Below are 57,671 nucleotides of genomic sequence, written 5' to 3' on the forward strand. Positions count from 1 at the left end.
ATCGCCTTCCGTTTAAGTGTTCGTTGATGACAGCCGCGAGGTCTTTATCGCCTGATTGTTCCCTTTGGGAAGAGCAGGGGATTGCTGCTGGAGTTCGATATTATCGAAATCGAGCAGGCCGGCTTACCGATGATCACACCGTCTTGGCTCCTAACGATCTGAAATGGTGAAATCGTTGGAGCGATAGAAGACGCTGGAGTGATAGGCGATGTCCCGTTGTTCAGTGTTCACTTGAAAAGATGATGTAAGCTGGACTTTTGGAGAAGCGACAGGCCGTAAATGCAAATTACCTGAATACCTCCTCCAATAGGGGATAACTACGTCAAACCGGCGTCGAGGTGAGCTAGCGGGGCCTGAAATCTCTCTGAGTACGCCCAGCATGGGCGTCATCTCTAGGGTGAAAGTCCCGAACGGGGGCTGGCGACGCCTATCGTAGCCAAGGGCAAGACCCTCTATGTCCAATATGGAGAATATACGTTCGGTTTTGTGATTGCGTAAATCCATAAGGGATCTTATGATTTTTATGACATTTTTTTGGAATATATTTACCTGAGACGCCCTAAAGATACTAGGGTCATATTGTTCTTGTTTTTACCACAATGCAAAAATAATACGCACCCAGTTGTTAGCTAATGAATTTATTGCCACATGGTGGCTCTTTCCTTCTTGGCGCTTACGGTAGTAATATTCTTTAGTCCACGGTTCCCTCTTACAGAACACCAAGCGAACTCGTGTAGAGCATTGCGAAAGGGTTTTACACAGGATGTTCTTCTACGTGCCTTTTATTGTACTTGCCACTTTGAAAAGCAACCGGTGAGGTACCAGCCAGAGCCTGTACACTTGAAGATGAATCGTATAGCGTGCGGTTATCACCCCATTCAGCCAGGAGTTTAGGAGCAAGTCTTTTGTCAGCCCCAGGAAGACCTGCAAAGATCGGAGCATCATTAAGGGTTTTAAACAACTGCATGATTGTTTTATCGTAGTTATCTAGCTCTTCAACCAGTACTAATAACTGCTTTATTAATACAAGTTCAAGTCTGGATTTAGCCTTAATTGTAGCTTGGGGAACACTGATTTTCGGTTGATGGACTATCTCAAGTATTTCCTCGACTTTAGCATCGGGAGACTTATGACGAAATTCAATCAAGACACTAATCAGTTCCCTGCTTAGATGCATTAACCAAAGATTTTGCTGAAGGGTAGCGTTGTAGAAACTTCTGTTCGCATAATTGAGGAATTCTAGGAAAAAACTTAAGTGCTGCGGCGAAAAACTCCTTCAAACAAGCAATCAATTGATTGGTTAACCGCGTTTGTGCTGCTTCGTTCGAAATTCCCCACAGTTATGATGGAATAAAAGAAATTCATAGAAAGACTCAAGGAACTATCTATTCCGATAAACAATGCTTTGCTAGGCACCCCGACCGTGATGGACCGCTTCCTCCAGCAGGCGCTTCTACAAGTGATGAACCCGATCTTTGACGCCTTGTTTTCCTGATATAGCTATGGATTTAGACCTGGGAAAACGAGCCCATGATGCAGTGAAGCAAGCCCAACGCTTTATTCAAAGCGGCATAAAATGGGTGGTGGACATGGATCTGGAGAAGTTCTTCGACCGTGTGAACCACGACATTCTGATGGCCCGAGTCGCCCGGAAGATAGCAGACAAGCGTATATTGAAGCTGATTCGCAGCTATCTGGATGGCTAGGTTAATTTCTGTTGGCCTCAGCCAAGAAGCACTGCGAACGGTTCGACGCTTGGATCCGCCGAAGTCTGCGCATGTGCCTATGGAAGCAGTTGAAATGGTGCGAACCCGATCCGCGAACTCCGGCGCTAGAAGTTCCGGACTGGGCTTGCTTCGTCGTGGCCAACTCCAGGAGAGGACCGTGGGAAATGTCCCGGAACACAAACAATTACCCTCCCGATTTCCTACTGAGAAGCGATGGGCTGAAAAGCATGAAAGCGTGTTATGTGGATCTTTGTCAACCTTTTGGAACCGCCTAGTGCGGACCCGCATGCTAGGTGGTTTGTGAGGATGGAGGCTAACCGCCTACTCCTACTCGATTGAAGGGCAATTTTTTACCCTGTTATCGCATTAACTTACCATTGAGGATGATATGTATCGTGTTTTATTATCATTACGACAACAGTCCTTTACAGGTTTTAAGACAAAAAAGGATTTTGAAAAGAACAATTTTTTATCCTGTGGCAAGAGTTGTATGTCTATCTTAATCTGTTGCGGGAGGTCAAAGGAAAGCTTTTTGAAGGGGGGCGGGTGTGGTGACAGTAAGGCTATAATCCTCGTGTGAAAAAGTAGTTAGGAGAACTCTTTTTTTTTCAAATAAAAAGAAAGCGGATACAATCTTGGATACTTTTTAAATCGGGAGGTATAGAAATGAAAATGAAATCAAACGTGATCCTGCGGGCTGTTCCAGCTGTTCTTGCAGGCGTAATTGCCCTTTCCGGTTGCGGCAACAGTACATCGACATCATCGGAATCAGGTGAAAATTCATCCAGCAAGACAGTCAACCTTACGATGTCTGCTTGGGGAAATCCGGCGGAACTAAAGATTTATCAAAAAGGAATCGATGCCTATACCAAAGAACATCCGAACGTAAAAATTAGATTGATCCCAGTGGCAAGCGACGGGTATGAGCAAAAACTACTGACACAACTCCAGGGGGGTAATGCGCCGGACGTATTCTATGTCGGGGATGCTACGATGTCCAAATTAGTGCAAAACGGCTCGCTTGCCGATTTGAGCGAATTTATGAAAACGAACGATAGCTACGCCAAACCGGATGATTATCCTGATGGCTTATGGGGAGCTGCAAAAGATGGCGACAAAATATATGGTATTACAATGGACTGCAATCCGTTGGTAATGTACTACAACAAAAAGATTTTTAAAGATTTGGGAATTAAGACACCTCAAGAATATTTTGATGAAGGCAAGTGGAACTGGGCGGCTTTTGATGAAGTAACGAAGAAGTTAAAGGACGCCGGCAAACAAGGGTATATCGGTGAAACATGGACAATGGATACCTGGATTTGGTCAAACGGAGGTCTCTCCTATGATGATCAAGGAAACTATGTAATGGATCGAAATCCAAAGGCTCGTGAAGCCATCAAATTTGTAAACGACTTAAGGGAAAAGGGCCAAATTAAATACGCCGGCTCTCTTCCAAAGGGTCAAGGATTGGATGCCATGTTTATGTCCAATCAAGTGGGGATTGTAGCCGCAGGACGCTGGTTAACTCCCATGTTCAGTCAAATGGAAAATCTTGAATTCGATTATATCTATTGGCCATCCAATACAAATAACAAAATGGAGCCAGTACAAGTTCCCATAGCCTTCTTTGCCGTAAACAAAAAGTCTAAAGAGCAAGAAGAAGCAATGAAGTTTGTGACTTTTTATGTATCCAAAGAAGGCCAAAAACTACGGCTTGCCGGAAATAGCAGTGCAGTTCCGTCGGTTAGCGGTATTGACGATATTGTAACAAGCGACAAAACGATAGAGCATCCTGAGTATTTTCTTGATGCTCGTGAAAAAGGTTATGCCAACGGTTCCCTTAAGTATTTCACAGGGCGTATTCCTGGATTAAGCGAAAGAGTAAACGACCAATACGATTTGTTGCTGTTGGGGAAACAAGATGTGGAGACAACAATCAAAAATATCTCACAAGAAACGAATAAATTAACAAAGGACTATAAAATGGGCAACTAATTGGAGGGGGAGTCATGCGTAATCGTCAAAGGACGTTAGCGGGATATCTTTTTATCTCGCCGCAACTAATCGGTCTGCTTATCTTCTCTTTATTCCCGGTTGTATACGCTTTCGTATTAAGTTTTATGAATTGGGATGGGTTTGGCGCCAGAACCTTTGTTGGCGTCGCAAACTTTATGTATCAGTTCCACAATCCGGATTTTTGGATTGCGATAAAGAATACAGTCTATTATATGGTATTGGTGATTCCGTCAAGTATTATCCTATCTCTGCTCATTGCAGTTGGGCTGAACAAGGTGAGAGGGAAGGAACTTTACCGGGTATTTTACTTCATGCCTGTAGTAACTAGCTCTGTTTCTATCGGGGTTATTTGGATGTGGATATTAAACGGTGACTTTGGGATTCTAAATCTGCTACTTTCATATATCGGAATTAATGGACCTGATTGGCTGACCGATACGAATTGGGTTATTCCTTCTATCGCTATGCTTAGTATTTGGTCGGGACTTGGCAACAACATGGTTATCTTTCTCGCTGGATTGCAGGGGATTTCAAGAAGCTATTATGAGGCTGCCGAAATTGATGGAGCTTCACGTTTTAAGCAGTTCTTGAACATTACCTTGCCATTGCTTTCACCTACAACATTTTTTATTGCCATTATGTCTGTTATCGGCTCCTTTCAAGTTTTTGATCAGGCCTTCGTAATGACAAATGGCGGGCCAGCTAAAGCAAGTTACACTTTAGTGTACCATATTTATCAAGAAGGTTTTATCGACTTTAAAATGGGACAGAGTGCCGCTTCAGCAATGATTCTGTTTGTCATTATTCTGATCTTCACTCTTATCCAATTTAAAATGTCAAAAAGGTGGGTTCACTATGGCGAATGACGTTGTGGGAGCTGTTGATAAGAATGTTATTCTGGACAAACAGACAAAGGTAAAGAAAAAAATAAAACCGTCTCAATTTATTCTTCATGCTGTATTAACTCTCGGAGCAATAATGATGATTTTTCCTTTTCTATGGACTTTAAGCAGTTCATTGAAGGATATATCACAGACTTTTCTAGTGCCGCCGAAATGGATCCCTGACCCATTTAAATGGTCAAATTATATGGACTCCTTGACTGCAATGCCGTTCGGTAGAGCATATTGGAATAGTTTCTACATCACGGGAGTTTCTGTATTGGCTACATTGCTTACAGCCTCAATGGCAGCATATGCGTTTGCAAAAATTCGTTTCCCTGGGGCCAACATTTTATTTATTCTTTTCTTGTCGACCATGATGATTCCGAGACAAGTAACGATGATACCCTTGTATATTATTATGACGAAAATAGGTTGGATTGATTCCCACTTATCATTGATAGTTCCAGGTGCCTTATTTAATGCATTCGCTGTCTTCTTATTGAGGCAATTTATTATGGGTATTCCGAAAGAAATGGAAGAGGCTGCATTCATCGATGGAGCCGGAAGTTTTAAAATCTACTGGAGGATCATTATACCGTTAATTCGTCCTGCCTTGGCGGCTGTTGGGATTTTCGTCTTTTTAGGCTCCTGGAATAACTTCCTTGACACTTTAATTTTCTTGAATACACCAGAGAAATTTACAGTACCGCTGTTACTTAATACATTTAAAGGTCTGTATATTGCAGATTGGCCATTGATGATGGCCGGAACTACAATCTCTGTAATTCCAGTATTAATTATTTATATTGTAGCGCAAAAGCAAATTATTGAGGGAGTCACACTTACAGGCATTAAATAAACAATTTTCTGGGAGGATTACTAAAGCACGCCAAATGCGTACTTTTATTAACATTATTAAGTTTTCTCTCGCTCCACTAACTCGACTGGAAGAATATTCTCGGCCCATCGGTGCACGAACCTTTCTCTGCTATGCGAAAGGGATGGCGACGCGCGGGAAACTAAAACTGGAAGAACCCGAATTACGGGTCAACAGGAGGAGAAGGAACATTCCCGTCGGTGACACCTACTGGCATTTTCCCAAGGACAGCCCAGGATCGCAAACACATTTTTTTCGTCCCTTTGGGCCGCTCCCGCGCTTCACTTGGGCTGCGTCCCCCACCGGGACAACATCATTTCAACTTATTCATTTTTCAAAGAGCAGAAGGAATAAGAGCAACCCCAAATCAGGAGATGCTCTTAACATACAAGGAGGATAAATAATGAACAAAATTACATTTATTGGAGCAGGTAGTACCATTTTTGCGAAAAATGTATTGGGAGATTGCATGATGGTACCTGCCCTTCGTCATCAACGCTATTCAAGTTGGCGAGTATAAACCAAGCATCGTGATCGATTTTGAAATTCCAAAAAAATACGGTCTTCGTCAGACGATTGCTGATTCAATCGGGATTGGCGGGATTTTTTAGAGCGCTCAGAACCATACTGTATTATTCGACATCTCAAGGGATATTGAGGACATATGCCCTGATGCTTGGTTTTTAAACTACACGAATCCAATGGCTTCTCTAAAAGGGTGCTATGCTTCGATATACGAATGTCAAAACCGTTGGGTTATGCCACAGCGTTCAAGTATGTACAAAGGATCTCTTTAAAGCATTAGACTTGAATCCTGATGGTTTGGAAGAAAAAATCGCAGGAATTAACCATATGGCTTGGCTGCTGGAAATAAAAAGGGATGGAGAAGATTTATATCCAGAGATTAAACAACGTGCAAAACAAAAACAGATGTCCAAACATCATGATATGGTTCGCTTTGAACTCATGGACAAATTCGGATATTATGTTACAGAATCCTCCGAGCATAATGCAGAATATCATCCTTATTTTATTAAGCGAAGCTATCCTGAACTTATTGAAAAATTCAACATACCGCTGGATGAATATCCGCGCCGTTGTGAACATCAAATCCGAGATTGGGAGCAAATGCGGGAATCTCTTACAACAAACACAAATCTTGTTCACGAACGTTCTGAAGAATACGGCTCCAGAATTATCGAAGCGATGAAACCAATAACGCTTTCAAGTTTGGGGGCAATGTATTGAATACAGGCGGGCTCATTAGCAATTTACCTCGTAAAGCTGTTGTAGAGGTAACGTGTATCGCTGATCGCAGCGGAATAACTCCTTGTTATATTGGGGACTTGCCCGAGCAGCTTGCCGCATTGAATCGAACGAACATTAATACCCAACTGCTAACCATTGAGGCGGCCGTCTTCAGGAAAAAAGAGCATGTATACCAGGCAGCCATGTTGGATCCACATACAGCTGCAGAATTGTCCCTAGATGATATCATTTCTTTATGTGATGACTTAATTGAAGCGCATGGAGAATGGCTACCTGCCTTTGATGATTAGAAACGTTTTACAGCCACCCGTTAAGGTGTAATTTCAACAAACTGAATGATGGGATCTTCAAGCAGCCAAGCACGTATTTTGAATCTTGGCTGCTTGGTAATTTAGGTAATATAAAAAAGTACGCTAATTGCGTACTTTTAGATCAGTTCAAGTTGTCTCTCGCTCTACTAACTCAACTGGAAGAATATTCTTCTGGCAAATCGACTCTAAATTCATTTGTTTTTGAATTAAATTTACTGCGATTCGTCCCATATCCTCAATCGGTTGCTTGATCGTTGTTATGCCCGGGCAGATCCAAGATGCTATGCTAACGTCGTCGTATCCAACAATTTTAATTTGACCAGGAATATCTTTACCCATCTGTTCACACTTTTTGATTACATGCGCAGCGATAATGTCGCTGGTGGCGAACACACCATCCAGATCGGGGTGAGCTGCGAACATATTAGATATTATATATTCGTACTCCTCTTGATCAAAAACATTCATTTTGGTTTCAAGAACGACGGTTTCGATGCCTGCACTTTTTGCAGTATTATTAAATCCCTTGGTCCTGAGGTTGGAGAGCATATCTAAAGATTGATTCCCGCAAATATGGACAATCTTTCGGCAGCCTTTTTTTATCAGCAATTCAGCAGCTAATCGGCCTCCTTGCTCATTATCCGAGGCAACAAATGGAAAATCATCGATAAAGCGATCGACTGTTACAATTGGATAATTCAAATTACGATAAATCTCTGTATCCAATGTATGGCTCCCCATTATGATGCCATTTACCTGGTTCCTTTTCATCATTTTTAAATATTCCCGCTCTTTGACTGGATCCAACTGTAAGTTGCACAAGAGCAGTTTGCATCCTTGTTCGTATGCATAATGCTCTACAGCATAGGTGAACTCACCGAAAAAGGGATGAGAAACATTAGGAATGATCAAGCCGATGACATTGGATTGCTTACTCAATAAGGAGCGAGCAAGTTCGTTAGGTTGATAGTTAAGCTCCTCGATAGTTTGATAAACTTTCTGACGGGTTTCCTGGCTGATGTATCCCCGGTTGTTTAGTACTCGAGAAACGGTAGTGACTGAAACTCCCGCTCTCTTCGCCACATCGTATATTGTCGCCATATTGTCCCCTGCATCTTTTTTGTTAATCAGACGATATATTCAATCAAGTTGTTATTTTCATCAATATATTGGACAGTGGTTCTCTTGGTTATAAGGTCAACAAGTAGTTCGCAGTATTTTCCATTATGATCCCAGCGCAACCTAACTTCTTCTTTTGATGATATCTTTACTTTAAACTCCCCGTCAAATGCCTCATAATCATTCCGGAATTGAATAAGCTTCAGAAGTCGCTGCACGACTTCTTTTTTTAGCGAGTGTTCGATTTCTTCAAGAGTGTAGTTGTGACGGTTAATTTCTCGGCCATCACCGGTTTCCTTAAGGCGATCGTAGTCATTTTCTCCGGCAAGCAGCCCTACATAATAGACCTGTGGAATTCCGGGAACAAAAAATTGAATGGCTCTTGCAGCAAGATATGAATCATCATCGCAATTAAGTACGGAGTAGTAGGTACAGCGAATCTGATGCACATCGAACCCGTCCTCCCCTTTATGCTCATCCGATAGAACTAGGCTGAGATTGGAGCCTCTATCCAAACAAATGTTCACGAGTTCTTGTGCCTCTGTGGTATTGATTAGTCCGTCCAAATCAGGCTTAACCGGGATGCCGTCATGGCAGTCAAGCATCGTGAACTGCTTGGCGGGGCGGGTTTTTAAGTAGTCGCAGAGAGCTACACTAGACTGGTTGATAATGGCTTGCAGAATGCGGTAGGGTAAAATAAAGTCGTAAATCCAGTAACCATGTTCTGCTAATTTATACTGAATGGAGTGATGTGAGTGTACTTCTGGAAGCAGTTCAATCTCTAATGATTCAGCAAGATCCTTGATCCAACCAAGAAAATCATAAATTTCTGGTTCAACGAAAAAACAACTAGTTCCCAGTTTCTTAATAACGTATCCCACCGCATCCAAGCGAACAATTTTGACATTGTATTTTTTAAAATTTTCGAAGAATAAGGTGAGGATCTGTTTTGTCATTTCCGAACGAATATCTAAATCAATTTGTTCAGAAGGATCCGTCTTTCCGAACGTAGTCCATACTCTTTCATATGTGTCGCTCTCTTGAATTTGAAAAGTTGAGTATGGCAGTGGCCTGCGCAAGAACATCTTGTCTATATCTTTTTGTACGGGGATCCCATCTTCCCAGAGTTTATCTAAGGTGAGGAATAGGTCTGAATATTTTGAGTTACGACCGTATCTTAGAAAGTCTTGAAAGTATTCCGATTTCTGTGAAATATGATTAACCATCAAGTCAACTAGGATATCGAACCGTTCACCAATTTCACGGATATCATCCCACGTTCCAAATGAGGGGTCAATTTCAAGATAGGTAATCGGAGCAAAACCCCTGTCGCCTGAAGAAGGGAATGGAGGGAGGATATGCACACCACCTTTAAAAATTTCCGAAAAATGTGAAATGAGTACATTCTTTAACGTTTTTAAATCTCCGCCAAGCGAGTCAGGGTATGTAATCAATTGTACTTGATTTTTTAATGGCATGTTTGTTCCTCCTAAATTTGGTATAAGGAGCTAATGACTTCAAGTTTGGGCAAGTCTATGACGGCACCGGTAAATTGTAATTTGTAAGCACTTGTAGCAAACCCCATACGAAGAGATTCACGAATCGTATAACCTTTTATAATCCCACTATAGAACCCTGACCAAAAAGCATCTCCTGCTCCAGTAGTATCTATAACTTCTGTGGCTAATGATGGAAATTCTTCGACTGAGCTGCCGTTAGATACAATCGCTCCTTTTTTGCCCATGGTCAATATAACTAATTTTGCTCCGAGCTCAAGAAACTTTTCAATGTATCGTTCAGGGATGTCGCTGCCGAATAGGCGCTCAGCATCGTCCTCAGATGGTTTCAGAATATCGCTTTTAGCAATAATTGATTTGACATAGCTGACCCCATCTTCGCCATTTTCCCAAAGCATCTCATGATAATTAGGGTCAAAACAAATGAGTACATTGTTTGCTTTTGCCATTTCGATTGCCCTCTCGATTGTCTGACGGGAAGGATATCTAGAGAGTGGCCAGCAGGAAAAATGCAATAGCTTAGAATCTTTTAGGTATTGTTCAAGTTTTGGAGTGTAGATTAGTTGATAGTCAGCCCCTCTATAAAAAATCGGTATGGGCGTAGATTGGCTTTTCGTCAGTAACACCATGCTTGTAGCCTTATGTACTGTTTGAATGCAATCGGTATTCATTCCGGCACTCTGGAGTTTTTTCATAAGAAAATCTCCTAATCCATCATCTCCGATTGCTGAAGCGACTACCGAGCGAATTCCAAGTTTTTTTGCGTTCATCGCTATATTAGAGGGTGATCCTCCAAAATACCTCTGATAAGTATTGCTAGTGGCATCCTCACCGTACTCGGTTGATATCAGGTCAATAAGAATCTCTCCGATTGCCAACAAGTCATTACTTTTGTTGTTTTGAAAGTTAATCCTTTCATCTAGGTTAAGCATGGCTTTCCTCCCCAAACTGAAATGTAAGATTAACTCCTATTTTATATGCCAATCGTTTGACATGTCAATCGATTGGCATATAAAAATACCTTCCCCGTACGCAATTTGGACTCTTGGAAACCTTCTTTTTGAATAGTACAACTAGGTTAAGCTGGCCTATATCGTGAGAGAAGCAAGACGGGGAGGAATACCTGTGACTAAGCCTGAAATCGGGCTCGACCGGAGGCTTTTATGCCGACCAGAAACCTGATCGACATGGATTTAAATACTTTATAATCCCCAAAGTGGCTTCGGATAAGATTACGGTAACAAGTAGCATTTTGTAACCATTTCACATAAACCACAAATTCAAACTTAGAAACCTGTTCCTCGCCGCAGTTTTTTGTATAATGATTCAATATTCTACAAAGGACATATTTAGAACGAGAGGGACTTATCTTACTACGTTGGATGGTTTGTTAATGGGTTAATTGCGAATATTATTTTTTATCGAAGAAAACGCACAAAAAATTTAATAGAAATGAGTGATTTGAAATGTATGTGTGTCTTGCGGGTCAAAGACTATAATATATTTACTTAGCAGTTGCAGATAAACGGATGCGTTAATTTTATCATCAAATAAATCGTGCGAATTGCCTCCAAAGATCAAGTTGTTATTCATGCTCTCAACATAGGGGCGGATGTTTTTTGGAACGCATAGTGCCAAAGGATGGACCTCAATTTCTTTACACCGTTGAATCGCCCGATAAAATACCGGCAATTCATAAGGCATAGCCGAACCGCAGAGGACACGTATATCTGCATTTATGAAAGTTTTGGGCAATATTTTTTCGCTAAGAACTCCACAATCGATCACGATGAAATTATAGTCTCGGTTTAACTCATTGGTAAAATAGAGATCGTGACCTTCAATAACATAGGCCTGGCCATCTTGTTCAGGTTGAAAGAGTTGCACGATATGTGCCAGATGCTTGCTCATGTTCGCTTCTAGATAGCAGGCAGAGCCTCCATGATGGTTTATCCAGCACATCAAATTCATTGCGGTGGTCGTAACGCCAACTCGTCTGTCGCTTCCAGCAATGGCGATATTAATATTTTTACAATCAAAACGGTATTGTTGCTCTTCATAAGTGGAAGAGTCTTTCTTCATGATATCTGGTACGGTTGAGACGGGGGAGATAAAGCGCTGCAACCCCTGCTCAGAAAAACACTCTCTAATTTCAGCACGCAACGGATCGATTTCATCAGCTGTTGCGATATTCGTAATACCTGCTTCCGTCAATTGAAGCAAGAAAGAGCTGCTTTCCGGCAGCCCGATCGCAATCACAATGAGACGGATTTCATACATGGTTTGAAACGATAATAGAGCTTGAACCATCTCATCATCAGATTCAAGGATCGCCTTTCGATCAATGGCTACAAATCGCACATGACTGAAATGCCGCATGTCTTTGACCACAAAAGACAGGAGTGAAAACTGCCCCGTCAGTTTCTTTACCGGTAGATTCTGCTCTTGCTCTATCATATCTAATAAATTGACGTGATCATTACTGGTCAGATATAAAATCATAGTCAGCCTTCCTTCATGAACAATAAAATCGTCCCCACAATTACAAGAGCGACATAGAGGAAAAGCTCAAGAAGCTGTTTCTTTTTGTCCACGCCTTACCGTCCTCCCGCCGTTCCCATGTAAGTGAACTTGTACTCGGGAATCTCAAAATGGACATGCATGCGCTTGGAGCCGATCATCAGCAAAGCGTGTTCACGTTTTTTACTTGCCAATAATTCCTCTTCCGCTTCGGTCAAGTTGTATAGCTCCCGAGTCTCTTGCAAGTTTTTTCCATCAGTCCCCATTAGTATTTTGATGCAAGGGATATCGAGCAGGGCTTGTCCGTACATTTTGACCTCGGGAGCCAGGAAGTCGACAACACTGTGGGAGATGATCGCAAGGCCCGCTTCATATTTCCGAGCGCGCTTTTCAACATTTCGGAGGAAGACGAGGCTCTGTGGTACGTTCGGGTCGATCATGAGGTAAGATTCATCGCAGATGAGGAGCACCCGCTCATTCCGATCCCGTGACATCTGTTCCCAGCACCAGGACAGCAGATTAAAGTATTGGGTTCGCTTGATGTTGTCGGAAGTGTTTTGCAGTGAGTGAGTATCGAGACAAATGCAGCGGCTGCGGGTTTGAATAGTGCTGTGGCCGTTCCAAAGGAAGGCGTCTCCGCCGCGCGCAATGTCGTGAAGCAACAAGGCCAATTCTTTATAGACTTCGTCGCCATGCTTTGTTTCTTTGGCTTGCAGGAGATCATAGAGATCGGAGAAAGTGGGGAAATCGGAATTGCTGAGTCGGCTAATGTCCGTGTCCCAGGTGATTTGAAACTGATTATATAGTTCAATCAGGCATTGTTTAAGAACGGCTTTCTGCATCATCGTCAGGTCGGGAACGTAGAGGTTAAAGAAGATTTCCAAGTTTTTCAGATGCAATGCCATATCCGACATTCCGTTGCCTTCGTCCTTGTAGAGCGGGTGTGTTTCGTCTTCATTGTCGCGGGGAGCCGGGCGGATTTGCAACGGATTGATTTTGCCGCCTGCTCCACCGCCCGCATTAATCCAGTCGCCGTTCAATCGCTGACATAGCTCTTTGTATTCGGACTCCGGGTCAATGAAGATAACTTTTGTTCCCTTCATGTATTCGCTAATCGCAATATGCTTCACGGCTGTCGATTTGCCGACACCCGCCACGCCCATAATAACGATGTTGGAGTTTGTCCGATCTCCGCCGCGCCGCCAAAGATCAACGATAATCAGCCCGCCGTTGGCATCCTTGGCCAAATAATACCCGGTTCCATCATTGAAACCGCTGCTGGCAAATGGAAACCCGCCGACAAAGGAACTCATCGGCATGATTTTATCCAACACCTGCGCAATTTGTTCCTGTGCGGGGTACAAAGGGGAGAGGTGTTGGAAACTTTCTTTTTGCAAATGAGCCAATGTACGGATTTTGCAGCGCATCATGCTGAACGTGTTCTCCACTCTCCTGCAGGCACGCGTGAACAATCTTTCTTCATGGGCAAACGGCATGACAACTAAATTCATGAGTCCCACTGTTTCGCCATTTTGGTCGATTTGCAGCATAATATTCTCGCCATCAACCGCTGCCTTTTCGGCACGCTGTCTGGTGAGCGGGTCTTTGGCGGTGTCGGCGAGACTGCGGTTTTGCGTGATCGATTTGGAAATGGCATTGATCAAGGCGCTATTGTCGATGGGGTGAAATCCGATGGCTACCATTGTAGCAGGCAGATTGGTCAAAGTGGAAAGCCATCCGATCTCAACCTTTTGCGGATATTGAATCACACCATATACTTTGGCGGATTCTTCTCCGACAACCAGACCATTACGAGAGAAGGAGAGACCCATTGGAGTGATTGCATTTAAAAGTGAGGCATTTACACTTGGCTCGGGTGATTTTTTACTCATCGAATTCCGTCCTCCTTTCAGGGATTGATAATCCAAAATGGACCTCCGGCACCGGCGTTTTTCCGGGCTTCCTTGAGAATGATGGAAAAATCCCATTCCTTTTCGCTTCGTTTTTTGCTGGCCGGGTCGGCAACCAAGATTTGACCGTCGTCGGTAACGCCGCGCAGGACGATAAAGTGCCCGGAAGAAGTAAAATGACCTTTGCTCATGATAGCGATGATAAGTTTACCGCCAGCAAGGGCATCAATGATTTTTTGTGATTCGTTGACCGTAGCTCCCTGTACTTTTAAGCCGAAATGTTTGGCTCCATCGGGGATCAGGCTATGATAGCTGCCGGTTCCTTCCGCGAGGTAGCCGTTGTCATAAGCCCATTTGGACATGGCGACCGGATCGACAGTTTTATCCGTCAGTGTGGACACGACGATAGATAGTGAAGTTGGCCCGCAGCCAGCAACGCCGATCGTATCGCGGGGGCCATAAGGCTTGTCTGCCCAGCGTGAATCAAGTTGGTTGTAGTACACCACCTCGCGGCTCCCATCCTTGAATACCACGCCTTCATATTGCTGACCGTAACTTTCCATGTAGCTATCCTCGTTTTTTTGCACCAGTTGTGTATATCCGTAATCGGTTCGTATTTCGTCAACAACAATGGTTTCATCCGCAGTTAGCCAAAGTTTGAGCGTCTCAAAAGGCGCGGTCAGCAATTGCAGTACCATCGCGACAAGCAGTAAGAAAATGACGACGGGGGCGATGATCAGCATCAATATGCGCTTGCGGGCTTGTTCGTCAGTAGCAGCTTTGACAGCCAGGCGTGCCAGCAGTTTTGCGGTTGTCGGGTCCATCCCTCACGCCTCCATTCGGAACAGAGACGGAATTATGCTTTCCGGTTCATCGAGATCCAGATGAGTGTAAGCGGGATTGTTGACCAGGTTGCATAACCGTACGATTTCCTGCTGCTTTAAGAGATGAGCCTGCACCTGGGCATCTTCAAAGTGCTGAGCCAGTCGTTTGGCTTTCTCCAGCAAATCCCTTTCTCCGCCAGCATCCTGCCGTTGCCAGATCGCCAAATAAAATTGCCGCTCCACAACTTCGCCGGACAACGCCAGCGTGTTCATTTCCAACACTTCTTGCCGCAGCAATTCCTTTTGCGTGGCGTCTGCAACTGAAAGCAGGGAGGACAGGTCGTTAATCAATGGCGAAATATCTACCGGCCGGCTGACAGCTAGAAACTTGAAAGGAAAGCCTATGGAAGACAGTTCAGCCGTTAATTTGCGGATCAGTAACCGCTTTTCGGTCAAACTTAATAAATCCAGACTGATCGGAAAAATACGAAGGTAGCAGAGCATCCATCCGTCCATGGTATACAGGAAATGACCTTGAATATCCCTGACATTGACAAACTGCTGAGCCGTTTGCGCCGTGAGATCCGCCGCTTCTTTCGAGCGGCGTTTGCCATGACGGAGGAAAAAGAAAGCTGCTCCTCCGCCGAGCAAGCAGAGAAGCAGCATGAGGATTGGCAGCAGCATGTTCGCAGCACTATCCTTTCGCTATTTGTTTTTTTGCGGGGCGATATGCCAGTCGGAAAACAGGTTGCCGGAAATCGTAACCGGAGTTTGCAGTTGCAACGTAAGCATGCCGTCGGGTGTCCATGCATCCATTACTCGGGTGATTGGGGTATATGATCCGTCCGGGTACCAGATAGGAGTGAAATGAACCCGGCTTCGATACGTGGAATAGTCATTGGGCTTCAGCCAGAAGCTCGCGTTATATGCGCCCGTTTTCAGGTCGTGCAACCGCCAATACGACTTATATTGAAACTCGGGGAAATAGGATACAGCGGTTTGCACTCCAGTAGTATGACTACTAGGTGCATTCGAAGATATGATGGTGGACGTGCGGATATCAATACCGTATCCGGATTTAAGGGACTTGGTTGTTGAGGGTGATTTGGCGTCGGGGAGAACGGATTGCGTAGCGGACAGCGTGGCGGAATATTCTGTCCAATCGAACTCCCACCAGCCGTGGCCTTCCCCATCCGAATGCCAATGTGCCGACCAGACGCCCCAAGAGGAAGATTTCTTCGCGGTGTAGGAGGGAACAGAGGGTTGGCGGAAGCTGTCATTTCGATCTGTAGCTTTTGGATCAGGCGGCACATTTTGATTGAGATCGACAATGGAGGCGGTGATGGAATTAGCGCTCAAAGTGCCGTCAGAGGAACTGATTTGTATGGACAGCGATTGCGGTTTGCTAGGGGTACGCCACTTCATCCAAACAAGCTGGCTATCTCCTTCCGGGATGACGATATTGGTTACGGTGTAACTGCTGCCTAAGACACGAAACGTCACGCTGGCTGGGGAATCGGGTGTGATCTGGTCTGAGGTCGAAAGCCATACGGCAGTTATGACGTCGGTGTTGGCTCTGTACTGAAAGTTTGTTTGACTAGGCGGAGGTGTCACTGGTGCGTCATTAAACCGTACAATACCAAGCCCTAGAGAAGTGATGATCTGGTGATTGCTGACCCGACCGCTAGCAGAGCCGTTCCACGCGGGATACCCCAAGTCAGGAGTTTCCAAAAACATTGCCAAAGGCAAGTTTTGATGCGTAAGGCTGACCATTTTGGAGCGTAAACCGCCATTTAAGAGTTGGTCGTACAGAGCGGCTTCATGCGCGGTCATTCCCATAAAACCGCCTTGGAACGTAAAATATGCGATGGGCTCCAACAGAAGTTTGTAGTTTCCGTCCGTCAATGTGTTGTAATCGATCCCGGTATCATTGGCGACCATTTTGACGGCACCTTCTGAACAAAAGTACCTTTTGATAACCTCGATGTTGGTTACTGAATCTTCGGAACTGACAATTCTTGGCATAGGTGTGGCGGGAATCTGATAAGCATATCCTCCTACTTGCACCGACAGTGATTTTCCCACATGGTAGTGAAGTTTGCTTACTTTCCCAAAATGGATCAATCCTGTGGACGGCATTTTATTGGTGTAGTCTATGGATACGGAAACAGGCTTTTGATCCAACGCTCGAACCACAGTTATTCTTACGCCGTCATAGCCGGGAGTCCATTTATTTTGAGACGTACCTGAGCCCATACCGCCGCCGCCATTATCAATGTTCCCGTCTCCGTTGGCAAAGACATTTGAATGTGTGGGATTGATCAATAAGCAAAAAGTTAGCAGGACCCAAAGAATCCGCTTCAAAAGAATCACCTTCTTTATAAAGTAAAAAGGTACAGGCGGCTGCCTGTACCCTTGTACAAAAAATATAATCAATCCATCGTACCTACCTGTTTGTCCCAGTCTCCATCCGAACTGCTTTGCTCGCCTTTGTTGTCTCCCGAGTCTTCCACCCAACCGAAACCGGGCACATATACTTTCCCGCTATTACCTTGCTCGCCCGCCTTAGGCTCCTCCTCCGGTTCGCTCGGCTTCGTTTCCTTTTTATCATTCTTTGGGGGAGACGTCGGAGATTGCGGTTTTTTTGTCTCCTTAGGCTTCGGTTTAGGCTGCTCGTTCGGCTTCGGCGTCGACTCCGGTTCGGTAATTGGAACTTCGACATGCTGGGGTCCCTTGTCCGGCTGCAGGACAGGTTGTTCCTTGATCGTTGGTTCCTGATCCGGTTTTACGTCAGACACGACAGGGGAAGAGCTCGGAGCTTGGGTTTCGGGAGAATTTCCCATTGCACTTTTTGGTATGTCAATATCAGCAGGATCGGGGACGGTAAGGGAAGGGGTTACAGTGATAACGGGTTCGGTTTTAACAGGCTTATCCGATGAGAGGTTAAACGCTAATATCCCGATGGACCCAAGCACCACGATGCCGCCTGTAAGCAGCCAAGCTTTTCGCTTCATACGGATTCATCTCCTTTTACATAAGAAGGTCGAGAAAAGGAATGGTTACTTTTATTATACTGTATAAATCTGTAAAATCCAACTCGAACCGTGATGTGATTTGTCGTTAAAATCGTGGTCTATACACAGCCTGTACGTTCAAATCGGCCTGCATAGGGGGCAGGTGGCCCCAGCCAAAAGAAAGTGGAACCGTCAAATGGATCTTTGCCTCGGCGGTGAACTGGTATGCCGAATCCGATGACTCCGGAGCAAAGGGCGAATTCAGAATCTTTACATCAAGCCCGGAAATGCTATATTCGGTCTGGTCAGAGGATTTCCGCACGTATTCTGTTCCTTCCTTAACGAGGCCTAAATTTCGGCTAATTCGACCATAAATATCGCCGGCCGACCATTGTTCTTGCCACTCGTCTCCGGACCGGACAAACGCGCCTGAATAACTTTGACGCAATCCACTGTAGACATAACTGTAGTTTTCCGTTGCGACAGCAAGTATAGCGCTTTGCGTAGCGTCCCGTACCTGCGCGGCGATGACAGCTAGCCGAAAATATTCAAAAATACCGCAGGAGAAAATCAAGATGAATAATACGACGGTTACCGCAAGCGGGTATCCGCCGCCGGATCGGTTATTCCTAAAACGATTCATTTCCAGTACACCTCGGACTTTCCTGTTGCGGCGGCTGACAGTTCAATGGGGAATGAGCCAAAATTTCCGAATAAGCCAATGTTGACGGTTGTTCTCAAAATAACCGTAACTTCTTCGTTGATCTGAACCGCGCCGGTTTTGCTCCATTCAATAATAGGATTTAGCCCGGTTTGTTCCTGTAGTTCACGGGCACGCTCCGACGTTTCCGGTCCAATTCTACCTGCGATTTCAGCCTCGCGCGCCAGTTCATCGGCGAACGTGTTGAGCTGCTGTTGCGCCATAAATACCGGAAACACTTTGAGCGCAAGTGCGATACTCAGCATCGCCACGAGTACGATGACAACCACATCGACATAGCCTTCTCCGCGGCGGGAGGCGATGGCTCGCTGCATAGAAAGCCTCCTTTCCAAAGCGTTAAAACAGCTTGCCTAGCGCTTTAAAGATTTCCATGCCGATAATGACCATGTACGTCAGGATGAAACAACCCAGCATCATAAATGAGTATTTTCGGACTTTAGCGGGACGCTTCATCGCGATCCGTTTTAAACGCTGGATTTCTAACAGTTTAAAATCATGCGCCAGCATTTCGAAATAGACGATGCCCTGGTCACCGCGCAGAACGGCGAGTAGCCCGCGTACCACATCGGACAGCATCGTGCTGCCAATACGGGTTTCCAGCCGTAACAGTGCCGTTTCCAAATCTCCGCTTTTCATATCCGCAATCGTAATTTGCAGCTCATGGCGTAAGCCTTCACCAGCGTTACTAGCGTAGACTTCCAGTATGTGTATGACATCCCGTGAAGCCTTTAATTCCTGGGAAATAGTGGCGACAAAGCGAGGCAGTTCCGCTTCGATTTGTTCCCGTTTTTTTCGTACTATCTCATCAGCGGAGCGCATGTCTTTAAAAAAGAGGGCAATCGCCAGAAAGATCAATAACGGCGAGAGGAGAGGCAGTAAAGGAAGCGATGCGATACCCGCGCAAAAAATCAGGATAGCCTTAATGATAGCTTGTGCAACAAAGGCTTCGGGAGTGAGACGGATGCCTGCAGAGCGAAGTGTAGCTTCCGTTTTGCGTTTATAGTAAGCGGTGAGGGGCAAACGTTCGGCCAGCCATGCCGAAAGACGAAAGAGAAGCACATGTAGGCCGGACGTATTGGTTTTTCCCAGCTTGGCTGCCTGTAAAATAGCCTTTGTACTAGCCAGGGTAGAAACATGAAAAAGATCAGCCAACAACAAATAAGCTCCGGTTGCAAAACACAGTCCGAAGCCCAAAAGAATCCCAGTCATGTTCGGATAACACCTCCTTTACCGTTCCCACTCATCTTCAAGGGGACCGTGATTAGCATGCCAGGGGTTTACAGAAGCATTGTAGTGTTGCCAATCATCATGAACTATAACATTCATAGTAATGGCTTCATAACTGGCGGGGCCCTCCGCGACTCTCGGCAAATTGCCTAACTCAGCCAGTGAAACAAAACCTTTATTACCAATGATAATGTGATCGAGAATGTTAATATTCAGCGGATTAAAAATGTCGACCAATCGTTTCGTCAACAGGAGATCTTCGGCCGAAGGTTTCATACTTCCTCCGGGATGGTTGTGAGCCAAAATGATCGAGGAACAGTCGGAATTGAGCGCTGCTTTTAAAATAAAGCGCGGATAAATCGGTGCCTGGTCGATACTGCCTACAGCAAGCGTACGAGTTTCAATAATGTGATTGCCGTTATCCAAAAAAGCGACCATGAATCGCTCCCGATCCCGGATACCTTCCAGCAGCGCATTAAAGTAACTTCCGGCGTCATGCGGGGAACGTATGACCTGCTTGGCGTTTTCTTCTTCCCATTTCAGGATGCGATAGGCTCGCAGAAAGGCGTTGAGTTGCTCGAGCTTTTTTAGCTGCAACTCGGTCGGTTCCAAGGTGAGGGGACGTTCCAACACATTCATCAGATTGTTTGAAGTACCGTATCGTTCCAGCTTACGGAGCGGGATCTGGGTTAGTTTATGGACGGACTGAATAAAGTCCCGGGCGTACTTCTCTACGGAGGCGAGGTCATCCATACCTGTTTCCTCCTTTTATTGCGCGGACGGGGCATCTGGTCTGGAAAAGTGACGGATCATGACGTGCACCGCCTGCAGCTTCTCGATGCTCGCGGCAGAAAACGACGACCACTCTTGGAGTTGCCGGAAAAACTCGTCCAGCCCGTAAAGCCCAATGAGCTTTTCCAAACTATCGAATTCCTTGGCATCAGCATCAATCAATGTGCCCAGTATAACGGCGATTTCTTTGTCATTCATGGTGTTCCTCCTTATCGTTTATATTCTAGTGGGCGCATCAGTCGAATGACCGCGGCCAACGAGATGAGTAGAGTCAGGGCACATAACGCCAGCACAATATGACCAGGGGTCGTATGCATTAACGCGCGGTACCAGTCCCGGTTCAGAAAATAAAGCAGCGGAATATTGCCGATAAGCAGTAGCGCCATGGTCAGAAACTCTTTGAACGGCTCGTACAGGGCTACATCCAATTCAGCGGATACGACGCGTATATCCGATAGCTTGCTCACGATTGGCATCAGCGTTGTTTTTAACGTCCGATCCTCTTGGCACGCCATGAGCGCATCACACCACTCTTGGAATACACTGTTGTCAATTCGTCCGCGCAGCTGCGTCAGCGCCAAGCGCAGATTGGTATGAATCAGTTTGGATTCCGCCAGAAATGCTTGAAACACATCGAAAACAGGGGGATGCAAGTAAGGGAGATTTTCCTCTACGGCGGAAATAATGTTCTCGCTGCGGAGATAGGAAGTCGTAATGACGGATAGCGCTGTTTCGAGTTCGGCATGAAGCCGCTTTTTATAAAACGTGGCAGTAAATAACACCAACCAGAAGGGTAACAAGGCAAAGCCACACGCCAATACAGGCAACAACCAGACATTACCGAGCAGCAACGCCAACATTGAGCCCCCGACAGCGAGCGAAAGGGAGAGAACAGACAGCCATCCAAGCCGCTGCCCGTTACCGGTTTGTTGCAGGATAGCTGTAGCCTCGGCAATGGTAGCCCGCCAACCTTTCAACTTTTTCGGCTGTTGCACGGTGCGGATTTTTCGGCCGATCGGCAGCTTGCGGGTTTGCCGGTGCTGCATGCGGTCGGCAAGCTCCTGCAACAACTGCCGAGGAGATAAGCGGAGGAGAAGCAGGATGCCAACGGACAGCCCGATAAAGGAAAGCAGCAATAGGAACGTCAAGGCTTTTCACCTCCTGCTAACAACTTTTGCAGAACTGAGAGCGGCAAACCGTTCTCCACTAAGCGCTTTTGCAGTCCAGGGGAGATATCGTTTACCTTTTCAAAATCGCCTTCGATGCGGATTTGTCCGGCAATTTCCTGGGTGGATCGAACGGCATAGCGAAATAACGGAACGATGTCTCGGGTTCCATCCGGCAAAATACGGCATTCGGTGATCTCCATGATGCGGCGGACGTTATCTTCCAATCTTTTGATGAACAGGACAATCGGAAATGCCTCGGTTACCAGATTGTACAGCGTCTTGTCGTTCATTTCGTATTTTTGTGTACAAAGCGTCACCATCCGGTAATACGTGGCCAGACAAGAATTGGCGTGAGTGGTGGTAATCACCGTATGACCGGTGCGGGCGGCTTCCTGGGCGGCAAATGCTTCAGCGGATTTCATTTCACCGACGCAAATGAGATCGGGGTTGGCGGTCAAAGCGTATTCAAGCAGCTTTTCCTGATCAATGTTTTGGCGAGGATCGTCGCTGGAGCGGGTGACGGTATGCACCACATTGTTCAGCACGTGCCCTTCATCGTCGGTTAGTACAAGGTCAAACTCTCTGGTGCCGTTTTCGATCGTAAAGATACGTTTATCATTAGGAATCGTCGAGAGCAGCCAGCTCATTAATGTCGTTTTGCCGCTGCCGGTAGCTCCGGTAACACAGATGGATAAGCCGTATCGCAAGCAAAGACTCAAGAAATCCAGCATATCACCGGTAGTCGTGCCGCCACGGATAAAATCCTCTCTCGCCAGCTTCTGCGGATTAACAATCCGAATGGATGCGGCGATGCCCTTTTCTTTATCCGTTACTGGCGCACCGAACACGGTAATACGGATATTGTTGGCCAAGTGTCCACGCACGATGGGCTGAGAGTAGTCGAGGATCATGCCGGACTGATGCAGCAAACGCCGGATGACGTTGAGCGCATGTTCTGGAGAGGAAAACTGCTCGTCAGCGGGCATGATGCGGCCATCCGTGTAGCTAATTTTCACGTCATTGTAACTGTTGATGTTGATTTCCTCGACTTCCCGTGAAAACAGATATCGGGTCAAAAAAGAATACTCTACCATTTCCGCATACAGCCGATTGGCCAGTTCGTCAAACGAAAACCCCGGTACATGCAATCGATGGTCAATCAGGTACTGATTGATATAGGCAATCAGTTGCTGCTTTTGTTCTGCCGGATGGCGGCTGAGCAGCGTTGCATATTTACCGGAGAGGTAGGCTTGTACTTCCTTCAATACGTCATCGAATGGTTTGGACTGGCTGGAGAAATAAACTGCGGCTTGATTCATTTCCGTTCACCTCGCCGTTTCCATAACCGTTTTTTGAGCCACTGGCCGACAGAGGTGCTGGTTCGGACAGGTGCTGAGGGTGGACATTCCTCGGGGACAATCAACTGCATCATTTGGGCCAGCCCTTGCTGATAAGCCACCGCCTCCTTGCCGGACGGTAGCGGATCGAGTAAGCATGCTTCGAGCGTTTGCTGCTCCAGGGTTTGAACATGCGGAAGATGAAACTGGATGCCGCCGACCACCTGACCGTAGGTGCGGCTGTCCTGATCGGGCCGGAGGTTAGAAAGAATCGGGACCTGCGCGGCGTGCTGAAAGCGGGTGTCGGACAAGAGCGGCAGATTGGAGGCGTAGAACATAATGCTTTTTAAATTGCACGTATGAAACCGAAAAACCGTATCGGCCAGTTCCATCGCTACGGTAGAAAGCAAATTGGCGGACACGTAGCTGACGCAATCGACCAGAACGACATCGGCGGTATGTCTTGCCAAGGTCAGCATATCCACGACACGCTCTCGTTCGTAGTTGGCGTAGGTAAATACATGATCCCTTTTCTTGTAACCGAGCAGGCCGAGATGAGGGGTACCTTTGATTGAGAGCGAATAACGAAACAGGTCTTCCTGAGCCAGCGTGGGTAAACTGAGCAGTTCTCCGAGAGAGCGCTGTTTATTCGCAAATTGTGGAACCAAAAACGGAATAGAGGGGCAAAGCGGGTCGCTAAAGATCGCCAACACGTCCTTGCTTTTAGCAGCAAGAGCTTGGGCCAGTTTGAGTGTCGTAACCGTTTTTCCGCTGGATGGACTGCCCCAAATAACGACGAGTTTGTTACTCATGGACGGCACCCTCCGTGTTCGTTTGTTGGGCTATAAAATATTCATCCTGTTTAGCGATGAACGTTTGAGCGGTTTTCGTGTCTCCTCGGTAGACGAGAGCTGCATGTAGTTTGCCTTTGTTTTCGATATCTGTTAAAAGTATCGCTTGCTCTGGCAGCACGAGAAGGGTGAGTGTGGAAGGCAGTTCCCTGTCATCCTCGGAAGTTTCTTCGCTGGTTCCAGTTTGTGCGTCGAGACCGCTGCTAGTTGTTACTGACAGCACTTCCACATATTTGAGTTCCGGGGGCAAGGTGGTCGAGCGAAGATCACCGTAGTCGGCGGCAATCAGGCTGATAATGTCGCCGGGTTGCAGTTTGCCCGACAGCCCTGCCGCGAGACTTTTGATCGTGACGGATAAAGCTTGCTTTTGTCCGTCCAAACGCATGAGGTAGGCGTCAAGCGGAACTGCCGATAGCTTAGACGGCAGAAAATAATCCCCCTTTTTGAGATCTGTGGCGGCATATCTTCCGACTACGTCATCGGCGGATTTCAGCACTTCTTGCGGCAGATGGAACGCTCCTACTTCGACGGTTTCCACCTGTTCAAGTTTGATCGGTGTTCCTTTGTCTACGTCTTCGATGACCCGGACAATAGCTATCGTCCCGCTGGCACTTCGATTGATCAGCGGGGCAATGCCGAGGCAAAGAATCAGGGAGAGGATAATGCAGCATGCTCCGAGGATGGAGCGGTTTTTGAACCATTTCATAAACGGTTGGAGCCTCCTCGTTCAACAAAAATAGAGCAGCCAAAACGCCGCTAAGCCGCCGGCCGAAAGAAAAGGGGCCAGCGGCAAGGGAGTTTTTGCGGCTTTTACCATACCGCCTTGAACAGCAAGTCCGGCGGCAAAGAAGAGTACAAGCGACAAGCCTAGAACACTCTGCAGTAAGCCGCCGGCGGGTCCCAGCACAAAGCCGGAAGCTGCCATCAGCTTGATATCGCCGCCGCCGATCTTCCCTTTGGTGATGATGGCCGCAAGCAAATAGGGCAAGCCGGCGATAACAAGCCCGGCGATGGCCGGGATCAGGGAGATTTGCAGCATACCAATGCCGAGGATCGCAAGCGGCAGCCTATTCGGAATTTCACGGGTACGGATATCGTGGTAACTGGTCACCAGAAGCAGAGCGCCGAACAAAAATCCTTTGATAAGAAGTAACGGATCGGAAAACATTACGTCATGCGCTTCGTCATCGGCCATTCATCCAGACGGCGGTAAGGGTACATCTTCTGGCTTTTGAGAAAGCGAATCATAAAGGTAATCTGATCGAGCACGGACAGATTGTGCCGATCTTTGGTTGTCATCATCACCGAAGCGGATACCCCGATCAGGAAGACGACCACGGCTATTGGCACACCACCCCAAACGAGCCATAACACGACGGCGATTAGTGCGGCAGCTAGCGATCCAATGACCGCTTGTCCGAGCTGACGTTGACCGAAGCCGGGAAACCATTCCGCTTCCGGTTTCACGCCTAGCGGGATATAAAGCGATTGATCTTCGGACGACATATAAGCACTCCTTCGGGTTTACTGGTAGTAAAACAAAACGATTTCTTTGATTTGCCAGATACTTTCCGCAAGCACATAAAAAAGCGCCACATTACGGGCGCGTTTTTTGTAGCGGGTAGCTTCTTCCTCGGCTCCGGCCAGTCGCACCATGCAGTAAATAAAGCGGGCCGAGCAACCCAGGCGAATCAGGACAATGAGCGCTTGCGCCAATTCTTCCAAGGTGACCATAGGATCACCCGGCCTTCATCATCTTGCGGGCCATGCCAACCAGCCTGACGCTGTGGTACACATTGTTCACAATGCCGCCTCCGCCGCCTGTAGTGATCAAGAAATCTGAAAGGAAGCGTGGCGTGCGAATAGCCAGCACCGTACAGGCCATGCCCCAGAATATGTGGTTTTGCAGCATCAGCCCGACGCCGAGCTTGGCCAAGGCGATCTGAATAACGACCGCCAGCATGGACTGCATGAATTTTTGGGCGTAAGCACGAAAGACGCCCCGGTCATTGTCAAGCAGTCCGGCGCAAGCAAGCGGAATCCCTACACGCAAGATGAACATTTCCAGTCCCCGCATCAAGAATTGAAAATAGAGAATGAAAAAGCAGATGACAAAAATGAGCCCGAAAATCGCGGTTACGAGCCCCGCCGAACTGATGACCTCTACCCAGACTTGCCAGTCATAACTGGTCGATTGCCCAATCGCGTTAAGCAGCAAATCGGTCAGCTCCTCCACAATTTGAGCAAGCCAAGAGTAGATGGTGGGAAAACATATGGCAACCGCCAGCGCCCGGAAAAAGTTGGTTAGCAAAAATAGCGGTTCTTCGTCCGGGTCGCCATCCGTCCAAAGCACATAGATTTCAAAGCCTTTCTTTAAAAACTTGAGAATCATTAGAGCGATGCCAAATGAAAACAAAATGTCGTACAAACTTTCGGCAAGATCCACGCCGGTAGAGAGCGACATGAAACGTTCCGCGTATAAGGAAATCGGCATAATGTCTTTTAACAGCGTGTCCATATAAATCAGGGCACCGTTTAAAATCGCGACGATGAGCAGTAGTAGGATTTTCTCCATCGCCTTCTCCTTTTCACGAGGTTGCTTCGATCACCGTAAGGATCCCCCGTAATCGAACATATCTTTAATCCGCTCCGTCAACGTAGGCAGAATCGTGTCTTCAAACAAAAGGTACAGACCTGCCAGCACCAGCGCCCCGATAACAACACCCATCAGGATTTTAAGTAGGGTAAGCGCCCAACGCCTTGCCGTTTTACGAGCGGCAGGTCTTCAAACGCTCCCCTCCGAACCGGACGTACACCTCTCAGCGTATCCGGCTCTCCATCTGTCTATCAGTCTAGCTTTCCAACATGCAAACGATCATGACATGGCCCGCACAAGGCCAATGTCTTGCGTCTTCGAGAGATCATCAGCCGCTCCCAACGTTTTTTGCCCTTCAAGTCTTTTAACTTGCGGACGTGGTGAATTTCCAAACGGACATTTTCCGCCTCACACCATTCGCAGCGGCTGGCTTTTAGCCGCGTAATCAGACTTGTCGGATTACTGTTGCGAAACACTTTGGGAACCGCGTCCACATCGGCGTTGGCTGTTCCTGTTTGATCCTTCTTGAAGCCGCCATCGTAAAAATACAAGGTCTTTTCGCCTGCTTTTGTGTGGTATTTTACGCCAAAGCGTTTATATCCGTACTTCTTCCGCACTTGGCTGATACGAAGCTTGTATTTGGCCCCAAAGGTTTTGAACATGCTGAACTTCATCACATAGTTGAAGTGACCGAGGACACTTACGTTATCCGCGATGCGGTAATAATTGTACATGCCCCGGATTTCAGCATTGTATTGGTTCAGGATCTCCAGGTCGTCATTGCTGATGAGATACGTGCGATGGGTTGGGTGGAACACTTCTTGACTGTTATGGAAGCTGATTTTGAGAGCTTTGTATTCGACGAGCTTGTTCTGCCACTTTTCACGGGGGACGAACAGTTTAACCTTGCCATTACGGGTGCGCCGGGTATAACCATTTTTGTCTTTTCGCAGGCTCTCGTTGTCCGCAACAAAAATGTCGTATCCAAGAAAACGCGCTTTGTCATGGGCATGGGTAATTAGGGTCTTCTCCTCCGATAGCACCAGTTTGAGCGTGTCGGCCAGAAATGCCTTGATGTTCGTCTTGATTTCCTCCGCATCCGCCTTGCTGCCGATGACGCCGCACAGCCAATCATCTGCATACCGGACGTAGAAAAGACGCCTGTAGCTGCTGTCTTGCGGATCAGAGTAGGCGGTTTGGTGCATGGCGCTGCGAATTCCTTTGATTGTTTTCACCGTCTGCTGCTTTTCTGCTGCATTAAGCTTTTCCCAGTTGGAAGAGGAACACTTTTTATAGCGCATGTATTTCAGCTTTTGTTCCAGATGGGCATAAGCCTCACTTTTGGTTCGCTTTTGGCCGCTGTTGAACTGCTTCATCAACCGCTCCATGTAGCCATCCAATTCGTTCAGATAGATGTTCGATAGAATTGGACTGACAATAGAGCCTTGCGGCGTGCCGGAATACGTGCCATGAAAGGTCCAGTCCTCGACATAACCTGCTTTGAGGAATTTCCAGATGAGTGCGATAAAGTATTCATCCTGAATTCGTTTGCGCAGAAGTTGGATCAATACCGCGTGGTCAATATTGTCGAAGAACCCTTTAATGTCTCCCTCAATAAACCACTTGGTTCCGGTAAAATTGGCTTGCAGTTGCAGCAGAGCAGTATGGCAGCTTCGCTTCGGACGGAATCCGTGAGACAGATTTGAAAAGGTCGGCTCATAAATACTCTCCAGAATCAGGCGGACCACTTCCTGCACCAGCTTGTCCTCGAAGGAGGGGATACCCAGCGGACGCTTCTTGCCGTTCTTTTTGTTGATGTAAGTACGTCGCGCCGGATGAGGCTGATAGCTGTGGTCTTTCAAACGGGCAATCAGTGTTTCGATTCTCGCTACACCCATACCGTCGATGGTTTGACCATCGGTTCCTGCCGTCATATTGCCATCGCTGGCGTAGATATTCTGATAAGCCAACAGAAAGAACTCTACGTTGTACAGGTTGCGGTACAGGCGTTCATAGCGATAGCTCTCCTTGCATGCTTGTTGTGCTAGACTGTTTAATACTTCGACTGGATTTCTCAATGCCTCACGCATCCTTCCATTCTTTGTATTAAGAGACAGACTGCTTCCCTTCGCCATGTGAGCGGCATTATCCGCATCCGATTTTACGGCTTTCCCTGTCAATTCAGGGTTCTCGGACTACTATGGAAGCTCCGTTGCCTTACCGGATATTCAGCGTCATCTTTCTTGGGGGTCAGCCCTTGAAATTTATCCCCTCGCGGCATTACGCATAGCCGATTTTCCGGCGTTCCGGTTTAGGCAATCTCCGTTTAGACGATGAGAAACAGGCCTGTCAAAGTGTCGGATCGGACGTTCGTCCTTTACTGGTTACTCCAGTTGGTCGGTACACATATCCCGGACGGCTGCACCCGCAGTCTATGCAGCTCCTGCACCGCTTAACGCTACAACGATCCTGCGTTAAGGTCTCGACTATAACCCCTTGGACTATCCTTCAGGCAATTCAGCCTTGATCCTCGTCTTTGACGTTTCATCTCACCCTTGCAGTCGCAGCCTTGATCGTTAGGCTGACTTAGGGATTTTCCCATATGCTACACTCCCCGCCAGGTTTCCCTTTTGGATAAATGGGATGATGACAATGATTTTGGATATGTTTCATTGCTGCTTGCCAAAGCAGATTTTCTCATCGTCCTCGAACATGGTGACTTTGTGCAGTCACTCTGCCCTTACGGACGCACCCGCCGTATCGACAAACCCTTCACCGCGCCGGTTGCCAAACGCTTGCTTGGTCCGAACAACCGAGTGGACGATTTTGTTTTTCGCGACTTTCAGCCATTGTTTCATGTTGGGTAACCTCCTAAATGGTATGAAGATTGAAAAAGCCTGCCGTGATCCAGCAGGCCTGTCTTACTTGTAATAGCCAATAATGATGTTCAGCGTAGCCGAACCCAGTACCGCGCCAATGCAAGAGATAATGGCAGCAACGATCCGATTGTTCCATTTTTTCTGATCCATTTCGTCCGCTGCGGACCGGCGGATAAAAAAGTAAATGATGAGCACGCCGGACACGACAGGGGACAAAATCATCAGCCAAGTGGTCACATCGTTAATCAATTTTTCCGTGCCGGTAGCCAGCTTGCTGCCCTTGATGTCAGAGGCGAAAACGGAGGAAACGGACGAAAAGAAAAAAAGTCCCGCCCAAGCCGCAGATAACGCGAACTGAAGTACCGCCTGGCCTCCTTTTTTCAATCGTCGAACGAAAAAGGGGAAAAACCGTTTTGCACGGCCGCCGCGCGCTGCTGTTCTGCCAGTTGCCGGGTGATGTCCTTGTGGTAGTACACCCATATGTTCCATAGTTTCACCTCCTCTCTCGTGTTGGTCCGAATCGGCCGCCGCGCTTCCCGTTCCTCCCGTACTTTGCGGTTATGCTCCTTGTCCCCCAGCCCCATCATGCGGTTGAATGCCCATTTGCCGAGATCGGGAGCATACATCATGGCCGGATGACTGCGGGAGAGGACGATCTGATAAGGACGCGAGATGCGTCGCACTTCGTCCACGGTGAGCAGCTTGCGTTCCAGCAAATTCAGCGAATGTGAAGTGCTCGGTGTCGAGAATTTGCCGTGCGATGAGGAGAGTGAATAGCTGGAAGTGGTGTACGTCCCCAGTTTTTCGCTAATCTCTCGCAAAGTTTCGAGGTCATCAGCCTGCAAGTAAATCCATGTCTGGCAGTTGGACTTGATCGTGCTGGCGGCATGGGCATCGTACTTTTCCTTGAGTTGCTCGAAGCTTTGCAAAAACAGGTTGAAGCGCATCCCGCGTCCGCCACCTACGGTCAGCTTGTTCGTAAAGTCAGCAATGGGCGTAAAGTTGCCAAACTCGTCCAGCAGGAAGTTAACGCGCCGCTTGAGCCGCCCGCCGCGCTTGTCAGCCTCGGCGGTCAGCAGTTCATAAAGCTGCGAAACCATCAGGGATGCAACAGGGAAGAATGTGGTCTTTTCATCCGGCAAAACAATAAAAAGCGCCTGTTTCTTTTCGCCGAGCTGGGCTAAAGAAAAGTCGCTTTTATGGGTAATGGCATATATGGATTTGGAGGTAAACAGCCGCAGCGTCGTTAACGCCGAAGTATAGAAACTACCCTTGGTACGGGAAGGGGCGATATCGGAGATGCTGAGCAGCGCTCGGGCCGGATGATGCTGCGGCAAACGTTTGACGTACTCTTGCATCGGTGTTTTGTTGCCGATTTGCTTGTTCATCTCGGCTAGAAACCAGTACGCATTGGTCAGGTTCTGGTATTCGGGACGTTTGATATTATCCCATACGACACTGAGGATGGAAGCGGCGATAACCGACATCTCGCCGTTGGTCCAGATCTTTTCACCTTGGGCTTTACCGACCAAGACATTTGTCATATCCCAAGCGAGCATCTCGGCCTGCTCCTGATCACCGGCAAGGCCGGCATCGATAATCGGCTGGAGCAGATTGTAGTGATGACTTTTTTCCGGGTGGCGGAAGTCGAGTTCCAACACCTCGTAGCCGAGCTTCTCTAGCATAGGGCCACTGTAGTGAAGCAATTCCGCTTTCGGATCGGAAATGACCATGGATTCGCCGGCGAGGGCCAGCAGACCGATGGATTGCAGAACGACCGAGCGGGATTTACCGCTGCGCGTTGCGCCTATGCACAGCGTATGGACATCATCGCCGACATAGTAAAGCTCCTCACGTCCGCGTTCCGGGTTCATTCCCAGCACGATGCCACCGGAGTTGAGGCTGAGCGGTTTGGTCGCGTCTGGTGGTGGTGAATCAGGTTTGGGGATCGTTTTTGGATGAAACAGCTTCATCGTGCATATCCTCCTGTTTTGGCGGTTTCAGAAAGTTTAAATCATCGTATCCGCTATCGATCAAATGTCGGATCAGCGGATGGCGAAAATCGAGCGAATAATGGTCAAAAGCTCGTGGCCACTCCTCCTCCTTGAGCCAGCGGGCCGACCCGTGTTGATGCTGCCCGGTTGAAATCGGTGTTTCGATGCCAGGAGCAACCCGTTGCAGCTTGCTTTGGTAGGGGCGGTTGTTGGTCGTGAAAAACAGCACGGTAAGCAGTGAAATGAAGCCTTGCAAACAGACGAACAGCAAAACATGCTGGCTGTTGGATATCAGACTGGACAGACATGACTCGAGGGTTGACCATGTAAGTCGGGAGGTGTTGCCAGACAACAGACGGTGGAGGGCGGTACTGATAAAGAGATTGAGTATGCCCCCAATCCCGAACAATAGCAAGGAGATTGCCCATTTTTGCTTCGTTTTCACAGTTCCAGTTCCTCGGTCGGTTCAAAAAAGTCGTCCGGCTCAGGTTCTTTGGCAGATAACGACAAAAGAGAGGGATTAGCAGCATGGGAGAAGGTAGGGTTTTCCTGTTCATGGGATTGCTCAGCAATCTGGTCCAATTGGAGTTGCAAAAACAGCGATTTGGGTGCGGGACGGTCGTGGATATGTCCCCACTCTTCGGTGTGTTGGTTATGCATTGCGACATACAGCGGGTCGTCTGTGCAAAGTGTGTGCAGCAGACTGTCTTCATTGACCACCTGCGCCATGACCGCAGGATGAGAGGCAGATAACTCATAGATTGGAACGGCACAATGGTCCAGCGGATAATACAAATATTCGCCATGGTTAGCAGCTTGCTCTTGGGCCATGTCCGACAAGCAATGACTAGCGACAGTCTGGTGTACCGCAAGCTGCCATTTTCCGTCGCTCTCTAATAAATACAGTCCATTATGGAGAGGTTGGCTATTTGTCACCGTTCCCCAAGGTGTATTTTCCGGAGCCTGCAGTGAGCCGAAGTATTCTGGAGCGAAAAACTTGCCATCCTCGGCAAGCTGCTCCGGACTGCCGCAGCGCTCCTTGAACTCGGGATCCGTAATCGCATTTTTCTGGAGCAATTCGTAGGCGGGAACTGAGCTTTTGGCATCGTCAAAGTATACATGGTCACCGTGTTGTTCCCCGATGTTGAGTGCTTTTTCGCTTAACTGTTCTTTGGCGTGGTCGGCGTCGATGACGATTCCGCCTCCCCGTTCGGCTATCATTTCATACACATGCAGGGCAATCTCCGCGCAGGTCAAAATGTTGCCCCAAATGGAAATCTCCGGTCTGGACATAAGGAGCCCTCCTTTCAGCGATCTTCGGCAAGCTCCAGTGCATCCGGATTACCGTCGTAATCGTAGGCGAACTGCTGGTCGTAATCCAGTTGGATATCCCGATCACTTAGTTCAGGCAGCACATCTTCCAGTTTCTCAATCAAAATCTGCGCTTGTTCAAATTGGTCGATGGTTTTGTCGTTCGGACTAATGAGGAATTTGACGATTTCGTCATGAATGAGGATGAGTTCATTTTCGCTGAATAGCTTCTTTTCATCCACTAGTCCACTGCGGCAGGCGAAGTTTTCCAGCGCCTGTTCCTTGTCATAGAAGTATTGCCGCTGTACCGGCGTATTGTTGTCCGGGGATAAACGATACGTGGAAAAGACGAATTCAAACAGCGGATGGTGTTTGCAGGCAAGGACGACATCGCCGTACTCGCAAAGTTTGTACACGCCATTTGTAATCTTAGGCGTATTCTCGGTATACGGCTTTTCGGTGCATATCCCAAGCTGCAGCGCTGTCTTTCGGGCTAAGTCTTGGATTTGTGACATCAACCGGTCCGGGACCGTAACAAACGGATTGCGCTCGACCGTATCCATGCGGGTATAGAAGGCGACGAGCTGGTCTTTCCAAAAAAGGTCTGCCAAGTAGTCTGCTGAAGTTGAGCGTTTGACCTCAATGCCCTGTTCAGCCAAGGTCGTGAAGAACGCTTTGTAAAATTCACTTTTACTTTTCATCTCATGTTCATTCCTTTCGGATGGGACGATGGTAAGTTTTTCGAGAAAGATGGAGTTAGTGTGGATTCTGCATTCCGATCACTTGGTTTCTCGGACGCTCTTTGGATCAGGACGAGTAGGGGAAGGGGCGGCGGTTACCTTCGTCTGGTTGGTTTTGTTTGTTTGAGTAGATTTTCGGCGTGGGGGCTGTTTCATTAACTGTTCCAGGCCTTGCAGGTGTCTATCTGTGAAAAGCATGTTGTTTCATCCTTTCGGGTTTTAAATAGGTTTCAATGATTACCTCTCCATACCGCGATCCTTGTGTCGAAGCAGCCATTCCTTTTTGGCGAGCTTGGATAAGTCTCCGCCCATGACTCTGGCCTTGTCGTCGTAATTCAGTTCGGCACGCATCATCCACCCTTCCGCTGCGGTAAGCAGTTCTAGCAGCATTTGCTCGGCCAGCGCATATTGCCGATCGACTTCTCGAAAGCTCGACGTGGCCTCCTTCTCCAACTGAATCATCGTACGGACGGTTTGCAGAATGCGGTTCGCAATACGTTTTTCCGCTTCGTTTCGATAGCTCGTGCGTAGCGTTCCTAATCGGTCAGGATGGCTGTCGTAGAGCATAGCCAGCTTCAGCTTGGCTTGCACATAGTTTTCTACCATTTGTGCCAAATACCGATTGTCGTTCAACAAATCTTGAACCATTGCATCTACCCGTTGCTTGGTTTCCGAGGGCAATAGCTTGTAGACAAGCCTGCCGCTTTTCGGCATGTTCCGGCGCAGATCGAATAACTTTTTGGCCCACTGTTTGACTGAATCGGGTTCGATCAGGTGGTGCTTGGGGAAGCGGAGAAGGGAATCCTCATCCTCTTGTTCAAATCGATGCTGTAAGGCTCGGAAAGCTTTGGGATTTAGTCGCTTCATATAGGCTTCAAATTCCTCAAGGATGCTGTCCGTCACTTCGGTGATGCCGGTTTTAAACTGGTCTCGTTGCGCACAAAATTCCCTGATTTTGTACGCGAAGGTGTCTTTGATGAGTTGTTTGCGAATGCGGTTCGGAATTTCGGGGTGGGTGAAGTTCTTCATGATGGTTTGCGACTTGTCCCAAAACACCACGTGAAGATGCGGATGATTACGCTCATTATGGAAGGCAGCAGCCCAGCACAAGTTTTCAATCTTGATCTGGTTATGAGCGGCAAGGGTGGAGATATGCTGTTCGATATATTGTTGCCAATCGGTGAAATCTGTTAAACCGAGTTCAAACGCAGTCTCGGTCCGAAATGAAATGACACTGCGATACATATTCTTGCCTTCCCGCGAAATCTGCCGTGCGATCCGTGCGACTTCCTGCCAGGAATCGAATGCCTGCAGACTGCCAGGCTTAAGCTTGCCAAACAATCCGTGGCCCAAGTTTTCATGTCGAACCGCACCGGGGCGGGTGGCAATATACCCAATATGCACATAGTTGCTGACTGCGGTTTTCCGGTGATTGGGATGGAAGAACCGCTGCTTATAGATCAGCGACATCGCCATCATCACCACGCAACCGTTCCAAATTGCGTTCGAACGTATCGCCGGAGAGGAACAGCTTTTCCGCATCGGTCAGCTTCATCTTGGTGTACTCGACCGCAAGCTGCCGTGCTTTCCGTTCAATTTCCCGAAAGGTGGTATAGCGGTTTGTATCGATCAGGTCGGCGATGATAGCAATCGTGGAGTAGTAGGCTGCGGCAGACATGATGAGATCCTTGCTAGCAAGTCCAGCGAGTCGATTGCTGAGGCCATTAATGGCAATCGAGATCTCCTGCCGAATGATGCCGGTGATGAAGTCAATCTCTTCAGTATAGGCTTCCACCGACATCCCTTTTTGTACGAAAGCCCTCACAATATCTGCCATGCTCAGATGCTTGGAAGCGGCGTATTTCTTCAATGCTTCATACTGCTTTTTGGGAAGCTTGACGGTAATCTGGACCGTTTTTTCATTTTGGGCCAAAGGTACCACCTTCCTTTTGAGAATTCCGTCAGTGACATTCGATCGTCGGGGCAAATTCGCTAAAAATGTCGGTGGAAGCTCTGCTTCCACGCGGTGTTTCACGCAAAATGACATTTTGCTATTCCTGCCTTTAACCTCCACCCCAAGAGGCGGGCCTCTCGGGGTGAAGGGCGGCAGTTCTTTGATCCGATGGGAAAAAAGGGAGATGGGCACGGTTTCATCGCTCCTTATTAAGGATGGGATAGCAAATAGCCACATTCCCTCAGTGGGGATGTGGCTGACTTGGCTGCCGGTAATTTCATTTACTAGTCAGAAGGAAAAGATTAGTCACATCACGAATATTGGTAATATCGTGAATTCAGAATAATCTTGTTAAAAGCAATATCTGGGTAAACCTATTTTTCCGAAAGGAGCAACCCATTTGGTGCCTGATTTAAATGATATCAAAGTAAAGAGAATACTAAAAAAAATCAATTCAAAATATGAACCAATTTACATTCCTGTGGTTTCGGAGTCTTACGCGTTGCTTAATGAATGTTTTCCTAACGTCGAGAAAAAAGTCAAATTAGATGGGGGAAGCATCGTATTTGGATGGCAAATATGGAAGACCCCTCTTATTTGTGAGGCAGAATTTCATGGAATTTGGAAATCACATGATGGAAATTTGTTGGATATAACCCCCAAGAACCCACATGTTGAATCAATTTTGTTTATTCAGGACGATAACGTTTTATATAATGGAGCGCAAATAGACAATATTCGAATTAACAACACAGATAATCCCTTAGTCAATGATATCATTGATATTCACAAAGCACTTTTTAGAATCAGAAATAAAGGTGATAGAGCATTTGTCTATAAAAGTACATTAAAAGGCGAGGAAGCAAGAGTATATCGTAATTTGGAATCTTTCGGTTCGATTTTACAAAACTATATTTATCAAGGTGGACAAATTAATGCTCATTGTTTTTGCGGAAGTGGATATCTATATACTGACTGCCATAGAAGAGAATTGGATTCTTTAATACTGCGTTCAAAATCGTTTTAATTTCAAGGTTCCGTTCGCTAGTCTTTCAGATGTTGGATGAATGCAGAAATTGTAAACAGAAAAATCAGTTAGTGAGAATATAAAAATTGGGTGGACATATGCGTTTGATTGAAATATCCGATCGTCACATAAAAGATGTAACAATGTTTCTCATTCAAAACAAGCTAATTTTTCATCCTAAGATTTCACCAGAAGGAACACCTGACTTTACAAATTATTATGGCAGGGACTATATATTAATTTTGGATAGAAACATCCTTACCAAGCTTATAGAGTTGTGTATTCAAGGTACTCTTAACGATAATTATCTACTCAAAGTAGTTGGGAGTATTATGTTTTGGGCCGAATTTAATGGAGTAAGAATTACCGCAGGAATTGCACTTAATGAGTATGCCTACAATTTGAAAGATAATTTAAAGGCCAGCAAAGAAAATAATATTTTTCTTGAAATATTTGATTTCTATTCACCACTCCAATGGTTAGACCTTGCCTTAGGAGTTAAAAATACCATACCACCAATTACACTTTCTAAAGATTTGAATTCTTATACGTTTAACGTTGAGAACGATCATTATAAAATGCATTATGCAGAAATGTTGCACATAACATTACTTTTGGCAGATCAACAATTGAATAATACTGAAAAAATGATTGAGTTTATTAAGTGGAACAATGATAATCTTTTATTTTGTCAATATACCTTAATCTATGCGTGCCTATTGTTTTCACGGAAGATTAAACAAATTAATACTAAGCAAACTGATGAGATATTTAAGAAGTGTAGAAATCAGGCGTGGGATCTAACTTATTTGTCTTTTTGGAGTACGCTATATTGGGAAGATAGTGGATCTAACGAAGTGTTTTTATTTGGTACAATGGATAAGGATTTGAAGAGAATTTTTATAACCACACACGAAGTAAATAAGAACCCATTTGTTGAGTGTTTTGGAGAGGATAAAGGGATAAAGATCCATAAAGAGTTTCAGAAGATTATTTCAAATCGTGTAAAGCCACACATCTCAGAGGACTATTTAAATCGATTAATAGAAAGTGAAGAAAAGAATTTATGAAAAGTCATTGTATAATGCAGTTTTTTAGAAAAGTGTAGGAAACAAAATTACTTTTCGAGATTTAGATAAAATAATCCCGTTCAAAAGAACGGGATTATTTTATCTATGATCTTTGTATTGGGCGATCAGGTAGAGCTTCGTACAATTTCGTATATGTCAATCCAGCTTCCTCTAGCAGTTTGTTTAATGTTGCAGAATAAGTAGCGTTATCACTTTTGCTATATGCGTCAAACAGTAAAGTAGATATTCGATGTGCTAACGCAGAAATCTCTTGAGGAGTCCATATGTGCATCTGTTGTCCAGGACTGGCAGTTGGATGTGAAGGAATAATTGGTCCTACAATCAATAATTTATATTGACGACTTGATTCAGGAAATTCTTCTTTATACCATTCACTATGATTTAAGGCTTGACCAACATCTCTTTTCGAATAGAATGATGTATCTTTTTTCTCTTCTTTACTTTCAATTAAAATATCCACTTCTGGTGAGGTCCAAAATATATCAGGGCCGCGGCCACCTGTTTCTGAGTCTGGCCTATTGGAGGCAAATCCTAAGTATTTGCCTAACCAGGACAAGGCTTCTTCGTACTGATTTGTTGTACTCTTTTCACTGAAAAGAGGGGATAGTCGATCTTGCATCTCGCTAAATGATCCATAATTGAAATCCCCTCGCTCGCTAAGGACACTCGCTATTCTTTCACCCTGAGAATCTCCAAAAATTACAGGAGGAGCATAGGTGGTTACAGAATCTGGATTAATTTTCCCGAGTACTCTAAAAGCACTTGAAGCCCTATTAAAGTATCTTTCAGCGGCTGACGTATTACCACCTAAAAGATGGACATAACCTAACCAATGTGCGTGCCAGGAGGCAAGAGCTTTGTCTTGGTTAAAAAGTGTATCCAAATGTTCTTCAAGTGCGCGCGCTGCTTGTGGATACTCGCGATCCCATAGATGTTCTAAGAACTTTCGTTCTGCAAAAGCAACTTTAATACTATAGTCTTGTTCATCAGTTGTATTTGTTTCAAATGATTTTTCATTCACCACAGAATGAGGCTGTATTCTCGCTGTGTGGACTGATGTCCATCCAAGGTCCCTTGGTACAGCTACAACTGACATTATCAATTTATGTAAATCTTGAATATTAGAGATGCTTTTGGTTAGTTGTTCTCCCAGTTCTAATTGAGCACGGGTATACGCTGGGATTACTTTTCGATTACTCCCCCTAGTGATCCAATCTCCAATATCATCCCCCAGTAAAAAGACGACGCCATAATCATCATTGCCTCTTGAGATCCTACCCATAGCCTGAATTAAACGTGAAGCTACAGTTCCTTGAAGAAATTTGTTTTCCCCTAAATTATTCCACAAAAATTTCTCCATGCTTCCTGTTCCTGATGGCAATCCATCAACAACAAGGAAACGACATGTATCTCCGGGGAAATCCATGCCTTCAAAACGAGCAGGGGCAACCAAAATTCCATTTTGTGCTTTTTTGAACTCTTCTACTCTAAGTGTAAAATCGTCCGATGAAAAGGTCATTTCATGCTCACGCCAGCGCTTAGCTCTAGGTTCGCTTTTTGGAATTACAAGGATTTTTTGGTACTGTGATAACCAGACAATATAATCAAACATAGCTGACTTAAGAGCAGGATTAACATAAGGGGTAACGATAAGGCGTTCAGACTCCCCAGCGCTTGTCTTAGGCTCAATGTATGCATCAGGCAAGAAGCCAAAAGTACGAACAAACTCTGGTTTATCCTGTACAGTTGCAGATAAAAAAACTTTAGTAACAGATGGCGACATGAATGGCAAATTATTGATTGGTGGCAGGAACGGTGAAATCTCAATGCTATCAGAACTAAGGAATGCAACACAAAGATCTAAATTGTTCCGCAGATGTTCCCAGGCAAACATTGAAACTTTCTTTGTTGTAACACCTTCATTTGTAAGAGATTCAATTATACGATTTACAGCTTGTTTCCAGACAAAAAGTGGAATGAACAGTATACTTGGATCATCTTTGAAAGTGACGACTTGATCGAATTCAGGTCCACGGTGGATGGACTCAAAGTACTTACGTACTTGTCCAACTAATGTAGAGTAAGTAACTGGAAATTCAGATTCAGGAATATGAAGAGTAAAGTTTTCTCTTATAATATGAGATGCAACATGTGAATCATCAAAAATTATGCCTTCGATGTCTCTGAGAAATCTTGTATTCTTCCCATTGAATAGTGTTTGATAGTTAGTTAAACATTGAATTTCTCCAGTATTAAATTCAAGCTCATTAATCATATTTCTGTTATAGTATGTAGCTACTGAAAGTCCTAATCTTTCTGCAGCTTGGGCTGTTTGAACAATAAGTTGATTAGAGCCACACAAGTAAAAAACTCTATCTAAAGAACGATTAGTTATTGCCTGACCTTCCAATAGTCCAATAACTGTTTTGCCACCACCAGTATTTAGTATGACGGCGACATGTTTTTTGCGCTGCTCTAATACGTGGTGTAATTCATCGAGCGCAAGATACTGTCCCCGCCATAAATCGTTAACTTTACCTTTAGGCAAATTGTCGTATATTTTTATGGGATGTGTTTCTTTTGGGCCGGTTGGTTTATTGAAAAATTGACTAAAATCAAATGACATTTTCCCACCTCGTTGAATTTAAGTATTTACTTTACTTAATCCATGCGATTCATGCGATTCAAGAGGCTAGGATTAGTTTCTTACTCACCAGGCCATTCACATAAACCTCATGATTATTTAATCCCCAAGTGCAGTAAGATTGGTTAGTTTGATCTACTGAATTGCTCTTTAAGAACCTTGTATAAAATAATTCCATATTATTTATGGTAGCATCAAACATACGTCTTCTCAACCAGATATTTCATTTAATATGTGATTTTCGGAGTATAACATCGAGCAAGATCAAGAGTGGAAGGACAAAAGGGAACAGTTACTCATTCTGCTCAATAACCTACTATAGAGGGGGCTCCAATTTTAAGGAGTCCGACAGAAAGCCAATGTCAGACGGCGCTTGCAAGAGAACCAAACTAGAAAATTTAAATACACGAGAACAGTGATAAAAGTGAAGCTAATTCCGTTTTGATTAATCGAATTGATATGGCGTCTCTGTTTCACACGAGAAAGCCACTTCTTACATTTCAAGAATGTCTTCTGTCTCAAATCCCCGTTTTCGTTCTCTTTCTATTAAATACCTAAGGGCGCGTAATTCCTGATTTATATCCTTAATTTCAGGGGTTTCCACAGAAGTTATATATCCAAGCTTGGCATATTTATTGGCAAATTTAAAGGCAGCTTCTTGCCCCCAATTGGGAGCCGGGCTGCCGTCATGAAAGGTGGCGTTTATATCGTTGTCCAAGCAAAAAATGATCTCCGTAATGTCGTGATGCCCCAAGAAGCGTTCTAGGGCCAGATCAGATAAACAACCAAGCGAAATACGATGGTCCTCGTTCCAGTCACGCCCGTCCAATTTCGACAAGGTGGCATGACTCATAGCGTCGATCGGGCTTTCACAAACATAAACCTTTCGGCTGGTTCCGTAAATATGGAAAGGATAGCTCTTGTCCGAATAAGGTAGGTCCTGTTTGAAAGGTCGCTCCGGCCAGGTGCCGCGCAGGGAACAGTATTTGGCCGATCTCTCCTGATCGTACCCGACAAAGACGCAATTTCCGGTCTTATCCTGCTGGTACAGCTTTTTTTCGAGCATTAAGCGGGAGACGATTTCCGGTTCAATGCCCCGGGCATGGATCAGGTACCAGGCAACACGTCTATAGTTGGGTGCTTTATCCGGGAGCTGCAACTTTCCGGAATGTTTCGGAAGGGAAGGAACAGATTGATGTTGAGGTACGTCGGTCTCTAACAAACACGCAACCGCCTCTTTAAAGTCCATCCGCATAAAATGCATCACAAAGTCGATGGGACCGCCGCGGGTGTCTGTTGAAAAGTGATAGAATTTGTTACTGTCCCGGAAAAAGTAAAGACCGCCACTTTGCTTCGCATGAAGCGCGCGGCGGCCGCCATTTTCGAGGATATAGCCATGAGATTTGGCGAATTCGATTAGGTTAATGCTGTTCGCCCGCTTGATTTGTTCTTTACTAAACGGTAGTTTTTTTTCCATAAGTCACCATAAAATTTCATGAGATTATTTTAGATAAACTTGCACAAGTGTAACAAAAGTGATGTTAGGCTTCCTAAGAAAATGTTGTCAATTTTTCGGTAATTTTGGAAGGGATATGAGGCTTGTTGTCGAATTTTACACCTTAAGATGTTGCTTACTTGGGTTTCAGTCATGAAGTAGTTCTTAAGTTACTAATAAATTGAAGGAGGCATTCAAGCGTGCATATATCTAGTTTGAGTATTACAGGATATAAGAACTCTAAAGAAAAATCTTTAATAAAGCTTCATAAAGGACTCAATGTACTGGTTGGGGAAAATGGCTCAGGTAAAACGACAATCGTTAATGCTTTAAGACTTATCTTACGCGAAAACGAGTTTTCATATATGAATATAAATGAAGATGATTTTTATGTTTCATTAGATAAGAAGTACTCGGCTCCTAATATTAAAATTGATCTAACATTTGATTCTCTTAGTCCAGATGAACAAGTTACATTTCTTACATGGTGCGATGCGGATTTTAACGCCCAATTACACTTAGAAGTAAGCTCAAATCCTAATAGAAAAGGTTACTTTAAAAAAGAAATTTGGGGCGGAGTCTCTAAATCGAGCATATTCGAAGAGGAGACATTTGAATGTATTGATTGTATCTACCTACCACCTCTTAGGGATGCAGAGGAAAAACTGGTTAATGGGAAAAGATCGAGGTTAGCACAATTATTAAAAAAACAGTATGGAGACAAAAAAGATGAACTTGTACAGAGCGTTAAAAGCTTTAACGAGCAAATAACAAGTAACGCTGATAAAAAATACAATGAAATTGAAATTGCGAAGCAGAATATCAATGCTAAATTAGAGGAAACATTAGGACAACGTCTTGGACAGAGTATAAATCTACAGTTTGCTGAGACGACCTTCAATAAAATTGTTGAAAGTATAAAAATGGTCTTTTTCCCTGGGATTAAGGAGAGCAATCCGGATAAGTTCAGGGATATCGCTACTAATAGTTTGGGATACAATAATTTGTTATACATAGCAACTGTTTTTGCAGAGCTTGAATTGCTAAAAGATAATAATATGATGACGGTTCTATTAATAGAGGAACCGGAAGCACATTTACATCCTCAGCTTCAAGTTAAATTTATAAAATACCTAGAAGAAATAAGCCGTACCCTCGAAAATATACAAGTTGTTATTACTACACATTCACCAGTGCTTGCTTCTTCTATAAAAATTGATAATTTAATTCATGTTATCCAAAAAGGTGACGCAATCATTACGACTGTACTAAAGGATATCGATTTAGGTGAAAGTAGCAAGAACTATATCAATCGATGGTTAGATGTGACGAAATCCACTTTGTTATTTTCAAAAGGTATTATCCTTGTTGAGGGTATCAGCGAAGCGATGCTTATCCCTACGTTCGCTAAAATCGTATTGGCGCAATATAATAAAAAAGCTCTAGCTGACATAAAAGAAATATTACCAAATTCTTTAGAAGAGGCGGGCGTTTCTACAGTTAACATTAACGGTATAAATTTCAAACACTTTATGAAGCTGTTTGCAAATTGCGATGGTTCCTCTGGTAAAGTACATTTACCTATTAATTGTTCTGGAATTACGGATAATGATCCACCAAAGCTCAAAGAATTTGTCTATGATAAACATGGGGAATTAAAAAAAGATAAAAATAATGAGCCTATAACCAGAAGTGTGGATACCTTTCCTCTTCCTGGTGAATCACCTTCAGGAGCAAATAGTGCACTACAACTAATTGATGATATTGCTAAGAGTAATTGGGGACGCTTGTATCACTCTCCTTTAAAAACTTTTGAATATGATTTAGCAATAGAAGGAAATACAAGTCAAATGGCAAAAGTTCTTCATGATCTGTGGCCTTTAGAAGGAACAGTTAAAGGACATTGTATGACAATCTGTTCTAGAAACAATCAGTACCCAGAAAATGTTCAATTATTAAAAGAAGATGCGGAATATATTTTTAAACATATTGATGTTGACGAGGTTGGTAAAGGGATTTATGCGCAGGAGCTAACGGATTATTTGGAGTTAAAAATTAACCGACACATGGACAGTATAAATGAAACAAGGTCAAATCTAATAGATGTTTACGCTAAAATTAGTGAATTAATGGTTATTCCTGAATACATAAAAAGAGCTATAATTTGGGCATGTGGGGGCATCGAAATAGATGAATAGGAAAGAAATGGAGCAAGAAATTATAAACACTCTGAGTAAAAATAAACAAGCAAATTACTCATACATTTCTTTGATTCAAACTAAAGTAAAAGAAAAAACGGAACAACAGTTAAAATATGTTCTTTCTTCTATCACTGAAAATATATACTTAGAAGCTTGTGCAGGAAGTGGGAAGACCGAAGTTGTTGGAATGAAAACTGCATATGAAATTAGTATGTGGAATTCCAAGAATAAGGGACTTGCTGTACTCACATTTACTAACGAGGCTACGGATACTATTAAAGAACGAGTAGAAAAGTTTTCTGGTTTAACCTCATTATATCCTCACTATATCGGAACTTTATCAGGATTTATTCATGGATTTATTGCGCAAAGCTTCGGTTCCAAATATTTCAAACATAAAAATAGGGATGGTGACACTTCGTATAGATTAATAGATAAAAATTTGGATATTTTCAATAATCACTGGTTAAAAAAATATGAACTCCCATATACAAACATTAATCCATCAAAGCAATACTCTTATGCTAACCAACTTTATTATGATTACAATATTAATGATTTGATAATCTATCATTCTGAAAACCACAAGGTTTCATTAAAAGAATATTATGATTCTGCCGGAGTTCAAGAATTCATTCAAAATTATCGGGAGAAGAGCGGTAATAGTCATTCATTAGGGTTCGATTATATAAAAAATGAAATAAAAAAGGTTAAAAGAAACTTTTTGGAGGATGGGTTTGCTAACTTTGAAGATATAAATAATATAGCATATATAGTCTTGAAGAAAAATCCCAATATCGCTTTACTACTAGCATTACGATTCCCTGTCATTCTCATAGACGAATGTCAGGATTTATCCAGGATTGAAATTAATATCCTTGATCAATTAAAAGCTAATGGTGCTACTCTCCATTTCATTGGAGATCTTAATCAGTCGATCTATGAGTTTAAAAATGCAAATCCTGAAATAACGAAAGAATATTTATCTAATTTCCAAAAGTGTTACTTAACAGATAATTTTAGAAGCTGTCATTCCATAGTAAATACATCTAATCAATTATTAGGTATAACATTGCCTATTCGTGGACGAGCAGATGACAAGTTAGGTGATAGAAGTGTTTGCTATTTAGAATATAGCGATTTATCCACAGTCAGTCAACAATATTTAGACTTCCTTAAAGAGGTTAACATTTCTTTTGACAGATCGGCCATTTTGGTAAGGCAACAATCATTAAAACAAGAGCTAGAAACAAATTCCCAAGAAAGTAAACATCCGATTTTAGATGCTTTACAACTTTGGATTTATAATACACCCAAGTCACGATTGTTAGCATTAGAACTAGCAAGTAAGCACATGCAAAGGTGGTTTGGGGGGGCAAAAACTAAAAAAAATTATCATTGCCCTAGTGCAATTGATTCCGTTTATAGATGGAGAATTTTTATTAAGGATTTTTTGGAAGGATGTTCAGTAATTGATGATTTAGTGAAATTCGAAAATGTTAGATATACTGCCTGGTACAAAAATTTTAACAAGCACTTTATTAATATATTGGAAGAGTCGTATCATTCATTAAAAAGTTATGATGGCGAAAAGAGAGACTTTAGCAAATTAACTAAATTAATCGCTCCCCGTGGCACTGCTAAGAGTGAAATCGTTACCTATAACACAATAGACAATTTAAATCTGTTGTCAATTAACACTATCCATTCGGTAAAAGGAAAAGATTTTGATAGTGTACTGGTGGTTTCAAGTCTTCGTAATAAAGGAAGCGGCCATTGGAAGCAGTGGGTCGAAAAAGAAGTAGAATCGGGGAGGATAGGCTATGTTGCAAGTACAAGAGCAAAGTATTCATTGGTCTGGGCTGTTCCAAAATTAAAGAGAGAAGATCGAGTGAAAATTGAGTCTTATGGCTTTAAAAGAATTACATTTGCTGATTCATAATACATAGATCGAATCTCTTTATCAATTTTTATATTCCATTAACTTTCATGAAAAGGAGTCAAAATGAGTAGGAACATCCAATATGACAAATACAATTACTTTTGCTACATCGGAGTTTTTCAGGATACTGATTATGAACCAATATCTCTAATTCTTGACACACAAACAGCAATAATGCTTGAAAAGTTTTATTACAACCCTCATAAATTGAAAAGTGAGGTGAATGCTGCAATTACTCGCTTTTTGTTGGAAACGATAAATAAAGATAAAGTTCCAGGGCTTGCTATGCAAGAGGCATGTTGGGATAGAGCTTTAGGTTCTCTAAATCTTCCTCAGTTTAACAGGTTAGAGTTAGCATTAAACAACATCAATACTTGGGATAGAGAAAGGATCATAAAGCATAGCCAGTCTAACGGTGTTCCGTATAACGATTTTGTTACGAGAGAAAAAGTAACATTTACCGAAACAATGATTCCTCATTTAAAATCGAATCCTCTCTTACTCGGTAGTTACACAATCATTCTAAAGATTCATTTGTTGAACTATAGAAAAAGTAAGATTGATAAATTCAAACTATTTAGAGAGTTTATAGACTTTATGAATAATAAGGTCAGCATTTTTCATGCTGTAGAGTTTTCACTGGCTGTAGATTATTTCTTAGGAAATTCTAAGAAGAATGATAATGCACAAAGCTTGCTCAAGTTTGGTTCCAAAGATCCATTGGGTGCAATATTAACTTCTTGTTGGGATTTATTTTTTCTAAGATTCTTGCAATTGAGTTTTATGCAAAATATTGGAGGTATTTTAAGACCAAAACTAATTAGTCGTGATGATGCTCTCATTAATTTAGCCAAGTATTCGTATATTCACGGCCTAATTGAGGTTAATGAGACACCGATGCCTGTTGTGTCATTTGATCATGAAGATCTAGATACAACTACTTTGGACTATTTGGATGAGATCCGTACAGAGATAATAAAATCGACGCATATTAGAAGTCTATCCTATTTGGGCGATATAGAAAAACTAGTTGGAAGGATAACCGAAACTGCTAGGGAATTAGAAGAAGAACTAATAGGAATGATTAAGCAAAAATGAGCTAGAACATGTGAGAAGAACTGTTCTAAAGGAGAGGGGCACTTTTTATACGTTAATCCCCTCTCCCGAATCCGTAACACTCCTCATCCATTTCCTGTTCCGATTTTACCTCTGCAGAATCCTCTGTAATCAGTTCCTGTCCCTGCAGTTCCTGAAACTCCAATACCGAGTTAATTTCCGATTGCCGAGCCACCAATTCCTGCAATTTCTGCTCAAATTCGAATGGCTTCATTTTCTCCTGTTGTGCAGCCGTATACTGGTCATGCAATTCCTTCTGTTTTTCATCGGCAGCTTGCAGCAGAAAGGGGATTTTCTCAATAGCATTTTCGATTCGAGTAATACTGCCCAGTTCCGAATCACCCAAATCGATAGGATAGTTTTTCGCTCCCCGAATTTCCACATGCATGTTATACATAGACTGCCGTGAAAGGTAAATTTCAAATCCCCGATATGCCCCAATCCGAAGTGACTCATCAGGCTGTAAGGCCGTTATATTGTACAGGAGCAGGAGCATTTCACCGGCTTTTGGACGTTCCGTAAAGGTTTTTTCGTCCAATTCCATGTTAAACGGTTTGTTCCGGGACTGCTCAAGTAAACGGAGGTCTTCTTGCAGTTCCGAGATTTCTTGTTCTGTTCTTTGAAGCAACTGCGGATATTGTTTGATCTTGTATTTGAGCATCATTTGCTCATTATGCCAGTTGGATTTCAGCAATTTCAGTCGCGTCACTTCATTATCAATTTGCATTTTCTCGGCCAACAATGGGTTGTTTGTCGCGATCGCTTTGACCTCTGCCGCAGACAGTACGGTTTCGTCCGCGTCATCACAGGAGCGGGAAATGCTTTTGCCGGTCATCACTTGCGAGATATATCGAAGCTTTTGCTCTTGAATTTGCCAGAGATACGCATCAAATGTCCCTTTTGTGACATATCGGAAGATCTGGACAACGTTATTCTGGTTACCTTGTCGCAAAATGCGGCCGTCCCGTTGCGTGATATCTGCTGGCCGCCATGGACAATCCAGATGGTGGGCGGCGATCAGTCGGTCCTGAACGTTTGTGCCAGTTCCCATTTTTTGTGTGGAACCCAGTAGGACCCGAACTTCGCCGCGGCGCACCTGTTCAAACAGGGCTTCCCGCTGGACATCCGTATTTGCGTCATGGATAAAGGCGATCTCATGCTCTGGAACCCCGCGTGTGATGAGTTGCGTTTTGATTTCGTCATAAACGTTAAACTGTCCCGACTTCGGTGTACCGCTATCGCAGAAAATCACTTGAGTTAATCGATCTGCTTCTGTCCGTTGCCAAAGGTCGAACGTATTGGAGATACAACGGTTCAACTTGGAGGTCGGATCAGAGGGAGCCTCTTCATCCACCAGCCGTGGATCGATGGACATCAACTTCGCTTCATGCGTGAGCTTGAGCATATTGTCCTCGGTAGCGTCTACTTCATTGTTTCGGATCTTCTCGGCTCGAACGACAAAGTCGTCCATCATTTGCTTTTGAAAGAAAGAACATTCGCTGACGACAACGGTTGCTTTTCCGCCTTCCAATTGTGGGGTGGGCAAATTAAGCATATCCGCCGTTTGGATGTCAGCTACCAAGCGAAACATACTCATTAGCTCCGGCAAATTATGAAATTTGGCAAAGCGGGATTTCATTCGGTAGCCGCTGCCTTCCGGTGTGATCTCCAGCGACGTGACGACTTCCCCGAACGTCGCCGCCCAGTTGTCGAAGAAGTTCAAGCCAAGTTTGTGCAGTAGATGCGGCTGAAGGTAGCGTTGCATGATGTACATTTCCGACATGCTGTTGCTGATCGGCGTGCCGGTGGCAAAGACGACGCCTCGGCCATTGTTTATTTCCTGCAGGTACTGACATTTGAGAAGCATGTCCGTTGCGCGCTGGCTGCTGGATTTGCCGATGCCGGCAACGTTTCGCATCTTGGTGAACGTGAAGCAATTTTTATACGCATGCGCTTCATCGACAAACAACATGTCCACGCCCAACTGCTCGAAGGTAAGCAGGTCGTCCTTTTTTCGTTCGTTGACTAGACGCTCCAAACGGGATTTCAGATTGTTCTCGAAAACGACCATCTGCTTGATGCTCCAGTTGTCTCCCTTTTCTTTTTTCATTTGTTCGATCATGCGGGAGATGTTGCGGATTTCATCTCGCAGTAGTTGTTCCTGACGTTCTTTGGAAATCGGGATTTTTTCAAACTGGCTATGCCCGATGATGATCGCATCGTAATCTCCCATAGCTATTCGTGAAACGAAGCGTTGGCGATTGGAGAGGGCAAAGTCTTTTTTTGTCGTCACAAAAATGTTGGCGGCGGGGAAAAAGCGCAGAAATTCGTTGGCCCACTGCTCGGTCAAATGGTTAGGGACACAATATATTGGTTTCTGCACGGCACCAATTCGTTTCAGGTACATACCGGCCGCAATCATAGCTGCTGTTTTGCCTGCCCCCACTTCATGAGCCATCAGTGCTGTGCCCGAATAGATGATTCTTGCAGCGACATCTTTCTGATGCTTGCGCAGCTCCATTTCTTCGTTTATGCCTTGAAAAACGAGATGATCGCCATCGTAGTTTCGAGGCCGGATCGTATTGAACTTGTTGTTGTAAATGGCTAACAGGTCGTCGGCACGGTCTTTATCTCGAAATAACCAGGACGAGAAGGCTTCTTTCATCTGCTGCTGTTTGGCGCGGGCGATCATCGTTTCTTTGGCATTAACGACATACTTGATTTGCTCGTTCCCGTTGCTGTCCAGGTAGGTGACCGGATCGCGAACGGTGATGCTTTGCAGATTCAGGCTGCTTTCAAAAATCTCGTAGGCGTTGGCACGAGGAGTGCCAAAGGTTTGATTGACTTTGATCGAATTCCGTTCCAGCGATTTACCGGATACGCGCCAAGTATTGGTATATTCTAAGTAATCCACATCGATGGTTTGACTAGCCTGGAACACCTTGGCGGTTCCAAACGTTTCGTACATGAAGTCACGATAATAACGAACGGGAATCCACGGACTGCCGATGCGAAAATCAATATCTCCCGGCATGAGTGGAGGAGGTTGCACTCGGGTTAGTGCTTCGACGTTGCGGGTAAACAGCTCGGGATGTTCCTGAGCTTTCAGCATTGCATAGGCCAGCTTATCTTTGACATTGCCGGACAAATACTCTTCATCCAACTCCCAGCCTTCTTCCTCGTCACCGGTATATTTTTGCGGATTGAGGAAGATGCGATCATCGAGTTCTTCACGGACTTCGGAAGTAGTTTTCCCGCACAAATGTGCGATGTAGGGCAGGTCGATTTTCAATCGCTGGTTTAAGCAAATTTGCAGTGCTTCCAATGCGGTTTCCGCTTGGTCAGGCAAACGGTGCGGTCTGATGGTTGGTCGGAAAAAGATAGCAGCTTTCGTCCACGTTTTTTCCGCCGTTAGGTCTTCGATGGAACGAAGCAGCGGCAATTGATCGTCGTCGGTAAAGGCAGAAATGTTGGCTCGATCGTTTATTGCTCCGTGTTCCCGAACAAAACGGTCGTATACTTGATTAAGTACTTGCTGCGCTCGTTCGAGATCAGCCAGTGGATAGCCGTCGCGGGTTTGAATCTGAATAACATCGAGCAATGCCGCTTTGATTGTGCAGATTCCCTTAATTCGTTCGGCTTTTTTGCCATTGATGTCTTGCGGCAATAAGTAGCCATTTTCGCAATAGTAAATCCGATTATTTCGAACGACGTAGGTAAAGTTCTTAATCCCGGAAGGAGCTTTAATTCGTTCTGGCTCTTCGTCAAGGACGTCCATTTCTTCTTCCGTCAGACCCGGCATCGCAGTGAATTTAGCTTGTAGTGTCGAAAGCGCCTGTTCGAGTGCGACAGACAACTCTTGGCCCTCATGCGGCACGCATGCAGTCGCTCGTTCTGCTCCGTACATCCTGCGGTCCCAAACCATGTTCCCCAGTACCATATGGGGATGGGAGAGATAGTAACGGTTTAAAGGAATCCCGTCTGTTGTAGCATCAACATAAACCCACTCGGGCATTTCCGTGTTTTGTTGCTGTAGGGTGCGTTCCCGTTTTTGGAGAAACACAATGTCAGTGGTAACCTCGGCACCCGCCAACGATTGGAAGGTCGTATTGGGCAAACGGACGGCGCCGATCAGGTCGGCTTTTTGTGCCAACAGCTCACGTACACTAGAATCCTGTTTATCCATCGTCCCTTTACTGACAATGAAAGCCAGAACACCGCCAGGTTTAAGCAAGTCCAGTGCTCGAATAAAGAAATAATCGTGAATCAAGTAGCTTCTCGTATATCGCTGATCAAATACGCGAACGTTGTGGAACGGAATATTGCTGAAAATGGCGTCAAACCGGGTATCCCCAAAATCCACTGTTTCAAAGCCCTGCAGACGGATATTCGCATTAGGGTACAGTTGGTTAGCAATCCGGCCAGTTATACTGTCCAGTTCCACACCGTGCAATTCGGCGGTCTCCCATGCTGGAGGCACAACAGAAAAGAAATTACCGGTTCCCATGGAAGGCTCCAGCAGTTTACGGTTAGCTCCGTCGGTCAAGCCAAAGCGGAGCAAAGCATCGTGAATGGCCTGAATAACAATCTGTTCCGTATAAAAGGCGGTAATGGTCGAGTTTCGTGCCGCGGCGTATTCCGTTTCGTCCAACAATTGTTTTAACTCGTGGTACTCGGATTCCCAACCGGTAGCCGCAGGGTTGAAGGCATTGGCCAGTCCGCCTCAGCCCACGTAACCTGCTAAAACCTGTTGCTCATCTGGAGTCGCAAGACGATTCTCCGTCTCCAATTGCTTTAGCAGCCGAATAGCATCGACATTACGTCTGAATTTACCTTTTGGACCGGAAGGATACGGGGAGCTTTCCGGGTTAAAGCGAAAATTGACTGCTTCAATTGGAAGCGATGAAGCGGGTATGTCATCGGGAACGCTGTTGATGGAGTCTTGGTGGTTTGAAACAAAGTCAGAATCGATGTCCTGTGCTGTAGACTCAGACGCTTCATGTTCGATTTGGGCAGCGTAATCGAACAGCGTCCATTCCGTTTCGGCCGGTGGGAAAGGGGGGAAGCGTTCGTCGTAACGTCCCTCCCGAATCAATTGAAGGATAGTCGCAGCGACTTTATTCCAGGTGAATGCCGTTTCATGAGAGCCGTCAGCGTTGCTCCATTCCAGGCGCATTCCTTTGCTGTCGTGGTCGTAACCGTGCAATCCATTTCCGAATTCACCTCTGGCACCGCCAATGCCATATAGAGATTTGAGTACCGGGACAAGATTGGCCGCTTTTACTGGCTGGTGTTCCGTTACGAACGAATAGACACGTTCTTTGGTCTTTGATCCACTTTTGCTGCTTTGCAGAAAGAGTTCCAACATGTGATCGGCGGAGACCTTTTCTTGTTGACTATCTTCCTTTTTGGGCAGAAAAAAAGAACCGCTGGTGGGCGGCTCCGAGTCGGATGAGAAGGTTGTTATCGTGGTTTCAGTATGATATCGTTCAGGACTAGTTCTTCGGCGGTTGATTTGATCTGATTGAGGTGGCGTGTCCGCTCCAGGATGTCTTCCGTCTGCGGCATGGGATGGAGTCTCAGAAGCTGTTTGGTCAATACTTCCATCTTCGCGTGGGCTTCCTGTTCCACTTGAAGCATTTTTTCCATCAGATTGCCTTGCATCTTGAGAATCAGGAAGCGCTGCGGGTGGTGATTGCGAAGGAAATTCAGCGCCATCCGCCCATACTTGCCCAGCGGCTGCTGGTCGGCTTCTGCCTGATTCGAGATTTGCAGGTCGGGATACAGAAGACCGTCGATCTCGTAATAATTCAAGTTCGGCTTCCTGCTGTTCATGTGAGAGTCTCCTTTCGTTATTAAGAATTTTTGCGTGGCGGGCGATGTCTTGCAGGATGTCGCGGGCTATCGTGGTTACTTGATGTCCCAATCGGGCGGCAAGAGGCAACGAATCGAAATGGATAATGGTCGAGAAATCCATTTGCTCTGGTTCCGGCAATTTGCACCGCCGATGAACAAAATACACAACGCTATCTTGAACGATGTCCTGCATGTGCTGTTCAAAGCCCGCTGGAGGAAGCCTATCGAAAAAATGATCCTGTACATCCAGGGTCCAGTCTTGCATTACTCCGTCCATCGAAGAAGTCACGGCGTCCTTGGCCATGTTGGATATCCATATGGCAATATTGTTTATTTCGTAAGAGGAGAGCCGCCCGGCCAATTCCGTAAGATCAATTTGTTCCAGATTCCAAGGTACAGGCGGCACTTTGCCCGTTGTTTGCGTAATGTCGAACAGGTGGTTAAGAACAAGGTTGTCTTGATCAAAATCACAGACGGCAATACTTTTTTCACCTTTCTTCACATAACGGCCAATCTTGTTCCAAACGGGCAGGGGGGCCAGCATGGTGGCCTCCGGGTTTTGGCTGTAAATGAGCAACATGTTGTCGAATGAGTACTTATAGATGGGAGCGGCGAAGGTCAGGAAATCGGTCCAAGCTTCTCCGCTTTGGGTCAAGTCTGTGATGGCTGATTTATACAGGATCTGTAACCGTTCGGCTCGACTCATGATGGTCCTCCTTTCTTAGGTGACTTGCCTCTCGAAATACAATCAGTGCTCTAAATCATATTCCTCATGATTTTTCATCGCGCCGAACGGAAGTTGTACAAAATCATGAGAGCGAAACTGTGCAAATTCGGGATAACGCAATTTGACGGCTTCAAAAAAGTAAGGTAACAGGCCGGTATCAAACATAAAGTACGGGCTGTAGTTTCGGGAGGCATCCCGCTCTTCGTCCCCGGAGTATCCGTTGTACAAATTGAATGCCAGACGGGTTAATTTGACGGTGGAGCTCGTTTGCCAGCCTTTATAAAGTCCTTCCAGGCAAATGCTGTTTTCATCGAAATCGTACAGGTCGCGAACGTGAGAACGGGTTTGCTCCGTCAAGCCAAGTAAATAAAACAAGGCTTGGCGGTAAGTATCCGTCTGGCTGTGGGTCATGCGAATCATGCCTTCGTAAAATTGATGATGCTCAAGGTCTTTAAACTTCGTTTGCATGGTAATCCTCCTCAGTATCTTTGGATTGATGTTGTTGACGTTGATGGGCAAAATACATTTCCAGCGCTTTGTCGATAATCTCTTCTACTTCCGAAGCTTTGCTTTGCGGCGAGAAATATTTGGCATACACCTTATGTTTAAGCTTGAAAGGAGCCGGTGTTTTGCTTCGCGGTTTGCGAGTAGCCTCTCCGGATAAAATCCGTACAATCTGTTCATTGTTGAGCTTGCCAGAATACTCTCGCAGTAGCTTGGATTTCTTCATATCTACCTTGTAACCGTGGTCAGTAAGGATACTGTTGGTCAGGCGTTGTTCGGCTTCAGAAAGGTAGGAGAGATCGACTGCTGGGTAAATGCCGATTTCGGCATCATCAACACGTCGTTTTAACTCAATAATTAAATGGTCGATCCGTAATAACCGGGCAACCGAATTTCTAGATAAACCGTATTCAGCGGCTACGATATCCCTACTTTTCAACTTGTGCCCTATTAGGGCACAAGTTGAATCTTCCTCGTCGGATTGCGGGTTTTCCAGCTTTTTGAGTTCGGTGATAATATCGCTGCGCTTCCCTTGCGAGAACATGTCGGAGTATCGCAGAGATAGCACCTTCGCTTTTTCTGACGGGAGCATATCCGAGAAGGAGCGCTGCAACACATTGGTCTCGACCACATACATAAGCGCTTCTTCATCCGAAAGATGATCTTTGACGATGCAGGGAAGGTGATCGAGACCAGCCATTTGGGCGGCATTCATCCGGTTGTGACCAGCCAACATTTCAAACTCACAGCCGTTTTCATCCACGTCGATGTTGCGAACAATAACTGGTACCAGAACGCCGTTTGCTTGGATGCTGTCTGACATGTCTGTCAGTCTTTCGTCTTCGTAGAGCCGGAATGGATGATCTTTATACATTCTGATTTTATTTATAGGAATAGATTGGATTCCTCCCGACTGTACGGAGGGATCGGAAGGCTCTGAAGGTTGTTCCGAAAGCAACAGTAATTCGTCGATGCTGGCAAGTTTGGGAACAGGGCGCTTACCCGCCATGATTCATCAACTCCTTTGCCAAACCTTGATAGGCGCCAGCCACTTTGGACTTCGGATGAAACTCCATGATACTTTGGCTGTAAAAGTTTGCTTCACCAACTTTGACGGACAAGGGAATTTGCGTTTCAAAAATACGAATGCGATCACCGTAATAATCTTCAATCAGACGGAAAGCTTCTTTGTACAAGTTAGTTCGAACATCGCACATCGTCATCAGGATGCCTTCAATAGAAATGCGGGGGTTGATCCGCTTTTTTACCTTGACGATAATGTTTAACAGTTGCGTAAGTCCTGTTGCCGACCAGAGCTGCGGATTGACGGGAATCAAGACGCTATCGCTGGCTGCGAGCGCGTTGATCGTCAGCAAGCCGAGTGACGGGTTTGTGTCGATGATGATGAAATCGTACTGCATTTTCATCGGCTCCAGCAGCGCGGCCAACGTCTTTTCGCCGCCCATCTCATCCCGAAGGTTCATTTCAGCAACCGACAATTCAATGTTGCTCGGGATGAGGTCAATGTTCCCTTGGGAATGAAGATATTGGTCAGGGGAGGGCAGAGGCTCATCTCCCATGACTGCGTTCATGATGTTGAACATGCTTACGTCCAACTTGTCGGGCTGCTCGATGCCGAAACATAAGGTTAGATTACCTTGCGGGTCGAAATCTACCAGCAGAACCTTTTTTTCTTCATTGGATAAGGCGTAAGCTAAATTGTAGGCGGTGGTCGTCTTGCCGGTGCCACCTTTTTGATTAGCGACGGTAATCGTCGTTGCGTGTCTCATATTAAACCTCCCCGAAGCGGTCGCTTCGTTAATTTGTCAATGGCAGGGAGTGGGCTGGTTTGGTCGTTGTTCTCTCCGAGTTCTCTCAAACGTCCAAAATCGGCCGCATTTTAGGGCATTGCCGGGAGCCCTTGCGGGGCTTGGATTTGAACGAAAAAACCGCCAAAAACCCCGATTTCACAAGGCTTTTGACGGTTTTTTAATTCCGTTCCATTGACTTATATTCCGCTTGGTTCCGAATCGCATACAAGATTCAGGTCCGTGTGGGCTAACCCCCCGTGGAGGTTCGAGTCCTCTCGACCGCATCATTTCATCCATGACAGGTTTCTGATCTGCTTTTTCCGGCAGAGCAGGAACCTTTTTATTATTCCATATCCTTGAGATGGTGACCATACCTTAACAGAAGAAATCGTGGAACTGTAATCCAAAGGATTTATTCATATGTTCGAAAGTGCAGTAATATATCATCAACCGATTGCTCCGGCGACTGTTCTGAGGTGTCCAACCAATATCCGATTTTAGGAGTATTTTGTAAAAAATCAGAATACAATTGTTCTACCGTAAAGCCGGTGTACCCGACTTTTCCTCGCGATTTTTCCCGCTCTTTTACCACCTCAACCGTTGGACACAACACAACTAACTGGACCGTATAACCCTTTAACTGTTCCAGCATACGGGATAATTCCTCTCCATAGTAATTGTCCTGTAAAACAACAGAAAACTCATTGTCATAATAGGTCTTAGCTGCCTGTGCAGCTAAATGATAACGCAAATATAGCTGGCGGATTGCCTCTTCGGACGGCTCAGCGGACATCTCTTCACGGCCAGAAACAATCATGCGGCGGAATACATCGCCACGCAGGTGAACTCCTTTTTCCAATTTGGAAGCCAGAAGCTCCGCTACCGTTGATTTCCCTGAGGCCATGACGCCTGTAATTAAGTAGATCGCTTTTTCCATAGCAAGTTAACTCCTTTTTTATGTTTACTATTAATCATTTTTTCAACCTCATTACATAATTGTTCCAATTTATAGATGGACATCATAATATCCTCAGATGCCAAAGAGAAAATTTTATTTACTCTGTTGCGATAATCTATGGGAGCTATCGTAAAACTGCCAATTCGTAAAGTCGCCTTTTTTTCATTCAAACAGTAAGTATCGTTTGCAGCAAATAAGACTTGATTTAATGCAGATATAGATCGGAATAAGTGTCCAATTATGTAATATAGATCATTATCCATCGAATAGTTTTTTGCAAGCGAACAGGAAAATTCAGCTTCGAACAGAAAAAAAGAAATGAGGGCCTCTTTTAAACTGTCTGGATAAATTTCCGCTTGGCTTTTTAACTTCGTAATATCGTGATCTCTTGCATAAAGAATTTTGCTGGACGCCAATTCTCCACGATACATAACATTTATATACGCATGAGGATGTCCCGGCTGATAATGAGAAGATATTACCCCTCTGTCTGTTTGAGCAACACATTCTTTCACTCTCTCCATGTCGCGCAGTATAAAATCCACGTGATATCCGTCTATGATGAGCCACCCGCCTCCGTTCACCCAGTTTCCCCATTCTCCCTCACGACATATCAAGTTTTCTCTATGGGTATCGTCTAACTGTTTTGCTATATTGTTCAATTGATCAAAATCAATCGATCTTTCGTAGTAGATCCCGATATCAATATCGGAAGTTTCTGTTGCCGTCCCTGTAGC

At 45.1% G+C, this 57,671-nt stretch carries 51 protein-coding genes and 3 pseudogenes (1 of these 54 running past the window's edge); 12 read left to right on the forward strand and 42 right to left on the reverse strand.

Annotation, left to right across the window (positions count from 1 at the left end):
- Positions 1-754: 754 nt before the first annotated feature.
- On the reverse strand, positions 755-1,147 hold the full coding sequence (locus ACE5KN_RS24610; protein WP_375527365.1) for a transposase: 393 nt from the start codon (positions 1,145-1,147) through the stop codon (positions 755-757).
- 258 nt (positions 1,148-1,405) lie between these two features.
- Between ACE5KN_RS24610 and ACE5KN_RS24615 the strand changes: the two are divergent.
- The 6 genes and pseudogenes from ACE5KN_RS24615 to ACE5KN_RS24640 all read left to right on the forward strand — a co-directional run.
- Positions 1,406-2,002, forward strand: a pseudogene (locus ACE5KN_RS24615) (reverse transcriptase domain-containing protein); the annotation flags it as partial.
- Between the two features lie 391 nt (positions 2,003-2,393).
- Entirely contained in the window at positions 2,394-3,725 is a 1,332-nt protein-coding gene (locus ACE5KN_RS24620) for an ABC transporter substrate-binding protein (RefSeq protein ID WP_375527366.1), read from the forward strand.
- 14 nt (positions 3,726-3,739) lie between these two features.
- Entirely contained in the window at positions 3,740-4,612 is an 873-nt protein-coding gene (locus tag ACE5KN_RS24625) for a carbohydrate ABC transporter permease (RefSeq protein WP_375527367.1), read from the forward strand.
- Positions 4,602-5,489, forward strand: a complete 888-nt coding sequence (locus ACE5KN_RS24630) for a carbohydrate ABC transporter permease (protein WP_375527368.1) — start codon at positions 4,602-4,604, stop codon at positions 5,487-5,489. Before ACE5KN_RS24625 ends, ACE5KN_RS24630 begins: the two co-directional genes overlap by 11 nt.
- A 487-nt stretch (positions 5,490-5,976) precedes the next feature.
- A pseudogene (locus ACE5KN_RS24635) lies at positions 5,977-6,304 on the forward strand (family 4 glycosyl hydrolase).
- Between the two features lie 55 nt (positions 6,305-6,359).
- Positions 6,360-7,066: pseudogene (locus ACE5KN_RS24640) on the forward strand (family 4 glycosyl hydrolase).
- 147 nt (positions 7,067-7,213) lie between these two features.
- Here the strand turns inward: ACE5KN_RS24640 and ACE5KN_RS24645 are convergent.
- The 24 genes from ACE5KN_RS24645 to ACE5KN_RS24760 form a co-directional block, all read right to left on the reverse strand.
- Positions 7,214-8,188 (reverse strand): LacI family DNA-binding transcriptional regulator, encoded by a 975-nt coding sequence (locus ACE5KN_RS24645; protein ID WP_375527369.1) that lies wholly within the window; start codon positions 8,186-8,188, stop codon positions 7,214-7,216.
- A gap of 26 nt (positions 8,189-8,214) precedes the next feature.
- The gene (gene gtfA / locus ACE5KN_RS24650) at positions 8,215-9,684 is read right to left on the reverse strand and encodes a sucrose phosphorylase (RefSeq protein ID WP_375527370.1); all 1,470 of its coding nucleotides are present in this window, start codon (positions 9,682-9,684) and stop codon (positions 8,215-8,217) included.
- Positions 9,685-9,695: 11 nt separating this feature from the next.
- The gene (locus ACE5KN_RS24655; RefSeq protein WP_375527371.1) at positions 9,696-10,655 is read right to left on the reverse strand and encodes a carbohydrate kinase family protein; all 960 of its coding nucleotides are present in this window, start codon (positions 10,653-10,655) and stop codon (positions 9,696-9,698) included.
- 511 nt (positions 10,656-11,166) lie between these two features.
- On the reverse strand, positions 11,167-12,225 hold the full coding sequence (locus ACE5KN_RS24660; RefSeq protein WP_375527372.1) for a hypothetical protein: 1,059 nt from the start codon (positions 12,223-12,225) through the stop codon (positions 11,167-11,169).
- Positions 12,226-12,320: 95 nt separating this feature from the next.
- Positions 12,321-14,135: a VirB4 family type IV secretion system protein gene (locus ACE5KN_RS24665; protein WP_375527373.1), complete on the reverse strand. Its 1,815-nt coding sequence runs from the start codon at positions 14,133-14,135 to the stop codon at positions 12,321-12,323.
- 17 nt (positions 14,136-14,152) lie between these two features.
- The gene (locus ACE5KN_RS24670; protein WP_375527374.1) at positions 14,153-14,977 is read right to left on the reverse strand and encodes a C39 family peptidase; all 825 of its coding nucleotides are present in this window, start codon (positions 14,975-14,977) and stop codon (positions 14,153-14,155) included.
- Positions 14,978-14,980: 3 nt separating this feature from the next.
- The gene (locus ACE5KN_RS24675) at positions 14,981-15,661 is read right to left on the reverse strand and encodes a TraC-like domain-containing protein (RefSeq protein ID WP_375527375.1); all 681 of its coding nucleotides are present in this window, start codon (positions 15,659-15,661) and stop codon (positions 14,981-14,983) included.
- Between the two features lie 21 nt (positions 15,662-15,682).
- Positions 15,683-17,350 carry a DUF8193 domain-containing protein gene (locus ACE5KN_RS24680; protein ID WP_375527376.1) on the reverse strand — a complete coding sequence of 556 codons (1,668 nt, stop codon included), beginning with the start codon at positions 17,348-17,350 and terminating at the stop codon, positions 15,683-15,685.
- A gap of 59 nt (positions 17,351-17,409) precedes the next feature.
- The gene (locus ACE5KN_RS24685; protein ID WP_375527377.1) at positions 17,410-17,991 is read right to left on the reverse strand and encodes a DUF6550 family protein; all 582 of its coding nucleotides are present in this window, start codon (positions 17,989-17,991) and stop codon (positions 17,410-17,412) included.
- A gap of 106 nt (positions 17,992-18,097) precedes the next feature.
- The gene (locus ACE5KN_RS24690; protein WP_375527378.1) at positions 18,098-18,634 is read right to left on the reverse strand and encodes a hypothetical protein; all 537 of its coding nucleotides are present in this window, start codon (positions 18,632-18,634) and stop codon (positions 18,098-18,100) included.
- The gene (locus tag ACE5KN_RS24695) at positions 18,631-19,026 is read right to left on the reverse strand and encodes a DUF4320 family protein (RefSeq protein ID WP_375527379.1); all 396 of its coding nucleotides are present in this window, start codon (positions 19,024-19,026) and stop codon (positions 18,631-18,633) included. The genes ACE5KN_RS24690 and ACE5KN_RS24695 overlap by 4 nt, the downstream gene beginning before the upstream one ends.
- 22 nt (positions 19,027-19,048) lie before the next feature.
- The gene (locus ACE5KN_RS24700; RefSeq protein WP_375527380.1) at positions 19,049-19,921 is read right to left on the reverse strand and encodes a type II secretion system F family protein; all 873 of its coding nucleotides are present in this window, start codon (positions 19,919-19,921) and stop codon (positions 19,049-19,051) included.
- Between the two features lie 18 nt (positions 19,922-19,939).
- The gene (locus ACE5KN_RS24705; RefSeq protein WP_375527381.1) at positions 19,940-20,692 is read right to left on the reverse strand and encodes a JAB domain-containing protein; all 753 of its coding nucleotides are present in this window, start codon (positions 20,690-20,692) and stop codon (positions 19,940-19,942) included.
- Between the two features lie 15 nt (positions 20,693-20,707).
- Positions 20,708-20,929: a hypothetical protein gene (locus ACE5KN_RS24710; protein ID WP_375527382.1), complete on the reverse strand. Its 222-nt coding sequence runs from the start codon at positions 20,927-20,929 to the stop codon at positions 20,708-20,710.
- 11 nt (positions 20,930-20,940) lie between these two features.
- Complete coding sequence (locus ACE5KN_RS24715) at positions 20,941-21,879, reverse strand: type II secretion system F family protein (RefSeq protein ID WP_375527383.1); 939 nt, start codon at positions 21,877-21,879, stop codon at positions 20,941-20,943.
- On the reverse strand, positions 21,876-23,219 hold the full coding sequence (locus ACE5KN_RS24720) for an ATPase, T2SS/T4P/T4SS family (protein WP_375527384.1): 1,344 nt from the start codon (positions 23,217-23,219) through the stop codon (positions 21,876-21,878). The genes ACE5KN_RS24715 and ACE5KN_RS24720 overlap by 4 nt, the downstream gene beginning before the upstream one ends.
- Positions 23,216-24,049, reverse strand: a complete 834-nt coding sequence (locus tag ACE5KN_RS24725; protein WP_375527385.1) for a hypothetical protein — start codon at positions 24,047-24,049, stop codon at positions 23,216-23,218. Before ACE5KN_RS24725 ends, ACE5KN_RS24720 begins: the two co-directional genes overlap by 4 nt.
- The gene (cpaB, locus tag ACE5KN_RS24730; RefSeq protein ID WP_375527386.1) at positions 24,042-24,794 is read right to left on the reverse strand and encodes a Flp pilus assembly protein CpaB; all 753 of its coding nucleotides are present in this window, start codon (positions 24,792-24,794) and stop codon (positions 24,042-24,044) included. Before cpaB ends, ACE5KN_RS24725 begins: the two co-directional genes overlap by 8 nt.
- A 21-nt stretch (positions 24,795-24,815) precedes the next feature.
- Positions 24,816-25,283, reverse strand: a complete 468-nt coding sequence (locus tag ACE5KN_RS24735; protein ID WP_375527387.1) for a prepilin peptidase — start codon at positions 25,281-25,283, stop codon at positions 24,816-24,818.
- Complete coding sequence (locus tag ACE5KN_RS24740) at positions 25,256-25,594, reverse strand: hypothetical protein (RefSeq protein ID WP_375527388.1); 339 nt, start codon at positions 25,592-25,594, stop codon at positions 25,256-25,258. Before ACE5KN_RS24740 ends, ACE5KN_RS24735 begins: the two co-directional genes overlap by 28 nt.
- A gap of 18 nt (positions 25,595-25,612) precedes the next feature.
- Positions 25,613-25,822 carry a mercury transporter gene (locus tag ACE5KN_RS24745; RefSeq protein ID WP_375527389.1) on the reverse strand — a complete coding sequence of 70 codons (210 nt, stop codon included), beginning with the start codon at positions 25,820-25,822 and terminating at the stop codon, positions 25,613-25,615.
- A gap of 4 nt (positions 25,823-25,826) precedes the next feature.
- Positions 25,827-26,663, reverse strand: a complete 837-nt coding sequence (locus ACE5KN_RS24750; protein WP_375527390.1) for a conjugal transfer protein TrbL family protein — start codon at positions 26,661-26,663, stop codon at positions 25,827-25,829.
- A 30-nt stretch (positions 26,664-26,693) separates the two neighbouring features.
- Entirely contained in the window at positions 26,694-26,822 is a 129-nt protein-coding gene (locus tag ACE5KN_RS24755; RefSeq protein WP_445993927.1) for a DUF6133 family protein, read from the reverse strand.
- A 113-nt stretch (positions 26,823-26,935) separates the two neighbouring features.
- Positions 26,936-28,762 carry a reverse transcriptase domain-containing protein gene (locus ACE5KN_RS24760; protein WP_375527442.1) on the reverse strand — a complete coding sequence of 609 codons (1,827 nt, stop codon included), beginning with the start codon at positions 28,760-28,762 and terminating at the stop codon, positions 26,936-26,938.
- A gap of 255 nt (positions 28,763-29,017) precedes the next feature.
- Here ACE5KN_RS24760 and ACE5KN_RS24765 point away from each other — a divergent pair, with 255 nt between their 5' ends.
- Entirely contained in the window at positions 29,018-29,140 is a 123-nt protein-coding gene (locus ACE5KN_RS24765; RefSeq protein ID WP_375527391.1) for a 2Fe-2S iron-sulfur cluster-binding protein, read from the forward strand.
- A 273-nt stretch (positions 29,141-29,413) separates the two neighbouring features.
- Here ACE5KN_RS24765 and ACE5KN_RS24770 read toward each other — a convergent pair whose 3' ends face one another.
- From ACE5KN_RS24770 to ACE5KN_RS24805, 8 genes are all read right to left on the reverse strand, one after another.
- Complete coding sequence (locus ACE5KN_RS24770; RefSeq protein ID WP_375527392.1) at positions 29,414-29,542, reverse strand: hypothetical protein; 129 nt, start codon at positions 29,540-29,542, stop codon at positions 29,414-29,416.
- Between the two features lie 63 nt (positions 29,543-29,605).
- Positions 29,606-29,947, reverse strand: a complete 342-nt coding sequence (locus tag ACE5KN_RS24775) for an Mbov_0395 family pilin-like conjugal transfer protein (RefSeq protein WP_375527393.1) — start codon at positions 29,945-29,947, stop codon at positions 29,606-29,608.
- Positions 29,944-31,536 carry a VirD4-like conjugal transfer protein, CD1115 family gene (locus tag ACE5KN_RS24780; RefSeq protein ID WP_375527394.1) on the reverse strand — a complete coding sequence of 531 codons (1,593 nt, stop codon included), beginning with the start codon at positions 31,534-31,536 and terminating at the stop codon, positions 29,944-29,946. The genes ACE5KN_RS24775 and ACE5KN_RS24780 overlap by 4 nt, the downstream gene beginning before the upstream one ends.
- Positions 31,499-32,002, reverse strand: coding sequence for a hypothetical protein (locus ACE5KN_RS24785; protein ID WP_375527395.1), 504 nt, complete (start codon positions 32,000-32,002; stop codon positions 31,499-31,501). Before ACE5KN_RS24785 ends, ACE5KN_RS24780 begins: the two co-directional genes overlap by 38 nt.
- Positions 31,999-32,850 (reverse strand): hypothetical protein, encoded by an 852-nt coding sequence (locus ACE5KN_RS24790; protein ID WP_375527396.1) that lies wholly within the window; start codon positions 32,848-32,850, stop codon positions 31,999-32,001. The genes ACE5KN_RS24785 and ACE5KN_RS24790 overlap by 4 nt, the downstream gene beginning before the upstream one ends.
- Before the next feature lie 14 nt (positions 32,851-32,864).
- The gene (locus tag ACE5KN_RS24795; protein WP_375527397.1) at positions 32,865-33,569 is read right to left on the reverse strand and encodes a hypothetical protein; all 705 of its coding nucleotides are present in this window, start codon (positions 33,567-33,569) and stop codon (positions 32,865-32,867) included.
- Between the two features lie 276 nt (positions 33,570-33,845).
- Positions 33,846-35,078 (reverse strand): MobP3 family relaxase, encoded by a 1,233-nt coding sequence (gene mobP3 / locus ACE5KN_RS24800; RefSeq protein ID WP_375533173.1) that lies wholly within the window; start codon positions 35,076-35,078, stop codon positions 33,846-33,848.
- Positions 35,062-35,541, reverse strand: coding sequence for a hypothetical protein (locus ACE5KN_RS24805; RefSeq protein ID WP_375527398.1), 480 nt, complete (start codon positions 35,539-35,541; stop codon positions 35,062-35,064). Before ACE5KN_RS24805 ends, mobP3 begins: the two co-directional genes overlap by 17 nt.
- Positions 35,542-35,962: 421 nt before the next feature.
- On the opposite strand from ACE5KN_RS24805, the gene ACE5KN_RS24810 reads away from it, so the two are divergent.
- Both ACE5KN_RS24810 and ACE5KN_RS24815 read left to right on the forward strand, forming a co-directional pair.
- Positions 35,963-36,589 carry a hypothetical protein gene (locus ACE5KN_RS24810; RefSeq protein WP_375527399.1) on the forward strand — a complete coding sequence of 209 codons (627 nt, stop codon included), beginning with the start codon at positions 35,963-35,965 and terminating at the stop codon, positions 36,587-36,589.
- A gap of 98 nt (positions 36,590-36,687) precedes the next feature.
- Complete coding sequence (locus ACE5KN_RS24815; protein WP_375527400.1) at positions 36,688-37,659, forward strand: hypothetical protein; 972 nt, start codon at positions 36,688-36,690, stop codon at positions 37,657-37,659.
- A 103-nt stretch (positions 37,660-37,762) separates the two neighbouring features.
- On the opposite strand, the gene ACE5KN_RS24820 is transcribed toward ACE5KN_RS24815, so the two are convergent.
- Both ACE5KN_RS24820 and ACE5KN_RS24825 read right to left on the reverse strand, forming a co-directional pair.
- Positions 37,763-40,306: a helicase C-terminal domain-containing protein gene (locus tag ACE5KN_RS24820; protein WP_375527401.1), complete on the reverse strand. Its 2,544-nt coding sequence runs from the start codon at positions 40,304-40,306 to the stop codon at positions 37,763-37,765.
- Positions 40,307-40,817: 511 nt separating this feature from the next.
- Positions 40,818-41,801 (reverse strand): DUF3991 domain-containing protein, encoded by a 984-nt coding sequence (locus ACE5KN_RS24825; protein WP_375527402.1) that lies wholly within the window; start codon positions 41,799-41,801, stop codon positions 40,818-40,820.
- A gap of 218 nt (positions 41,802-42,019) precedes the next feature.
- Between ACE5KN_RS24825 and ACE5KN_RS24830 the strand changes: the two genes are divergently transcribed.
- From ACE5KN_RS24830 to ACE5KN_RS24840, 3 genes are all read left to right on the forward strand, one after another.
- Positions 42,020-44,017, forward strand: a complete 1,998-nt coding sequence (locus ACE5KN_RS24830) for an ATP-dependent nuclease (protein ID WP_375527403.1) — start codon at positions 42,020-42,022, stop codon at positions 44,015-44,017.
- Entirely contained in the window at positions 44,010-45,962 is a 1,953-nt protein-coding gene (locus ACE5KN_RS24835) for a UvrD-helicase domain-containing protein (protein WP_375527404.1), read from the forward strand. Before ACE5KN_RS24830 ends, ACE5KN_RS24835 begins: the two co-directional genes overlap by 8 nt.
- Positions 45,963-46,025: 63 nt before the next feature.
- On the forward strand, positions 46,026-47,060 hold the full coding sequence (locus ACE5KN_RS24840) for a hypothetical protein (RefSeq protein ID WP_375527405.1): 1,035 nt from the start codon (positions 46,026-46,028) through the stop codon (positions 47,058-47,060).
- A 52-nt stretch (positions 47,061-47,112) separates the two neighbouring features.
- Here the strand turns inward: ACE5KN_RS24840 and ACE5KN_RS24845 are convergent, their stop codons facing one another.
- The 7 genes from ACE5KN_RS24845 to ACE5KN_RS24885 form a co-directional block, all read right to left on the reverse strand.
- Complete coding sequence (locus ACE5KN_RS24845) at positions 47,113-51,732, reverse strand: helicase-like domain-containing protein (RefSeq protein ID WP_375527406.1); 4,620 nt, start codon at positions 51,730-51,732, stop codon at positions 47,113-47,115.
- A gap of 69 nt (positions 51,733-51,801) precedes the next feature.
- Positions 51,802-53,640 carry a hypothetical protein gene (locus ACE5KN_RS31135; RefSeq protein ID WP_445993926.1) on the reverse strand — a complete coding sequence of 613 codons (1,839 nt, stop codon included), beginning with the start codon at positions 53,638-53,640 and terminating at the stop codon, positions 51,802-51,804.
- Between the two features lie 42 nt (positions 53,641-53,682).
- Positions 53,683-54,129, reverse strand: coding sequence for a DUF6075 family protein (locus ACE5KN_RS24865; RefSeq protein WP_375527410.1), 447 nt, complete (start codon positions 54,127-54,129; stop codon positions 53,683-53,685).
- Positions 54,113-55,174 (reverse strand): ParB N-terminal domain-containing protein, encoded by a 1,062-nt coding sequence (locus ACE5KN_RS24870; protein ID WP_375527411.1) that lies wholly within the window; start codon positions 55,172-55,174, stop codon positions 54,113-54,115. Before ACE5KN_RS24870 ends, ACE5KN_RS24865 begins: the two co-directional genes overlap by 17 nt.
- Positions 55,164-55,955 carry a ParA family protein gene (locus ACE5KN_RS24875; RefSeq protein ID WP_375527412.1) on the reverse strand — a complete coding sequence of 264 codons (792 nt, stop codon included), beginning with the start codon at positions 55,953-55,955 and terminating at the stop codon, positions 55,164-55,166. The genes ACE5KN_RS24870 and ACE5KN_RS24875 overlap by 11 nt, the downstream gene beginning before the upstream one ends.
- Positions 55,956-56,388: 433 nt before the next feature.
- Positions 56,389-56,913 carry an AAA family ATPase gene (locus ACE5KN_RS24880; protein ID WP_375527413.1) on the reverse strand — a complete coding sequence of 175 codons (525 nt, stop codon included), beginning with the start codon at positions 56,911-56,913 and terminating at the stop codon, positions 56,389-56,391.
- Positions 56,892-57,671: the 3' portion of a nucleotidyltransferase domain-containing protein gene (locus ACE5KN_RS24885; RefSeq protein WP_375527414.1), read on the reverse strand. It continues 84 nt past the right edge of the window; only the last 780 of its 864 coding nucleotides appear in the window; the start codon falls outside the window, past its right edge; it ends in the stop codon at positions 56,892-56,894. Before ACE5KN_RS24885 ends, ACE5KN_RS24880 begins: the two co-directional genes overlap by 22 nt.

It is taken from the genome of Paenibacillus terreus, assembly GCF_042138595.1.
In the GTDB taxonomy this organism is placed as follows: Bacteria; Bacillota; Bacilli; order Paenibacillales; family Paenibacillaceae; genus Paenibacillus; species Paenibacillus terreus.

What these genes read in the sequence shown, in the direction of transcription:
- ACE5KN_RS24620 (WP_375527366.1), top strand. Translation starts at nt 2,394, where the DNA reads ATGAAAATGAAATCAAACGTGATCCTGCGGGCTGTTCCAGCTGTTCTT.
- ACE5KN_RS24625 (WP_375527367.1), top strand. Translation starts at nt 3,740, where the DNA reads ATGCGTAATCGTCAAAGGACGTTAGCGGGATATCTTTTTATCTCGCCG.
- ACE5KN_RS24630 (WP_375527368.1), top strand. Translation starts at nt 4,602, where the DNA reads ATGGCGAATGACGTTGTGGGAGCTGTTGATAAGAATGTTATTCTGGAC.
- ACE5KN_RS24645 (WP_375527369.1), bottom strand. Translation starts at nt 8,188, where the DNA reads ATGGCGACAATATACGATGTGGCGAAGAGAGCGGGAGTTTCAGTCACT.
- gtfA (WP_375527370.1), bottom strand. Translation starts at nt 9,684, where the DNA reads ATGCCATTAAAAAATCAAGTACAATTGATTACATACCCTGACTCGCTT.
- ACE5KN_RS24655 (WP_375527371.1), bottom strand. Translation starts at nt 10,655, where the DNA reads ATGCTTAACCTAGATGAAAGGATTAACTTTCAAAACAACAAAAGTAAT.
- ACE5KN_RS24660 (WP_375527372.1), bottom strand. Translation starts at nt 12,225, where the DNA reads ATGATTTTATATCTGACCAGTAATGATCACGTCAATTTATTAGATATG.
- ACE5KN_RS24665 (WP_375527373.1), bottom strand. Translation starts at nt 14,135, where the DNA reads ATGAGTAAAAAATCACCCGAGCCAAGTGTAAATGCCTCACTTTTAAAT.
- ACE5KN_RS24670 (WP_375527374.1), bottom strand. Translation starts at nt 14,977, where the DNA reads ATGGACCCGACAACCGCAAAACTGCTGGCACGCCTGGCTGTCAAAGCT.
- ACE5KN_RS24675 (WP_375527375.1), bottom strand. Translation starts at nt 15,661, where the DNA reads ATGCTGCTGCCAATCCTCATGCTGCTTCTCTGCTTGCTCGGCGGAGGA.
- ACE5KN_RS24685 (WP_375527377.1), bottom strand. Translation starts at nt 17,991, where the DNA reads ATGAAGCGAAAAGCTTGGCTGCTTACAGGCGGCATCGTGGTGCTTGGG.
- ACE5KN_RS24690 (WP_375527378.1), bottom strand. Translation starts at nt 18,634, where the DNA reads ATGAATCGTTTTAGGAATAACCGATCCGGCGGCGGATACCCGCTTGCG.
- ACE5KN_RS24695 (WP_375527379.1), bottom strand. Translation starts at nt 19,026, where the DNA reads ATGCAGCGAGCCATCGCCTCCCGCCGCGGAGAAGGCTATGTCGATGTG.
- ACE5KN_RS24700 (WP_375527380.1), bottom strand. Translation starts at nt 19,921, where the DNA reads ATGACTGGGATTCTTTTGGGCTTCGGACTGTGTTTTGCAACCGGAGCT.
- ACE5KN_RS24705 (WP_375527381.1), bottom strand. Translation starts at nt 20,692, where the DNA reads ATGGATGACCTCGCCTCCGTAGAGAAGTACGCCCGGGACTTTATTCAG.
- ACE5KN_RS24710 (WP_375527382.1), bottom strand. Translation starts at nt 20,929, where the DNA reads ATGAATGACAAAGAAATCGCCGTTATACTGGGCACATTGATTGATGCT.
- ACE5KN_RS24720 (WP_375527384.1), bottom strand. Translation starts at nt 23,219, where the DNA reads ATGAATCAAGCCGCAGTTTATTTCTCCAGCCAGTCCAAACCATTCGAT.
- ACE5KN_RS24725 (WP_375527385.1), bottom strand. Translation starts at nt 24,049, where the DNA reads ATGAGTAACAAACTCGTCGTTATTTGGGGCAGTCCATCCAGCGGAAAA.
- cpaB (WP_375527386.1), bottom strand. Translation starts at nt 24,794, where the DNA reads ATGAAATGGTTCAAAAACCGCTCCATCCTCGGAGCATGCTGCATTATC.
- ACE5KN_RS24735 (WP_375527387.1), bottom strand. Translation starts at nt 25,283, where the DNA reads ATGGCCGATGACGAAGCGCATGACGTAATGTTTTCCGATCCGTTACTT.
- ACE5KN_RS24740 (WP_375527388.1), bottom strand. Translation starts at nt 25,594, where the DNA reads ATGTCGTCCGAAGATCAATCGCTTTATATCCCGCTAGGCGTGAAACCG.
- ACE5KN_RS24745 (WP_375527389.1), bottom strand. Translation starts at nt 25,822, where the DNA reads ATGGTCACCTTGGAAGAATTGGCGCAAGCGCTCATTGTCCTGATTCGC.
- ACE5KN_RS24750 (WP_375527390.1), bottom strand. Translation starts at nt 26,663, where the DNA reads ATGGAGAAAATCCTACTACTGCTCATCGTCGCGATTTTAAACGGTGCC.
- ACE5KN_RS24765 (WP_375527391.1), top strand. Translation starts at nt 29,018, where the DNA reads ATGAGAAACAGGCCTGTCAAAGTGTCGGATCGGACGTTCGTCCTTTAC.
- ACE5KN_RS24770 (WP_375527392.1), bottom strand. Translation starts at nt 29,542, where the DNA reads ATGAAACAATGGCTGAAAGTCGCGAAAAACAAAATCGTCCACTCGGTT.
- ACE5KN_RS24780 (WP_375527394.1), bottom strand. Translation starts at nt 31,536, where the DNA reads ATGAAGCTGTTTCATCCAAAAACGATCCCCAAACCTGATTCACCACCA.
- ACE5KN_RS24790 (WP_375527396.1), bottom strand. Translation starts at nt 32,850, where the DNA reads ATGTCCAGACCGGAGATTTCCATTTGGGGCAACATTTTGACCTGCGCG.
- ACE5KN_RS24795 (WP_375527397.1), bottom strand. Translation starts at nt 33,569, where the DNA reads ATGAAAAGTAAAAGTGAATTTTACAAAGCGTTCTTCACGACCTTGGCT.
- mobP3 (WP_375533173.1), bottom strand. Translation starts at nt 35,078, where the DNA reads ATGTCGCTGATCTATAAGCAGCGGTTCTTCCATCCCAATCACCGGAAA.
- ACE5KN_RS24815 (WP_375527400.1), top strand. Translation starts at nt 36,688, where the DNA reads ATGCGTTTGATTGAAATATCCGATCGTCACATAAAAGATGTAACAATG.
- ACE5KN_RS24820 (WP_375527401.1), bottom strand. Translation starts at nt 40,306, where the DNA reads ATGTCATTTGATTTTAGTCAATTTTTCAATAAACCAACCGGCCCAAAA.
- ACE5KN_RS24825 (WP_375527402.1), bottom strand. Translation starts at nt 41,801, where the DNA reads ATGGAAAAAAAACTACCGTTTAGTAAAGAACAAATCAAGCGGGCGAAC.
- ACE5KN_RS24835 (WP_375527404.1), top strand. Translation starts at nt 44,010, where the DNA reads ATGAATAGGAAAGAAATGGAGCAAGAAATTATAAACACTCTGAGTAAA.
- ACE5KN_RS24840 (WP_375527405.1), top strand. Translation starts at nt 46,026, where the DNA reads ATGAGTAGGAACATCCAATATGACAAATACAATTACTTTTGCTACATC.
- ACE5KN_RS31135 (WP_445993926.1), bottom strand. Translation starts at nt 53,640, where the DNA reads ATGAGTCGAGCCGAACGGTTACAGATCCTGTATAAATCAGCCATCACA.
- ACE5KN_RS24865 (WP_375527410.1), bottom strand. Translation starts at nt 54,129, where the DNA reads ATGCAAACGAAGTTTAAAGACCTTGAGCATCATCAATTTTACGAAGGC.
- ACE5KN_RS24870 (WP_375527411.1), bottom strand. Translation starts at nt 55,174, where the DNA reads ATGGCGGGTAAGCGCCCTGTTCCCAAACTTGCCAGCATCGACGAATTA.
- ACE5KN_RS24875 (WP_375527412.1), bottom strand. Translation starts at nt 55,955, where the DNA reads ATGAGACACGCAACGACGATTACCGTCGCTAATCAAAAAGGTGGCACC.
- ACE5KN_RS24880 (WP_375527413.1), bottom strand. Translation starts at nt 56,913, where the DNA reads ATGGAAAAAGCGATCTACTTAATTACAGGCGTCATGGCCTCAGGGAAA.